The sequence below is a fragment of the Pontibacter qinzhouensis genome, from assembly GCF_008017455.1.
GTDB classification, from domain to species: domain Bacteria; phylum Bacteroidota; class Bacteroidia; order Cytophagales; family Hymenobacteraceae; genus Pontibacter; species Pontibacter qinzhouensis.
Genome location: NZ_VRTY01000026.1, coordinates 1 through 57,671 on the forward strand (window position 1 = coordinate 1; position 57,671 = coordinate 57,671).

Here is a 57,671-nt window from a genome sequence, read left to right on the forward strand (position 1 = left end):
GGGCCTCCACGGTAATCTTCTGGGTCAGGTCGCCTTTGGCTACGCCTATCGCCACCTTGGCAATTCCTCGAACCTGCGTTGTCAGGTTAGAAGCCATGGTGTTAACATTCTCCGTCAGGTCCTTCCACACACCGGCCACATTTGGCACAATGGCCTGGCCGCCTAATTTTCCGTCTGTACCTACCTCCAGCGCCACACGGGTTACTTCACCGGCAAATACATTCAGATACTCAACTAATTGGTTTATATATTCTTTCAGTTCACCTAATTCACCTTTCACATCCACCGACACTTTCTGCGTCAGGTCGCCTTTGGCAATAGCGGTGGCTACTTTGGCAATGTCGCGCACCTGCGAGGTCAGGTTGCTGGCCATGTAGTTTACGTTGTCGGTGAGGTCTTTCCAAACACCGCCTACGTTCGGCACAGTGGCCTGGCCGCCCAGTTTACCTTCTGTACCCACTTCGCGTGCTACTCGGGTTACTTCGTCGGCAAATATGTTAAGCGAGTCCACCATCTGGTTTACGTTCACCTTCAGGTCGGCCAGCTCGCCTTTTACATTAACTGTAATTTTCTGACTTAAGTCGCCTTTTGCAACAGCTGTCGCCACATTAGCGATGTCCCGCATCTGTGCCGTCAGGTTGGAGGCCATGTAGTTTACATTGTCGGTGAGGTCTTTCCAGATACCGGCAACGTTGGGCACATTGGCCTGTCCGCCCAGAATTCCTTCGGTGCCTACCTCACGTGCCACACGGGTTACTTCCGCGCCAAACACATTCAGCCTGTCCACCATCTCGTTCAGGATGTCCTTCAGGTCACCGAGTTCACCTTTTACATCTACCGATACCTTCTGGGTCAGATCGCCTTTTGCCACAGCGGTTGCCACGTTGGCAATGTCGCGTACCTGCGAGGTCAGGTTACCAGCCATCAGGTTCACGTTGTCGGTCAGCTCTTTCCAGGTACCTTCTACTTTCGGCACATTGGCCTGGCCGCCGAGTTTACCTTCTGTTCCTACTTCACGCGCTACCCGGGTTACCTCCCCGGCAAATATATTAAGCGAGTCTACCATCGCATTCAGGATGTCCTTCAACTCGGCAATCTCCCCTTTCACGTTCACCGTAATCTTTTGGGTCAGGTCACCTTTGGCAACGGCAGTTGCTACATTGGCGATGTCTCGCATCTGCGAGGTCAGGTTGCTGGCCATGGTGTTCACATTGTCGGTGAGGTCTTTCCACACACCGGCCACGTTCGGCACTTTGGCCTGCCCGCCCAATCTTCCTTCTGTACCTACCTCACGCGCCACACGGGTTACCTCGTCAGCAAAAATGTTGAGCGAGTCCACCATCTGGTTCACGTTGTCCTTCAGTTGGGCAAACTCTCCACGCACATCCACCGACACCTTCTGCGTCAGATTTCCTTTGGCCACCCCGATCGCCACATTGGCAATATCCCGTACCTGCGCTGTCAGGTTGCTGGCCATGATGTTTACATTATCCGTCAGGTCTTTCCAGATACCGGCTACGTTTGGCACAGAAGCCTGTCCACCGAGTTTTCCTTCAGTACCCACTTCCAAAGCCACACGCGTAACCTCACCGGCAAACAGGTTCAGGTTGTCGATGGTGCGGTTTATGGTTTCGGCCATCACTTTAAAGTCGCCGGAAACAGGAATCTGGAAGGTTTCATCGAGGTTACCACGCGAAATGTTCTTCAGTACTTTACCAACTTCCAGTACCGGTACTGCAATTGAATCAACAAGTCCGTTGATGTTGTTGATCATGTCTTTCCAGAAGCCGGAAGCACTTTCGGCAGAGGCCCTGGCTTTCAGGTTACCTTCTACTCCGGCCACTTTCGAGATTCTGGATACTTCGCCACCTACACCACCAATCATTTCCACCATGGAGTTGTAGGCTTCGGCTATCTCAGCAAAAATATCATTATCCTGCTTTGTCAGGCGAACTGATATATCGCCTTTCTTAAAGGCATCTAGTGCATAAAGCACTTTATAAAGCTGCTCGTTTATGTAAGCACTATCCTGCTGCTTCAGGCCACTTTTCTTTTCTTCGTGCTGCCCGTTTTTGCCAGCTGGTATTTCTGGTTTATCAGTTGTTTTGGCGACTGGGCTTGCCGCTTTTGGAGCTGATGTGGCAACATTAGCCGGAGCTGCCTGCGCTAAGGTTTTACCTGGGGCCGGAGCTGAGGTAGCCTCTGCAGCCGGAGCAGGAGCGCCTGCTTTGGGCGAAGTCGTATTTTCAAGTGTAGTAGCTACGGGCTTTGTCTCAGCCTTTGCGTTGGGTGCCGGCTTTTTCTCTTCTTTGGCTTCTACTTCACTAATGAGCTTGTCCTTGCTCAACTTCAAATTTTTACCTAGGGCCATATTACGTGTGATTTGGAAAAATTCTATTTGATTGGAAGAAAAGGAACCTGGCAACAGTCTGCCCAGTGCACCTACCTCAGCTAAATCAAAACCAATGCAATTTAAGTAATTTAATTTTAAGCGGAAACAGCGATAAATCCTGATATCAGGCCCCTGCTATTTCTTCTGCGAGAGCCTTATAATCTTTGGCTCCGTTAGACGAAGCGTCATAGTCCAGCACACTTTTCCCGAACGATGGCGCCTCTGCCAGCTTCACATTTAGCCGTATATGGCTCTTGAAAATCTTTTCTTTCACGTTTTCCTGAAGGTATTCCAGCACTTCCTGACTAAGTTTGCGCCTGCTATCAAACATCACCACTACGATACCTTTTATTTTAAGTTTCGGGTTAAATGCTTTTTTTACTTTCGAGATTGTGTTCATGATCTGATCGAGCCCCTGCAACGTCAGTACTTCCATCTGTAAAGGTATAAGCACCTCGTGTGCGGCCGTAAGGGCATTTAGCGTTAGTACCGAAAGAGAAGGAGGGCAATCTATGAGCACATAATCGAAGCCTTTTACTTCGGCCAGAATTTGTTTCAGAAACTTTTCGCGTTCAGGCTGTGTCACCAACGATATTTCAACATCTACCAGGTCGTTAGAGCCCGGTGCTACCCACATACCGCCTGTTTCTACCAGAATATCTTTAATGGCTGCTGTTCCAAGCAGTACATCGGCCAGGGTGCCATCGGGGTTAGCCACGGCCAGCGAGTAAGAAAGGTTGCTTTGCGGGTCCAGGTCTATCAGCAACACTTTTTTGCCGAGTTTACTCAGGGCGCTCCCCAGATTTATGGTGGTAGTAGTTTTTCCAGTGCCGCCCTTCTGGTTTATGACGGCCACAACCGTTGTCTTCATACGATATGGTGTAGATGCCTGCAGGCGAAAATACCTGTTCAGAAGCTAAATCTATTAAATTTATGCTGAAGCCGAAAGTTTTATTCTTGGCTTTTAGTGGCACGGGAACTAAGTCTGGCCTAATATATGTGCTGCATGTTATGAGATAGAAGTAATCCATGGCTTGCATAAATATCTTCCCACTTCTCCAGCTCTAAGCTGATGGCCAGCACATTGGCTGGTTCGAGGTAGGTAATATGTTTATCGAGCAGGTGGCGGGCGAGCTGGGTTATGCCCGGGTTGTGCCCTACGAGCAGAAGTGTTTTATCTTTGTCGGGCAGGGTGCTGATGGCCTGCAGTAACTTGGGTTCACCGGCATTATACAGCTCCGGCACGTACAAGATGTGTTGATCGTCGTAGTAGAGTTTACTGGCTAGTATACGGGCAGTGGCGCTGGCACGGTTTGCCGGGCTGGTTACGATAACATCCACCTTGCTAAAGTTATCTCTTATCCATTGGCCAGTCTGGTGTGCTTGCAGCATGCCTGCTTTGGTGAGCTCTCTCCCAAAATCCGGTTGTAACGAGAAATGATCTATTGCCTCCGCATGCCGGCAGATGAGTACTTGTCTTTGCATATAGTCGGTATTGTTACTAATATTAGGGCTCGTGTGGATGATGTATAACAAATATGCGCCTTTTTACGCCATGTTGGCTAATGATATACGTGCGCATTTGTTTTTGTTGGAAAAAATATTTGAACTTTAGGCAAATTCTGGCTGAAGCCGCCAGTAAAATAAAGGATGATAAAAAACTTAGTTATAGTAGAGTCGCCTGCAAAGGCTAAAACGATTGAAGGGTATCTTGGAAAAGATTTTGTAGTGAAGTCGAGTTTTGGTCATGTGCGTGACTTGCCCAAAGGAAACAACGCCATTGATATCCAGAACGGTTTTAAGCCCACTTATGTCGTTTCAAGCGATAAAAAAGAAGTTATTGCCCAGCTGAAGAAGCTGGCAAAAGAGGCGGAAATGGTCTGGCTGGCATCGGACGACGACCGTGAGGGAGAAGCCATTTCGTGGCACCTGACCGAAGCGCTCGACCTGAACGACCAGAAAACCCGCCGCATCGTTTTCCGCGAAATCACTAAAAATGCCATTCTGAACGCCATCAGTTCACCGCGTGGTATCGACATGGACCTGGTGAACGCGCAGCAGGCCCGCCGTATACTCGACAGACTGGTAGGCTTTGAGCTCTCCCCTGTTCTCTGGAAAAAGATTAAAACCGGTTTATCGGCCGGCAGGGTGCAGTCGGTGGCCGTGCGCCTGGTAGTGGAGCGTGAGCGGGAGATAGAACGTTTTAAAGCGGAAGCCGCTTTCAGGGTTACAGCTAAGTTCGATGTGCAGGGCAAGACGCTGGAGGCTGAACTTCCGGCTAAATTTAAAACCGAAGAGGAAGCACAGGCATTTTTGCAACGCTGCCTCGGTGCCAGTTATACTATAGAGAACCTGGAGACCAAGCCGCTGAAACGCAGTCCGGCCCCGCCGTTTACAACCTCTACCCTACAGCAGGAAGCCAGCCGCAAACTCTACTTTTCGGTAGCGCAAACCATGACGGTGGCCCAGCGCCTCTATGAAGCCGGTAAAATATCGTATATGCGTACCGACTCACTTAACCTGTCGGACGAAGCCATACAAGGTGCAGCCAATGCTATTAAGACTTCGTTTGGAGAGCGTTTTGTAAAAACCCGGAAGTTCAAAACCAAATCGCAGGGGGCACAGGAGGCGCACGAGGCCATACGCCCCACCGATTTTTCGGCCCTGACAGGCAGCACCGATCGTAACGAGCAACGCCTGTACGAACTGATCTGGAAACGCGCCATTGCCTCGCAAATGGCCGATGCCGAAATCGAGAAAACCACTGCCTCTATTGCCATTGGCTTTCAGCAGGGTCCCGGCGATAATAACCGCTTGGTTGCTACAGGCGAGGTGATCAAATTTGAAGGTTTCCTAAAAGTATACATCGAATCGAAAGACGATGAAGATGGGGAAGCAACCGATGAGGATGTGAAAGGCATGTTGCCACCACTCAGCATTGGGCAGCAGTTGCAGCTGCGCCAGATGCAGGCCCTGGAGCGCTATTCCCGCCCGGCTCCGCGTTACACAGAAGCCAGCCTTGTAAAAAAGCTGGAGGAAATGGGTATCGGAAGGCCGTCTACTTACGCGCCTACTATATCTACTGTTCAAAAACGAGGTTATGTGGAGAAGGATAGCCGCGATGGCAAAGAGCGCAAGTTCAGAGTGCTGACGCTGCAAAACGACTCCATCAGTACTCAAACTAAAACAGAAATAACTGGAGCCGAAAAGAACAAGCTCTTCCCTACCGATACGGCCATGGTCGTAAACGATTTCCTGATAGAGCACTTCCCGACTGTAATTGATTATTCGTTTACAGCCAATGTAGAAGCTGAGTTTGACGAGATTGCCCATGGAACAAAGGAGTGGGAAAGCATGCTCGATAACTTCTACCAGAAATTCCATAAGCGGATTGAGTCAAGTGAGAATATTTCGAGAGCCGACGTATCAGGGGCACGTGAACTTGGCACCGACCCTGCCACCGGTAAAACCGTGCTGGCGAAGCTAGGCAGGTTCGGCCCTTATGTGCAGCTGGGCGAGGAGGATACCGAAGCAGGAACCAAACCGATATACGCCAGCCTTCGAAAAGGACAATTTATTGAGAGTCTTGCCCTGGAAGATGCCCTGGAACTGTTTAAGCTGCCGCGCATTGTCGGCACCTACGAAGAAAAGGACATGACTGCTGCCATTGGCCGTTTCGGACCATACATCAGGCACAACAGTAAGTTCTATTCGTTGCCCAAAACCATAGATCCGCTTACGGTTACAGCCGATGAAGCTGTTGCGCTGATAGAAGCCAAGCGAAAAGCCGATGCTGAAAAACTGATAAAAGAGTTTCCGGAGAACCCGGAAGTGCAGGTGCTGAACGGGCGCTACGGGCCATATATTGTGGCGGGCAAAAAGAATGTGAAGATCCCGAAGGGTAAAGAGCCGTCGGAGTTAACGCTGCAGGAGTGCCTGGACTTGGCAGAAGCAACACCAGAAAAAAAAGGGCGTTTTGCTAAGAAAGCAGCTCCGGCCGCAGAAAAGAAAACAGCTGAGAAAAAAGCACCTGTCGCTAAAAAACCGGCAGCCAAAAAAGCTCCGGCTAAAACCACTAAAGCTGCTGCCAAAAAGAAATAAGCTCCAAGCGCTACCAAACAGAAAAGCCACCGGTATGGGTGGCTTTTCTGTTTGGTATGTTTTTTTAACAGCCTTTTGACCCTTGGATAAAAATAGAAAGAAATCCTTCTGAAGGGCATTTTCATGTAAATAATTTGGTTAGGGCAACTTTGTAATAAAGGATTTCTGCACAAAACTCTAAATCAGAAGAAGCAAAAATGGGTTAGTTATCGTATGGTACTAGCATACCTCTGATCCAGGAAATGAAGAAAAGACTTGTCGTATTAACTGGTGCAGGCATAAGTGCAGAGAGTGGTATCGCCACCTTTCGCGATGCCGATGGTCTCTGGGAAGGGCACGATGTAATGGATGTGGCCTCACCGCAGGGCTGGCGTAGAAACCCGGAGCTGGTGCTGAACTTTTACAATGAGCGCCGCAAAAATGCGCATGCGGTTAAGCCTAATGCTGGCCACCTGGCGCTGGCAGAGCTGGAGCGCGATTTTGATGTGTGCATTATTACACAGAACGTGGATGACCTGCACGAACGGGCGGGCTCTACGCAAGTGGTACACCTGCATGGGAAGCTATTTGAAAGCCGCAGTACCTTAGATGAAAACCTGGTGTACCAAATGGAAGGCTGGCAACTAAACCTGGGCGACAAATGCGAACGCGGGTCTCAGCTGCGCCCAAACATTGTATGGTTCGGAGAGGCCGTTCCTATGATGGACAGAGCCATGGAAGAGACTTTTAAGGCAGATATTTTCTTGGTGGTTGGCACCTCGCTTCTGGTGTACCCGGCGGCAGGACTAGTAGACCTGGTAAGCGAAGAAGTTCCTGTTTATGTCATCGATCCAAAGCTGCCAAACGTTCGGAAACGCCCTAACCTGCACCTGTTCGAAGAAAAAGCCAGCACGGGCATGGTTAAGGTGGCGAAGCTGCTACGGGAGCAATACCTTTGAGAACCATTGCTGAAAGTTTATGGTGCGTACTATTTTAAGAAACGCTGGCGCAAGCTGAAAGCCTTATCAAATTCTAAAGCTCCAATTATTCGAATCAAACCTGCCTTCCAAAGCAATTTCATAAAAAATCCTCCAAGGGTTATTTAAGGATCCATACTGAGTTATTGTAAAACATTTCTAATAGCTAAGACACGCCACTTTGGCGCCAAATGCTATCATAGTTGATGTTACTAATTTGCTTTTGCCTCTTGGTTCACAATTCTGGTAGCGAGTTCCAGATTCAGGTTTTTGATTTCAGCTAACACAAGTTGCGCTATTTTACGGGCCCCGAGTTCGCTGAAGTGGGTGTTATCGTTGGAGCCTTTGGGGTAGTTGGGGTGCTCACCCGCCTCCAGCTGCAGGAACAGCAGTTTACTTTTATCTTCGCCAAACTGCTGCAGCAGCTCCTGGCTCTTCCGGTCGAGGTCTATCAAAGGTGTCTTCGTTTCTTTCGCCACCTTGCGCACCAGCTCAGAATAGGTGTCGTGGGTTCCTTCTATTTTTCCGTTCGCATCGAATTTACGACGTGCGGCAGGCGTAATCAGTATGGGATTGGCTTTTTTGCGCCTGGTTTCAGAAATATATTTTTTCAGGTTTGCCTGGTACGCCTCTTCGGTGGTGTAGCTTTTCTTGGTCGGCACCTCATCGTTGTGGCCAAACTGAATGAACACATAATCGCCTGTCTTCAGGTTTTCTGACACGGGCTGCCAGAGTTTCTCTTCCAGAAAGGTGCGGGTGCTACGACCGTTCTTGGCGCGGTTGTCAACTTTTACGGTTTCATCAAAAAAATAGACAAAGGGCATACCCCAGCCAGTTTCAGGGTACTTATTTGTATCTTTAATAGATATGGTCGAATCTCCAATTAAATAAACGGTTATTGGCCGTTTCTCTTGTGGCAAAAACGCCATCAGAAACAAACTGAAAAACACCAGGGAAGCAGCAAATATTTTTTTCATAAGTGAGTTAAATATATACGAAGGTTAAAGTAAAGATAATTTTAATCAGGAAGAATAAAACTGCAGGAGGTAAAACTAACATGCGGTAACCGAACCCTTGGCAAAATAAAAGCAAAATTCTGTTGGAAGGGCATTTTCATTTAAATAATTTAGAAATTGCTCCTGAAGCCCGTACAAACAAATGATAGTCAGAAAACGGTGACTTACTTTTTAAGGCTCACTTTTGCATCCAAAGATAAAAGTATATTCGGTTCGGCAGAAAAGTAAATACAACCAGGAAAAATTTATTTTGAAAAATTCACTTTATTTTAGGCTTAAAAGGCTTTACCTCCTTCTAAACAGGTAATTACCTGCTCGTAGTGTTAAAGCTCCGATCTAGCGCATTGGTAAGTTCAACAGTTCATTTACCTTTTAACAGGCTGGCCTTATTCTTGATAGTTTCATCGGAAGAAAAGCCAATTTTCGAACCAAAGATAAACCCAACCATAACCAACTTTACAAATGAAGAAAATTCTGATGTTAGCCATTTTTGTTTTGGCCGGAAGTGCCACAATGGCCCAGATTAACCTGAACAAAGTGAAACAAGCCATTGGTGCAGGCGCTACAGGCCAGCTCTCTACTGAAGAAGTGGCAGAAGGCTTAAAACAGGCCCTTACTACCGGAGCCACCAAAGGAACTGATGTGGTATCGCAGGTAGATGGGTACCTGAAAAACCCGGCCATTATGATTCCGTTTCCGCCAGAAATAAAAAGAGTGGAAGACCGTTTGCGCCAGATAGGCATGGGCAGCGAAGTAGATAAATTTGTAGTTGCCCTGAACCGTGCAGCCGAAGACGCAGCGCAGGAAGCCAAACCTATTTTTGTGTCGGCTATAAAACAGATGACCATTCAGGATGCATGGTCTATTCTGAAAGGGCAGGACGACGCCGCAACCCTTTACCTGAACCGCACCACCTCGCCGCAACTGAATGAGAAGTTTATGCCGATCATTAAAAATTCGCTTAGCAAGGTTAATGCCACCCAGTATTATACCAACCTGATTACCGCTTACAACAAACTGCCCATGGTGCAGAAGGTAAACCCGAACCTCGACGAGTACGCCACCGGTAAAGCCATAGATGGTTTATTTGTGATGGTAGCCCAGGAGGAGAAGAACATTCGCCAGAACCCCGGAGCCAGAAGCACCGAATTGCTGCAAAAAGTATTCGGTGCCCAAAAATAACGGCCTCCCCTACACTAGCTTTAAGTAACTAAAATAGCTACCTGTTTGGCCTACACGAGGCGTAACAGGTAGCTATTTTTTTACCCCGAGTGCCTGCAGGTCAGCATCTATTTTCTTGTTCCAGCGTTCCTGTGCCACTGAGTCGAGGCTATGGCGGGTTTCGCTGTCGTAAAGCTCCTGCATGCGGTTCATTTCGCGGTAGGCCTCCAGGTACTGGTACTGTATCTGGCTGTTGTAATCTTCTATAGTCAGGTTATCCGGGTCTATGCGTTTTTTAAACTTTTCGGCTACCAATTTGGCAATGTCGAAGTGGCGTTGCTCGTGGTTCAGGGCGTAATTATCGCGGGCCACCGGCTTTACCCACGAGGAACTCTGCACCATAAATACATTCAGTGTTACATGCAGGTGAATAATACCGTTTTTAACCTCGGAGTCGCCATGGTAGCTGAAGCCAGGAAATACCGATGCACCGTAATGGCTCGTTTTTTTGGGCTGGCCAGTAAAGTCGTTCCAGGTAAGGGGGCGGCTGGGGTGGTAATGTACCGTATCGTCCACTCTTTTATTGCCCTGCTCTATAAAGTTGATTTTGATCCCTTTGGCTAGCTTTTCGTGGCGACCAGCTTCGTTGTTCATCCAGGTGTTGAGGTATTGCAGGCCTCCCGCCAGCGACTGCCGCAGTGTTGGCTCCACCATACCCCGCTGGCTTGCCGATCTCACATACTTAGCACCGCCGGTATACTCCACCAGCCGCACATTTCCGCTTTCGCGCTGCAGGTCGAAGGCAAGGCGTACGACTACTCTTCCGTTTATACTTCCTTTTTCACCTGTTGTCTCCCGCACCATACACTCCTGCAGCCTGATGACCACAGGGCGCAACTTAGGGTTGCGGGGCAGACTTTGCTTCACAAATTCTTTTAAGGCAGGCAGCTCACCGCCCTGCAGGTTAACCGGCTGAACGGTTGCGCCCACCTGCAGCACCGGCGAGGCCGGAAACAAATAAGCCACCGCTTTGCGGTCTTTCCGCTCATCCACAATATCTGCAATGTAAAATTCTTCTGGCGTAAACGGAAGGCGCTCCGGCCGCAGCACCAGCGGCTCCACCGTTACGGCACTTGTCTGACTTCCCGCACTCATCAGGATAAAGGTTAACACCACAATTCCTGCGCTCCACAGGTATGGCAGATGGCGCAGCTCCAATAACTTTTTGCTGAGCCTGGTGCCGGTAGATTTCATATAAAACTGCATGCTATTACTTCGTTTTGGCAGAACGCCCTGTTTTGAAAAAGAGGCAGGTACTCATCCTCCTTCTGGTGAACATTGCCCGATGCCAATCGGTTCGATGGCTGCTACCTTAAACAAATTTTACTTAAAATTATTGTTCCTCAGAAGCCAGCGTAAGCAGCGCCAGCCAGTGTTATAGCCACTTATAAATACAGTCTTCAGAAGCATAGCAGCCAGCAGGCCCAACCTAACTACATCTTGAAGCCAACATGAACCGTAGATGAAGCAACAATGCCATTGCACGACACGCATCAACCTCTTTCTGAAAACAGATTAACTATGAAAGCTGCTTCCCTCCTGCTTACCTTTCTACTCTGCATTGCGGTTGCGCAGGCACAGAACCCGATAATCGAAACTGTAACGGTGCTGAACGAGGAACTGAAAGAAAACTCCGGCCTCCTGAACCTGAATGGCACCCTAATTACCCACAACGACTCCGAAGGCGAAGCCAGCCTTTATGAAATAAACACCGAAACAGGAGCCATAACCCGCACCGTGGTGGTATCGAATGCCGAAAATATTGATTGGGAAGATATAGCCCAGGATCAGGAGTACCTCTACATTGGCGACATCGGCAACAACACAGGCAGCAGAACCGACCTGCGCATTTACCGCATCCGGAAAAGTGACTACAGGCATAGCCGTAATACTGTTACCGCTAATATTATAAACTTTAGCTACCCAGACCAGGATGATTTTACACCAATTAACACCTCAAATTTTGATGCAGAAGCAATAATCGCGCTCCACGACAGCCTCTATATTTTTACGAAGAACTGGGGCAACAGGCAATCGACCCTATACGCTTTGCCAAAAGTACCGGGTACGTATAAGGCCAAAAGACATGGCGACTTTCCTACTGAAGGCCTCATAACCGGTGGCACCTACAATTCCGCGAAAGCTGAGATTATGCTCATTGGGTATACGCCGATCCAGGCATTTGCCTTCCGGATAAACGGTTTCAGTGGTTCCAATATCACGCAAGGAACCACCCAGCGGGTTGAATTAAATTTGCCGCTGAGCACACAGGGAGAAGCCATCTGCCCCAGCAACGATAATGGGTATTATGTTTCTTCGGAAGGCAACCTGGTGCATGCGCCAACGCTTTACCACCTCACATTCGAGGTAACCACCGGCTCCAGTCCTGAAACTCTAATAAGCCCAACTATCATTTTCCCCAATCCTGCCAGGGAGTGGCTGCACATCGGGCATCCAAAGCAGGTGCTCACGGAGGTGTTTGATCTTTCCGGAAAGAAAAGGGTATCGACGTGGGGAAAGCAGGTAAACCTAGGTGAGTTACAACGAGGAATTTACCTGGTCAGAATCAGCGATGGAAACGGAGAACAAATAGCCTCTGAAAAGATTATGCTCGAATAACACGTACTGATCGGGTCACTTGCCTGCTGCTCTGATTTTAAATTATTCAAATGAAACAGGCCTTCCAAAGGCTAAAATAACTATTTCACCTCAAGGGTAACACAAGCAGGTGCAGGCACTCCGGACTAAACCTTGGTCTCCTAGCATCAGAAAAAAAGAGCCTCCTAAAAAAATCGTTCGTAACTTTACGGTCCAGACATGCTGCAAAATTAAAGCTGCCCTGGCTAACCAAACCGTTACCACCCTATGACGTACCGCGCCATTTGTACCGACATCGACGGCACTCTGCTCGACAGCCGAAGAGAACTATCGCCCAGAACCATTGCTGCCTTTAAAAAGCTTGATAAAAGCATTCCGGTTATTCTGGCCTCTTCGCGCATGCCTAGTGCACTACGCCATCTACAGCGCGAACTCGGCATTTTAGACCACCCCATGATTTGCTTTAACGGTGGCTATGTGTTGATTTATGAAGGCAACAACTTGGCTCCGATCGTGGTAGATACAGTAGAGATACCAGTTGCCATCTGCGCCGACATTTTACTGCGTTCCCGCCAGACGGACATACATGTAAGCCTTTATGTGGAAGACCTTTGGTATGCTCCGCAAATGGACCAATGGACCGAGCGCGAAGAACGCATAACCAAAGTATCGCCTACTATAGCTGAGCTGGAGTCTCTTTTAAGCGGCTGGCAGGAAGCCAACACAGGTGCGCATAAAGTAATGTGCATGGGGCCCGAAAATGAAATAAGCGCCATGCAGGAGGCCCTTGAAAAAACCTATGGCGAGCAATTGCACATTTATCGTTCCAAAGACACCTACCTCGAAATTGCGCCGCGCGCCATATCAAAAGCATCGGCCCTCGAAATGATTCTGAAAGACAAGTTCGACATACCCATGAAAGACGTGGTGGCTTTTGGCGACAACTACAACGACATAGAAATGCTGCAAGCGGTTGGGCTGGGCATAGCTGTCGGTAACGCCCGCAACGAAGTAAAGGCCGTAGCAAACGAAATTACCCTGCCCAACAAAGAAGACGGTGTAGCAGTTGCCATCGAAAAGCATTTCCTTTCAAAATAATTTCCAGGCTGATAGAGCTCCTTACGAATAAAGACACGGTGAAGATGGCTGCTCCTGCCCCTCAGGAATTTTTCAGGGTACAACGCAGCATTTCAGAAATCAAGACTGAAATGCTCAGCCAGTTTTTTCAGGTCTGGTACCGCTTGCAAACGCAGCCGGGTGCGCTGCTGTATGCCGATTTACTCGCAGGTCAGGCAGGTGCCGAAGAAGAAACTTTGCTTCAGCATGAACTTAGCTACCTGCCACAGGCGCTGCTAAAAGACCCTCAAAAGCCGCTGCTTGTATTTTGTGGCGCTCCTGCAAAACCAGACCGTAAGGCAAAGCAACAACAGGAAAGCCAGGCAGCCGAAGTACCCATTACACAAGCTCCGCTGCTTTTGCAGCAACCTGAAAACCAACTGCTACTCACCGAGCAGCTGGCGCAGCTGCGCCAGGCCCTGGTTGTAGCCGACCCGTTTGCGACACCGTTCGGGCAGGAGTTGCTGCTGCAATGCACCCAGCTGCAGCACCCGGATTTACTCTTGTTGCTAGACCCCAAAAAGCTCCGAGCCACAGTATCAGGCAAAAAAACAACAGAGGCTACAGAGCAGCTTTTCGGAGAATCCTTGAATAGCATCCGAAGCTTCTGCAAGCGTGAACGAAACGCGCAGAACCAGGAGGCATTTATAGTGGCTGGGCTGGAAAAAATGTTGCAGACAAAAGGTTTTCAGACCTTACATTTCAGAGCTGATGCTCCTGCTAAAGATCAAACGACCTGCTATTTGCTTTTTGCCACGGCCAGTTTACCAGTTTACAGAGCCTTTAAAGAGAAACTGTTGCCGTATAGCGAAATTCAGGCCGATAGGGTACCTGTGTTTGGAGCTAACCTGAAGCAGTTGCAGCAACTGGCTTTGTTTCCGGAGCAGTTACGGTATTCTGTACAAAAACTAGCCGAAGATCTTGTAGGTAAAGCCAGCCAGTATAATTATAAATCAATAGAGAAAATAGCCGAAGACCACCACCCCGGCACACATTACATAAAAGATAATTACCGGCAAGCTTTTGAACTGCTTCGCGACCAGGGTCTGATCGAGATGCTGAACCCTAAAACCCTGCAGACCATTCGCAAAGCCACCATGGCCTCTCCTGTTAAGTTTAAACAGAAACCCTGACCCTTGACTCAAAACTGGCAAAAAAGCTTCTGAAGGTGGTTTTCATTAGAATAATCTATTCCTTAAAAGAATTGTTTCTTTAATTGCTAAGCACCAAGGAACTACCTACGCGGCAGGCGTGTAACTATGTCAGGCAAAATGCTGTAGTAAGCGCTTAACCAGCTGGCAACATTTTTGTTCAGCTTCAAAAACAAATTATTAGCTACCCAAACGAGTGCTTCGAAAAATACTGAATTTTATACTGCTGGGGCTGTTGCTGCCGGTGCTTCGTTTCTTCAAAAATGAATTCTCGGCTTTTTATAAAAGTCAGAAACCAAAGGTAACGGCCGGCTACTGGAAGCAAAAATGGACCAGTGTCCGGAACTTTAACTGGCGCAGTGCCAAACCCTCCAGCTTTCTTTTTCTTTTCCGATGGGCCTATAAGCTGGGGCTGGTGGTGCTGTTGTTTGCTTTTGTCTTTTACATGGCTGTTTACATGGGTGCCCTGGGGCATATACCTTCCCGCAAACAGCTCAAGGCAATTCAAAACAGCACCGCCTCCGAAATTTACTCAGCCGACAAGGTACTGCTTGGGCGCTACTACCTGCAAGACAGAACCAACGTACGCTACGACAATATAGCACCTGCCGCCATAGATGCCCTGGTGGCCACCGAAGATGCCCGCTTTTACGAGCACAGCGGCATAGACACCCGTAGCCTGGGCCGCGTATTGGTTAAAACCCTCCTGATGCAGCACGAAAGCTCCGGAGGTGGCAGTACGCTGAGCCAGCAATTAGCCAAAAACCTATACCCGCGTAAAAACTACCTGGTCTGGGATATGGCTGTTAACAAAATCAGGGAAATGATTATTGCCCGGAAGCTCGAGAGTGTGTACTCGAAGCAGGAACTGCTGGAGCTATACCTAAACACGGTGCCCATGGGCGGCAATTTGTACGGCATCGAGCGTGCCTCCCGTCGCTTCTTCAATACCTCCGCCGACTCGCTTAAGACAGAAGAGGCAGCTGTGCTCATCGGCATGCTCAAAGCCACCACCTCCTACAACCCGCGCCTCGACCTGGAGCGCTCCCGAAAACGACGCAATGTGGTGCTGAACCAAATGGCAAAATATCAGTTTCTGCCCCAGCACCAGGCCGATTCGCTCAAACAGCTCCCGCTCAAGCTAAATTACCGCTACGAAACCCACAACGATGGCATGGCTCCTTATTTCAGAGAGTTGCTGCGCCAGGAGCTCGTGCAGTGGTGTGCTTCGCAAAAGAAGCCCAACGGAGACCCGTATAACCTCTATACCGATGGCCTCAAAATTTACACCACCCTAGATGCCGGTATGCAGAAACACGCCGAGCGCTCGGTGCGGCAGCGCATGGCGCAACTACAGAAACAGTTTGATGCCCACTGGCAAGGCCGCTTACCCTGGGGCAACGATGCCTCGGTACTCACCACTGCCTTGCACCGCTCCGACCGGTATAAAAAAATGAAGGCAGCCGGTAAGTCTGAAGAAGAAATCAGGGATGTGTTCCGGGAGCCGGTTCCTTTAAACGTTTTCAGCTGGAACGGCATCACGAAAAAGACCATGAGCCCGCTAGACTCTATTCGGCACCACCAGAAATTCCTGAATACCGGGTTGCTGGCTATGGAGCCGCACACCGGCTACATCCGGGCCTGGGTAGGAGGCATCGATCATCATATTTTTAAGTACGACCACGTTCGCTCTCGCCGGCAGGTAGGCTCCACCTTTAAACCTATTGTGTATGCAGCTGCGCTTGAACAAGGAATTGCGCCCTGCAAATTTTTCCCGAACGAGCGGCAAACGTATCCGGAGCACGAAGACTGGTCCCCTAGAAATGCCAACGAAGTTTATGGAGGCGAATATTCTATGCGGGGTGCACTTGCCAACTCGGTAAACACGGTTTCGGCTCAGCTCATCATGCAGACTGGGGTAGATCAAACCATTGGTCTTGCACGCCGCATGGGCATCCGGAACGACCTGCCGGCAGTCCCCTCACTTGCACTGGGCACCGCTAACTTATCGCTGCTCGAGATGGTAAGCGCCTATGCCTCCTTCGCCAGTGATGGCTACCAGGTTACTCCGGTTTACATCGAACAAATTACCGACCGGTCGGGCAAGGTTATTCGGCAGCACAAGCAACCCGGCTCCACCAGGGCTCTCTCCCGCACCAATGCCGCCATTATGCTGCAGCTTATGCAAGGTGTTGTAGAAGAAGGTAGCGCTGTTCGGCTACGTACGGAGTTCGGACTTAAAATGGATATTGCGGGCAAAACAGGAACTACTCAGGAGCAGGCCGATGGTTGGTTTATCGGCATAACCCCTAACCTGGTAACAGGTGTATGGGTGGGTGCAGAAAGTCCTAAAGTGCGTTTCCGTACGTTAGAACTGGGCCAGGGCTCCAGAACGGCCTTGCCTATTTGGGGTGAATTCACCAAACGTGTTGCCCAGGATCCGGCTTATGTGGGGTACTACAACAGCCGTTTTCAGCCATTACCTGCTGCACTGCAGGCGCGGCTGGCCTGCGAATCTTTCAGGGAAACGCCACCTGAGCAGAATTTTATTGAACGTGTTTTCGACTCTATTACCGATAGGGTAAACCAAACCTACGACGACTGGAAAAACCAACGCAAAACCCGCCGCGAAGAAAAGAAACGCGAACGGCAGGAGAAGCGAAAGAAGAAGAATTAACTGTGTGCAAGGTTGTTTATTTTGATTAATAGGTGTTTTACATCCCGATGAGCTTAATATTGTGAGTGCCTACAGATGAAGCTGGTTCTGTAAAGTTTTATCAAAACAAAAAAGCCTTCCGCAAGTTGAAAACTCGCCAAAAATAGAAACCACGAGCTGAAAGCTCGCGGCAGCAAATATGGAGTTCTGCATGTTGGATACGAACAAAAATACTGACACTCGAATTATTCAAATAAAAATGGCCTCCGGAAGGCTTTTCATCAGCAAATCGCCAAGGGTAATTCAATCAATTAGAATTGAAATTTGAGACTTCAATCTGTTCGATGTAACAAATTTCCAAGAGGATTCTTTAGCTGGAGGAGCACATAACAACACACCATCTCCTGAATTCTTTTTATTTTCAGGAGATGGTGTGTTCTTTTACAGATCGCGTGGAAAGTCGCCGATGCGGCTGTAGGCGCGGTAAGAGGCTATAAACTCGTTAGGGCCGTAAGGGTGGTTTCCGAAGCCGTTGCGCATCATGGCGACTGCTTTGGCCCAGGTTTTATCTTTATCGCGGGAGGCGATAAGTTGCATAACAGACTGTGCGATAATAGGAATCGGGACTTCCATGTTCATGGCATCATTTACGAGCCAGTTCACTTCGCCGGTATCTTCCACATGGCTGGGCACTTCGGCAAAACCGCCACGGTCGTCATAGGCTCTTGCCATTAGCTCCACCAGCCACGACCTGATAACAGAGCCGTGGTTCCAGTTTTTCAGGATACCGGAAATATCGAGTTGGTCTCTGTAATTCTCTAAAAGATCAACGCCTTCGCCAATAGCCTGCAGCATACCGAACTCAATGCCGTTATGCACCAGCTTTGTGAAATGACCTGCAGCAGGCGGACCGGCATGCACATAACCTCCGGGTACCGACAAGCTTTTTAGAATTGGCTCTACCCGCTGCACTGCTTCAGGCTCACCGCCTACCATAAAACAGGCTCCATTGCGGGCACCTTCTACTCCACCGCTTGTACCACAATCAATAAAGTTAATGCCTTTTTCTTTTAGCATGCGGTAGCGGCGCAACGAATCGCCCCAGTACGAATTACCGCCATCTAACACAATATCGCCTGGGTCGAACACTTCTGCGGCTTCCTGAATGATAGCTTCTACAATAGGTCCGGCAATAACATAAATAAATATGATGCGCGGGTGAGGCAGGCTGTCCTTCAGTTCCTGAAAAGTAAGGCAGTTCTTCAGTCCGGCTGCCAGCAGGTCGTTCGTAGCACCTGCCCTGTCGTAGCCATACACATTGTATCCTTTCTCAAGAGCTTGCAGCGCCAGGTTTCCACCCATTCTGCCTAACCCGATAACTCCTATTGTAGCTAATTCTTCCATTGTAATTATTTCTTACCTTCGTTGATAAGGGTATAGTCCTAAAGCAATGGTTTTGTTACACTTTTAGCGTATTTGTAGCTGACTCAACCCTTGACAATGTTGGAGTAAAAAATCCTTTGGAAGGCCAAATTCATTTGAATAATTCGGGTTCATCCTCCGCAAATGCTACACTTGCCAGTGCTGTTGCACCCATGCCAGGCCGGTACGGTAAAGCGCCAGGGCAAGCCGAACACGTTTATCAAAATCCTGGTTACCGGTAGCGCCAGCCGTTGCAAATTCATTTATATGTTGCAGGTTATCCTCTAGCACTAAGGGTTCTACCACCGCATCGGCATCGGTGCGATAGGCGGCTAAAGCTGCCGTGTCAGCGTCAAACGTTTGAGTTTTAAATGACCCGTCGGCCTGCAGAGCGGCACACAAAATACCACTCGCTTTACACAAGGAGGGAGCCAAGGTGCCTTCCAGGCCACGTTTTAAAATAATGACACCTTTAAAACCAGCCATAGCAGCCAGATTTATCATTTTTTCCATGTAAGTAATATGAAACACGGATGTTATCAGAATGTCGGCGTGGGCAGGATTAAGTACTTTTTCGGAGGTAGCCAGGAAAGGCCGCTTCAGAATTAACCTTCGTCGGTCTACCCATTTGTCGAGGGCAGGCGATAAGGTTTTCTGGTCGAGGGCCCAGCCAAAGGTGGGCGGCGCCTGCAGCAGTTCCTTGTTTTCTGTTATAAAGCTTCCGGGTAAATGCTTGAACAAATCGTGCGCATTTACCTCTAGTTTAGGACCAGACGACCTGCCTACGGTACTGATGACCAGCAAGCCATCGTTTTGAAAGGCTTGAGCCAGCAGCGGCGTAACCATATAAGAGTGCTCCACACCATCGAAAGGTTCGGCCAGTTGCACCAGCACTTTCTGGCGTTGCGGAGCCGGCTCTTTAAAACCAGGAGTAAACGTTGGAGTTGCCGCTTCTATCAGCCCCTGGTACTCCTCCATTGTCTCGTACCGAATTCGGAGCATGCTGGCTGCCATGCCTCTCAGGCTCTCACCTGGAGAGTCGGCGTATAAAAATGTACCCAGTTCACGGGCTTCTTCTAACGTCAGAAATTCTTTGCGAAGTAGCTTTATGCCGATTTCTTGCATGTTGGCAGGTGCATCAGGGCAAAGGTGCTGATACAAATCACCAACATCAGGAGTGCCTGCAGCAGAAGGAACGAGTGCCTGTAGCAGCCGCTTTTCAGGTTCTGTCGGTCCTTTAGCCATAAGGGCTCCAAAAAAGGCCCCTAGTTGTATTGGCACCAGAGCCTCTGTTTCCAAGTACTGTAAAATAATTTCTAGCAGATCTTGCGGCAATGGTTTGCTGCCGTGTTTCCCAATCCCGATAAACTTTATTCCCTCGATCAGTGGATTCTGATGTGTTGTGTAGCCGTTTTGAGTTGTTTCCATAATCGTTATGCTTTCACAAATATAAACGAACCTCACCCAATACCACCTAGGTGCCTGCATTTCTGCCAAGAGGCCGCCTGTAAACCACTGCCACTGCACAAGCAGTAGTTTATGTGCAGTGGCAGTGGTTTTATTAGGGCACAAGAACTATTTTACCTTTTGTATGCAGCGTCTGGATTTGCTTTTGTGCTTCAGCGGCATCCTCCAGGCTGTACTTTTTGCTTACGTGCACCTGCAGTTTACCTGTTTCTACGAGTTCGCATAGCTGATCTAGCTGCTTGGCGTTGGGTTCCACGAAAACATAAGTAAAGTCAAGATCAGCGCCAAGTCCTTCGCCCTGGTGCAATATCGAGACCACTTTTCCCGATGGCTTCAGCGCCTGCAGGCTCTGCTTCAGTGTATCGCCACTCGCACAATCAAAAATCAGGTCTACTCCTTCAGGTATCACTTCCTTCACAGCCTCTCCTACGTGCGTATTTTTATAAGTTACCGTAAAATCTGCTCCGAGCTCCTGCATATAAGCATGGTTTGCCTCACTTGCCACCGCCATAATCGTGGCGCCTTTGGCTTTGGCTAGTTGTATCGCCATGCTACCCACGCCGCCAGAGCCTCCCAATACCAGCACTGCCTGCCCCTTTTGCAGCTTGCCTACATCAAACAGCGACTGCCACGCCGTTAGACCAACCAACGGAATGCCTGCTGCTGCTTCCCATGAAATTTCGCGGGGCTTTTTAGCCAGGTAGCTTTCGGGGAGCACTATATATTCTGCGTAGGTACCATACTGTACGGCCGGTCTTCTGGCATAGGCAAACACTTCGTCGCCTATCTCAAACCGGCGGGCACTGAAGCCTCTCTCTTCTACAACACCCGCTACATCCCAACCAGGTATAACAGGGAAAACAGTCGGCAATTTATCTTTCAGATAACCTTCTCTTACAGCATAATCTACAGGGTTTACACCAGCTGCTTTTATGCGTACCAGCACTTCGCCTTCTTTTATCTCCGGCACCGCCAGCGTACTGAGCTTTAGTTGTTCAGGGCCGCCAAATGTCTCATAAATTACCGCCTTCATTTGTTTCGTCATAGCAATGTTTTTATTTGTTCAACACCTAGATACTATCATTAACACTCTTTGGTTTACCCAAGTGGCAGTAGAACGAACAAACTTACAGAACAATAACAAAGGCTATAGGAACCAATTAGTTAAATACAAATTACAAAATTTAAAATCTTTTATTATGAAAATACAGCAACAATTAATATTTTAGTCTATCAATTTCACATTGTTAGCATGCCCGGATTAAAATATAGAAAACAGATTGATGGTGTATTTGAAGTTCTAAAAACGCCATTTATGTCGGACTATACTTTTCAGGAACTGAAGGAAAGTATGGGGAAACAGTACGGCCTGACCTACGAGCAAATGGAACAGGATATAGAAGAAGGTGTGCAGCATGGCTTCACACCCGACTTTCAGCTTAAGTTGTTTAAAGACCTTTTCGAGAGCCAGCTCCGGAAATAAGTAAAAAATTAACAGCTGCAAGCAGAAGCCATACCTACCTCGCCTCCTCCTATAACCTCAGTACCAAGTTGAAAACAGCAGAAACCAGTGAAGACACTTCTTGAATAAGCTGATTCTGTTTTACATGAATGGTAAAGTTCTTATAATAAGAAGTTGGAAAACGGGAGTAAAATGGGTGAAAACCGTTGTTAAAAAGCAAAATGCCTCTACCTAAAAAGGCAGAGGCATTTCTGTAATTCTAATTTCCGATTTTAGTTAAGGTTGATAGGCTACCCGGTAAATTACCCCGTTCGTATCGTCTGAAACAAGTAGCGAGCCATCGTTATTGACTGTTACGCCGACCAAACGAGCAAAATGAGAACGGTTATTATCGACGAGGAAACCTGTCAGGAAATCTTCGAACCTGGTCGGCTGGCCATTCTCAAAAATGAGGCGCACTACTTTGTAGCCTACCGGTGAACTTCTGTTCCAGGAGCCTCTCATGGCTATAAAAGCGCTTTCCTGGTATTGCCCCGGAAAAGTTGTGCCGTTATAAAATGTCATAGCCATTGGTGCTGCGTGTGCTTCCTGGTAGAGCAGCGTTGGCATGGTACTTAAATCGCGGTACTGCTGGTAGGTAGTGTCTCCCTGCGGACGATCTACCGGGTTGTACTTGCCATCATCGTAAATGTACGGCCAGCCATAAGTAGCGCCTTCTACAATTTTGTTAAGTTCTTCCTTCTGCTCGTTATCTCCTAACCAGTCCATGCCGTGGTCCATGCCCCAGAACTCTCGGGTTTGTGGGTGCCAGCCGAACCCGATGGTGTTGCGCAAACCTCTGGCAAAAATTTTCCGGTCGGAGCCATCTGCGTTAGCCTGTAGCATGGTAGCATGCTCCGGATTTGGCTCAGGGCAGGAGTTACAGGTACTGCCCACGCTGATGTAGAGCTTACCATCGGGGCCAAACCCAATGGTTCTGTTCGGGTGCTGGCCACCATCGGGCAGGTCATCTATGAGCATTTGCGGTTGCTCCAGGGTTCCGTCTGGTCTAATGGCCGCCGAATAAAGTTCTTTAACCGACACTATATACAGTTTGCCTTCATGAATTGTAAGACCATGCGCCTGCCTGATGTTGGCCACCGTCTCTCTGCGATCCGACATGCCATCGCCGTTGGTGTCTTGCAGGAGCATCACAAGTCCGGCTTCCCGATCGGTGGCATACACATGACCTTCGGGGCTGGCTGTAATAATGCGTGGTTTACCTAAGTTCTCTGCAAATTTGTTTACCCTGAACCCTTGCGGCACGCGTAACTGCTGCACATTAGCATCGGTGGCTGGTGCCACGGCAGGCCTGTATACGAACCCGGAAACTTGTGAAGTAGTCGGATTATCATCTGTTTCGGGAATCATCCAGTCCCAGAAGTCATCATCTTTGCTGCAGCCTACCATTACGGCAGCCATTCCCGCTACCACAAAACCTGATTTAATCCAATTTTTCATGACCATGTAATTTTGCTTTCATAGATTTATTTTATACCTAAAACATTATATACTATTATAAAAATATAACATTTTGTAGAGCTACTTTAATTACGGCACATCAACAAGTAAGTTCAGGTCTTCATTCAACATAATCTCAATCCAGAAGGCAATCAAAATCCAGCTTATATAATATTTCTAATATGATATAAATTAGCCAAATTGGATATTTACCTATAATCAAGATTAACCTAGATAAAATAGTTATATTTAAATATTGATATTAATTCTGTTTATCAGGTCGAGGATACTGTTCTTTTGCTTTGTTCGTCACAGCCACACCCAAAGAAGAAGAATATTAAAATGATCTTAAATTTTAACAATTTGAGCAAAGGAAGAGCCAGCCTCTTAACCAAAAAAAATATTCATTAAGTAAGCTGATAGCTTATAAAGCTAAATTCGCTGCTGACTTCTCTCCTACTCTCAAGCAACCGTAACGGCAGAGAATAAATATTTAGAACTGAAAAAATTTTGTAAGCACCCTATTAGTTAGATGCAGGTGGTTTCTGAAACACTGCCGGAGTTTTCACACCTTATCCCTTCCAATATTTTAAACTTTTGAGTGGATGACATTTGAAGAAGGGCTGCATACAGGCATTTCTAAAAGGTGACTAGTCCTCAGCCGTGAGCTTCCAGCTTGCTGAAAAAGATCTGAAAGCGATTCTAGTTGTCCATGCGAGTTGAAAACTTTCCATCATAAGAAACCAAGAGCTGAAAGCTCACGGCATTGATGACAGCATATTATAGATAACCTATATACAAACTCCGTAATATGTTATACGCACAAATTATTTACTGATGTTACGCACGAAGGATATTCAATTAAACTTTATAATCCGAACCCAACAAATTAATTTGCTGGCGGTATAGCTGAGGCTCTCGGTGCAAATCCCAGTTCTTGGGTTGAGCGCCTTTGCAGGTTTCCGGTGCCGCGGGAGCGGCAGCCCGCTTGCGGGCAGGAAAGATGCAGCAGCGTGATGCCCGAGAACGAGGCCCCGCTAATATAGGGCCCCTTCCCCAGCCTTGAGCGCTAAGACTTTTCCTATAGAACAAAATAGATTGAGGACACCGGATGAAACTGTTACCAAATGTATTAGAACCAACTTAAAGGTGCCACCTACTAGAAGTTGCGTAACATCAATTATTTAAATGAAAAATGCCTTCAGAAGGTTTTTCATTAGAATTCTGCCAAGGGTATTTCGTGCAAAACCTGCAAATTTTTATACTTCTCCAGAAAACCTGTTACTGCTGCTGTTTGTTACTAATTCAGCAGTAGCAACAGGTTTTCTGGAGCTACGCTGAAAGGGATCTGCTTTACAAAATGGCTCTTTAACTTTTAGTTCTCTTAGTTCTGAAGTAGCAATAGTGCAGCAAAAATTATGTACCTTTGGAGCTGCCTTAGATACCAGGTTGGTGCGGCAGTGGCAAGTGGCTGTTACTGTTGTAGCGTTACATTAATTTTTATACCGTTCCAGAAAATGGTGCTTCTTTTAGAAATCGAAAAGTTGCCCCTGCCGCAATCTGACTTGCAAACCTAACACTATGAAAGCCCCTTTTTACATGCTATTGCTGGTGCTGAATTTTTGCCTTTTGGGAAATACGGAGGCACAAAAAAGGAACATTGTCAGCAGGTATTTCGACAAACTCGTGAACGATACCAGCGATGTATCGCAGCCGCAGTTCTTGGTATACCCAACGCTGGCATACTCCCCTGAAACAAGTTGGGAAATCGGCCTTAGCAGTTTATATGTTTACTATGCCAAAAACGACACCTCGAACAGGCTCAGCGAAATAAACGGCTTTACCTTCTTTACCCTCGAAAATCAATACGGCATCTGGTTCGACCATGCCCTCTACTCCGACCAGAGCAAATGGTTCTCGCTGGGCCGGATCCGGTTTCAGAGCTTTCCGTTGCATTACCACGGCATTGGCCCCGATACGCCTGCAGATTATGTGGCGCTCGTAGATGCCAACCAACTGCAGGTAAAAGAGCGGGTGTTGCGGCGGGCCAGACCCAACCTCTATATGGGCATTGAACTAGACTTTCAGCGTCTCAGTTCTGTCAGGTTTAACTCTACTTCCGATGAACCTGTGGCAGAACCTTTAGGCAGCAAGGGCTCCTCCAACCTAGGTTTCGGATTAGGTATAATCTATGATAACCGCCACAACATCCTGAACGTGCGTGAAGGTCTTTTCTCGGAACTGGCCTTTCTGCGCTACAACCGCCTCTGGAGCAGCGACTATACCTTTACAGCCATCAACTCCGACACCCGAATCTATAAATCGATCAGCAAAAACAATGTACTTGCGGCGCAATTGCTCGGGCAATTCAACTTTGGCAATGTGCCGTTTAACCAGCTCGCGTTATTGGGTGGCGAGAGCATTATGCGCGGGTATTACTTAGGGCGTTTCCGCGATAAAAACCAACTGGCTGCTCAGGTCGAATACAGGTTCCTGCCTCTTCCGCTTAGCTTCTCGAAAAGAATTGGTGCGGCCGTTTTTGCCAGTACCGGCACTGTTTTCCCAGACCTGGCCCACCTCAACGCACAACACCTGAAACTGGCCGGCGGCGGTGGTCTGCGCTACCTGCTATTCCCCAAAAAAGATATATTTACCAGGCTCGATGTTGCTTTTACCAAGGAAGGTACCGGCTTTTACATTTTTATAGGAGAGTCTTTTTAGCAGTTGAAACTGGAGCTTAATCTATCGAAGTTCTGAAATGCACTGCCATTTATTACAAAACACAAGATCATTCTAAAATCCTGTTACTATGGGAAAATCGAATGTTGATTTCCGAAATGTTAAGTTATCAACTAAGCCTGCGTATTGGCGAAGCTAGAATTCTGCACTATTCATAAAGCTATCTACACTTATTATTACATCAAGCGTGTTAGCAGCTTACAGAATAAGGCATTTGTAACGCAAGTTGAGAGTAAGTCTAATTCCTGCCTGTCAGCATAAAAGCTATAATCTGTACTTTTTTCCACCTTCAGACCCTTGAATTATTTTGCCATAAAAAGCTTTTGAAGGGCAATTTCATTAGATACATTTAAGTGGCTCAGTGCCTTCAGGAATATGTACTTAAAAAATTGCCTTGCCTCCTGCTTACTACTCGCGGTATAAGTTAAACCCCTACAGATATTTTTTAGCGGAAAGGTCTTGAATGCTATTTGTTACGCAAGAGACTGTCCTTTCCTTTAGTTTCTGATACTTACGTGAGGAAAAACCAAATTGAATCTTGCTGTGGCTGGTAGAGCAACCTAAACTTTGTCTGGTTTATTTATTGTCAATAAAACAATTAATGTTCAGAATTTTACTAACTTGCATTAGTAAAACTAATTTTTGGAGGTAATTCCTTTTAGCAATTATCCGAATGAATTTGGCCTTCCAAAAGCTTTCATGACCTTTTACTGTCAAGGCCTAGCCTGGCTTCATCCACCAGATTTTAACAAGCATGAAACTGCGAACATTTTTTTCTGTAGCACTACTCGCCGTAACACCTCTCTGTTATAGCCAGACAACACCTGCGTTACATTATTTCCCACTAAATGCTGTATCACTCGCTGAAAGTCCGTTTCTGAAGGCGCAACAAACCGACATGCAGTATATTCTCGAAATGGACGTGGACAGGTTACTAGCCCCTTTTCTGAAAGAAGCCGGTTTGCCTACCAAAGCGCAGAGCTATGGGAATTGGGAAAACACCGGACTCGACGGCCACATTGGCGGTCATTATTTAACGGCTTTGTCGTTGATGTACGCTTCTACAAAAAACGAGGTGCTGCTGCAGCGGCTCAACTACATGGTGGCCGAGCTGGCAAAGTGTCAGCAGCAGAACGGCAACGGCTATGTAGGCGGCATTCCGGGAGGCCAGCAGATGTGGCAGCAAGTAGCAGCCGGTAAGATAGAAGCCGACAACTTTTCGCTAAATAAAAAGTGGGTGCCGCTGTACAATATCCATAAGATATACGCCGGACTCATAGATGCCTACCGGATTGCTGGTAACCAGCAGGCGCGCGAGGTGTTGGTAAAACTCTCTGACTGGTGCCTCGACATCACCAAAAACCTGACGGATGCGCAAATGCAGCAGATGCTACGCAGCGAGCACGGCGGCCTGAACGAAACATTTGCAGACGTAGCCGAAATAACCGGTGATAAAAAATACCTGGCACTGGCGGAGCGCTTTTCGCATCAGCTTATTCTGGAGCCTTTGCTTGCCCAGAAAGATGTGCTGAACGGCATGCATGCCAATACCCAGATTCCGAAGGTAATAGGCTACAAACGCGTGGCAGATGTGGCCGGCAGCGAAACCTGGGACGAGGCAGCAGGCTTTTTCTGGAACAGCGTTATAAACAACCGCACCGTGGCTATTGGCGGTAACAGTGTGCGGGAGCACTTTCATCCATCCGACAACTTCACTTCCATGATCGAGTCGGAGCAGGGGCCGGAAACGTGCAATACCTATAACATGCTGAAGCTCACCAAGCAACTCTTTGCCACCAACCCCGATGTAAAATACCTTGATTATTATGAACGGGCACTTTACAACCACATCCTATCGTCGCAGCACCCTACCAAAGGCGGTTTTGTGTACTTTACGCCTATGCGCCCACGCCACTACCGTGTTTATTCCAGTACGCAGGAGGACTTTTGGTGCTGTGTTGGCTCCGGCCTCGAAAACCACGGAAAGTACGGCGAGCTCATTTACGCGCACAATGACCAGGATCTCTTCGTGAACCTTTTTATTCCTTCTACCCTGCAGTGGCAGCAAAAAGGGCTTACGGTGCAGCAAAAAACTAATTTCCCCTTTGAAGAAGGTACGCAGCTGCAGCTAAACCTGAAAAAGGCACAAAAATTTGCCCTGAACCTGCGCTACCCCGGCTGGGTAAAAGCCGGTGAGATGAAAGTTAAAGTGAACGGCAAAGAAGTAAAAACCACGGCTGCTCCCTCCTCTTTTGTAACCATAGATCGCAAATGGAAAAACAAGGATGTGGTCACGGTAGAACTCCCGATGCACACCAAAGCAGAGTTCCTGCCCGACGGCTCCTCCTGGGCCTCCTTCGTACATGGCCCGATTGTGCTGGCTGGTGTAACAGACACTACAGATATACCCGGCTTGTGGGGCGATGGCACGCGCATGGGGCACGTAGCAAATGGGCAGATGTACCCGATAGACGAAGCACCGGTTATTGTGGCAACAAAACAGAATGCTGCAGCCGCACTAACTCCAGTTCCGAATAAGCCGTTAACCTTTACAGCTGCTGGTGCAGTATCTCCTGAGCAGTTCAAAAATGTAAAGCTGGTGCCGTTCTTTCAGGTGCATGAGGCCCGTTATATGCTGTACTGGCCCGTGCTCACCCCGGAAGAAAAAGAGAAACGACAGCAGATTTTGCAAAAGACCGAGCAGGAAAAGCTGGCACTCGAAGCGAAAACAGTTGACCAGGTAGCAGCCGGAGAACAGCAGCCCGAATCGGACCATAACTTTAAAGGCGAAGGCACCGACATGGGCACCCACCGCGACCGCTTCTGGCGCCACGCCACCAACTGGTTCAGTTACGACCTCCGCAACAAAAACCGCGAAGCCAAAACACTCCGCATCACCTATTTTGGCCAGGACAATGGTCGCACCTTCGACATTCTGGTAAACGATGTGCCCATAAAAACAGTGAAACTAGATGGCTCAAAAGGCGATACCTTTTTTGAAGAAGATTACCAGCTACCGCAAAAGGTGTTGAACGCTGAAAAACTAACTGTAAAGTTTGTAGCACACAAAGGTTCTGTGGCAGGTGGAGTTTACCATGTGCGGTTGCTGAAGTAAGTTGTAACTGAAGGTTGTCAGCATCAGAATTTACCTAATTATGGCATGAAGATAGAAATTCATACATTCTTAAACTCTGTAAATTCTGATGCTGACAATAAAGAACGATACATACCGCCTGCTTAAGCGAAGTGGTACCTTGTGAGGATACATAAGGCAAGTTTTTACCTTGCGAAGGTATGAAAGAGGAAAGCCTATACAAGTTGAAAACTTGCTGTCATTTTTTCCCACCAGTTCCCGCTTTGCTCAAACTGGCGGTAAAAAGAGGTTAATCAACTTAAAAGTATCAGAATCTTCAAACTATCTGCCACCACTTCTTCCGAATCCTAAAAATCCTTCCGTCCTGTAAATCCGGATTCTCACAAAAACCTACTCCTTCAGCCCCCGCATCACATCCTTAATCCCCATCAAACCTTCTGAAATATTCTCCAGTTGTGTGAGCACCTGCCCTACCTGGTTGTTATCGCCGAAGCCTTTCAGTTTCTGGTTGCGCATGAAGGTGACCTTTATCTCCTCCCAGCGTTGTGTCTCTGCTTCGGTGGCTATGCCGATAAGTTGCTTAAACTTGAGCATGTTGGCTTCGGCTCCGGAAGTCAGGGTTTGCGACTCGCTTTCGTAGTGCGACAGGATCAAGGTCTGCAGTTCCTGCGCATTCATGATCGGCACCACCTTCTCGGCCAGCTTGTTCATGTTGCGATAAGAACCCTGCAGCTTAAAGGTAGGCTCTGTGCGGTATTCCTCCTGCTGTGCCGCCGACCGAATGTATTCCATGTTCACCTTCAAAATCACGTCCTGAATTTTCAGCAGCTTTTGCAGTACCTGTACATATTCGTTCAGCTCGGCAGGCGAATGGTTACCTTCAAACTCCAGGCCTTCGCTGTTACCGGTTTGAGCCAGTTGCAGCACCGCAAACACATCTTTGTGGCTTTTGGCAGCTAATTTTGCCAGAATGACATTGGAGGTTAAGGCATTTTCGATATAACTGAGTTTAAAGGCTTCTGCTGTGTCGCCTATAATATCGCCTAGGTTGTAAATGTCTGCTCGGTTGGCGAGCATGTCTGGGATCCGGAATTTCTCGCCTGTTTCTGTGTAAGGGTTTCCGGCCATTACCACGCATACTTTGCGGCCCCTGAAATCGTAGGTTTTGCTACGGCCTTTGTAAACGCCCTCGATCTTGCGCTGTGCATCGCAGAGCGAGATAAACTTCTGCAGCAGCTCCGGGTTGCAGTGCTGAATGTCGTCGAGGTAAATCATGACGTTGTCGCCCATCTCAAACGACAGGTTCAGCTTCTCCAGCTCCTCACGGGCAGCAGCATTAGGAGCCTCAGTAGGATCAAGCGCCGTTACATAGTGCCCTATGGCTGGCCCGTTTATCTTCATAAATATGAGGCCCAGGCGGTTGGCGATGTACTCCATGATGGTGGTTTTGCCATAGCCCGGAGGTGAAAGAAGGAGCAGCATACCCATCAGGTCGGTGCGCTTTGCCTCTCCTGCCGTTCCCATCTGCTTGGCCAGGTTAGCACCTATCAGAGGCAGGTACACCTGGTCTATCAGCCGGTTCCGCACAAACGACGATAGTACCCGCGGCTTAAACTCCTGTAGGCGCAACTCCTCCTCAAACCTATGGTTCAGTTGCTTTTTCAGCTCAGTAAAAGCTACAAAAGCTTTGGCTGTGGTAGCCGTATACTGCCGCAGCTTCTCCATAAAGCTGTAATATCGCAGTTCATAGGTCTGCTGCTGCAGAAGCGCATGCGTACCCAGCATTGGGTGCAACTTTGCCTCCAGCACTGTATGCACCACCTGTTGCTGGTGATAACTATTAGTAAATAGCAATACCGCTGCCTCTGTTACATAAGTTGATTTATTATGTAAATCAGCATACGTGATGAAAGCTTTGAGCCAGTGCTGAATCAGTTCGAAGCGCTGCACCGGATTATCAGCCAGCGCTTTTACTGAAGCCTCGAAAGCCGCTGTTACTTTATGCTCTGCCAGGTAATGCTTAAAACTCTCGTATAGCTCCGCCGCCTGATGATCTATGATAAATTGGTTGCCACGCGTCAGCTCGTAAAACAGGTAATTGCCTGCCTCCCCTGCTACTGCCTCCACACACAACCCCGTTTTTTGTTGAAAATGAGCTACCTCCGCACAAAGCTCCTCCTTTATAGCATCAAACTCATGTGTATTGGGGAAAACATGAAGAATAGCACCTACACCTTTCAGCTGGTGGTGCAGCCTGTTTTTTCGATCTTCCGGCGCAAACACCTGCCAGTACAATTGTGCACAGGCTCGGGCAGCGGAAGGGTATCGGAGTAAATCGGCGGTTTTAATGAACTGAATCAAGGCAGCCAGTATGAGGGCCGCATCGTGATCATGTACGCCTTTTAAATAGCCTTCGCTGAAACGTACGGCCATAAATTGGCTTACGTAAGCTACCAGCTCGCCTTCGGTTAGTTTGTACAGGTCATCTACAGTGAGAACAGCCTGCTTTTCTTCAGATGCATTTTGCTGCCGCTTTTTATCCTGTGCCACCTCCAGAATTATATAAGCCAGATACTCAGCTCGGTATACCTGGTTATTTTCTGATACCAGCGTTTGCTCCCATACCGGTTTGTAGCTCTCGAAGGTAGCATCAGTTACGCGCTCAAAAAAGCTGGTGCCGGTGAGGTGGTAGAACATGGCATTGTTGCGGTGCACCATACTCAACTCCAGTGGCTGGTTGTTAACGGTAAACTGGTGTTTGCCCAGCCGAATAATGTTAGCTCCATCGGAGTATAGCTCCTGCTTATCCTTAAGCTGCCGAACAGTGTCTTCGCGCAGGGTTTTCAGGCGGCTCTGAATAGCGTCTGCTTTCACAGTGTCGCCTAACGCCAGCAATTCTTCCACTGTGTTTCGCACCTTCTCCACCATCAGGTCGGAGGCGAAGTAGCCGTTTATTTCGGTTACGCTGCCGAGCTTGCTCATGCGGTTCTGGATCGCCTTCAGCATCCGGTCCGCTGCCTGCTGCAGGCTGTTGGCACGTTTGTTCCTGCTCTCCTGCAGCCCTACCTTCTTCGACTCAAAGGCGCTGTAAATTTCTTCCCGTTTCGAGGCTATCTGCTCCAGAAACTCATCAAAGTCCGGAAACTTGCCTTCCAGCTCCTCCAGCTGCACCATCAGCTTAGCCAGGTACTCCTCGCATTTCTCCGGTGTATCGCATACATCCAGGTAATTGATCACAGATTGGCTGATGAGCTTGAGCTGCGAACTGAACTCCGCTTTCCCCTCCTGGCTCAGCAGCTCTTTGCGTCTGCGCCTGAGTGCCGCTTTGGTCTGGTTAAAGGTGGCGTAGATAGCGGAAATGGTGTCTATAATGCGGGTAGTCTGAGTAGCGTCTTCAATCCGGAGATTACTCACCACATCAATCAGCATCTCCAGCTCAGTCGCGATAGCCGCTATTTCTTTGTCGATCGCATCAGCTTCTATCACTTTGGCTACGGCCTCTATGGCTACGTTCAGGTGTTGCACCTTCTGCTCGTACGGATGCAGCGCATCGGGTTTGAGCAGGAACGTAACGGTGGCATTGGCCATGTTCTGCATAAAATCCTGCAGTTGCGCCTCATAGGCCTCCACCTTCATCAGGTCTACATAGCGCAGGTCCCGTAGCGACACCACCTCCCCTCGAATCGTGCGCAGTTCCGCCAGGTAATTCACATAATCGTTAATGTGCTCCGCCTTCTGAAACTTCAACTGGTGCAGCAGTGCATCGGCTTTTCCGAGCACCTGCTCCAGTTGTTGCTTTGTGTTTTTCCTGATACTGGTTACCTTCTCAAACTCCTCTACTGCCGCCGTAGCCGTTTGCCTGATGGCTGCCAGTGGAGCAGCCAGATTGTAGGTTTCGGTGCGGCTCAGCCAGTGGTAAGTGTCCAGCACATCGGTGGTCTTTTTGATCAGGTCGAGGTACAGGTTCTCGTAAGAGTCTTCTTTCTGCAGCAAGGCCAGCACCTCGTTGCTTTCGGCCATAGCCCCCACAATATCTTTGTTCCCGATCTTATACAGGTAAGACTCCTGCGTTACCGGAATTATAAAGTTAGGCCCGATATAAGGTGTTTGCCAGATCTGGATGGCATGGTGCTTCTGCGGCTCCGCATCGGCCCGGAAGTAACAGAGCTCTCCATTTTCAAAAACAGCATAGCCGTGGCAAACAATCGGACTTTCTATTTTCTGCGTGATGAGGTTGTAAGAAAGCAACAGGTATAGCCCCTGTTCCTTGTTATAGAAAACATACAGGAAATCCTCTCCGTTCGGTGAAGCTATACGCTTTTCGAACAGCATATCCTGCAGGTTATTATCGAACTCCTTAAACTCGCCTGTCTGCAGGTAATAGCCGTAGGCATAAATGATACCCTGTCCCTCTGGCAGCAACACACAGCTATGCTCCAGCGCATCGATGCGTCTGGCCTCCTTTAGTTTAGCATTATAAACAATGTAGCGGTAGTTGTTCTCGCGGTAAGGCCTTATTTTCAGGATGATGATGTTGCCGATGATCGCATAATAGATTTCGGAATCGTCGAGCGTCTGATCTTTATCCTCTACTTCTTCCGCATAAATGCCCTGGCCAGTATCGGTGTTGTCTTCTACTTTAATAGTGAGGTCGCCACCGGTAGTTTCCACAAACACTTTATCTTCTATGGAAACGTGCGGGAACTTCCCCTTCCGTTGCGACTCCCGCAGCGTCCTTTTCCAGGTAAAGTCATGCTGGTTCGGGTACACAAACTCATGGTCGCTTCGGTTGTCGAGGTAAGTGATGGTACCGTCCTGCAGCAGCCACTTGAATGTTTTGATGTCGTTAAGGCCTTTGCCCACCCGGAACACCATGAACAGGTGCGTACCCAGCACAGCAAATTTAATGAACTGCGTATTTTTGTAATACTTATAAAGCTTCTTGAAATCGTCTGTAAAATGGGTATCCTGGAGCAGGTGCAACGGCTGCAGGTGAAAAGAATGACCTTCGTAAGTATACGCCCCAAACACATCCGACAGTTCCACCTCCGACTTCAGCCCAAGGTGCACGTTGTAACCAAAGAGCATGTTGTAGCCCACTGGCACCATGTCCATGGGTACGCAGTTGTTCTCAGTGGTAACTCGCTCCGTCGTTAGCAAGGCTGTTTCAATAGCACCAAACACCTCTTTCCGCTCCTGGTTCAGTTGCTCCAGCAGTTGCCACAATTCGGTCCCGTTCTTTTGCAGGCGGTTACGCAGTATTTCATAAGTACCACCTTCCAGTTGCACCGCTTCCACTGCTTCTGGCTTTGTGGTGATTGTGTTATTGTCTTCCATGTACAGGAAATTTCTTTACCCGAATTATTAAAATTTACACAGCCTTACAGAGATAACACCTGCTGGTGCTGCTCCTCTAATGATACTAGACCTAGATCTTAGACTTTTCGTCTGAATCATAATATAGGTCTATTACCCCAAGGATTTGCAGGACGACAGGATGAGCAGTATTTTTTCCATCTGGAAAAGCTAATTCTCCCCTTGAGGGGAGTTAGAGGGGTGTTCAATCTAGTTGAAAAACTTATTGCCTACTCTTCTGTTGATTCTCCTCTATCCACTGATGAATTTCATTTACCACTAACCTTATATTCTTCTTCACATCTAAATCTTCAACACGTAAAAATTAATACCATACTGTTCGAGTGCTAGCTGCCGATTCTTATCATAGCCCACTTTGTACTCATGGCTGTTGCCATCAACCTCAATTGCTAATTTTAGCTCATGGCAGTAAAAATCGACTATATATGCTAGCATTGGCACTTGCCGGTGAAATTGAAACCCTAACAGTTGCTTATTTTTGATCTCTTGCCAAAGAAGCACCTCTGAAAGAGTACTATTTTTTCGCAGTTCTCTGGCTTTAGCTTTAAGGTCACTTCGATACGGAATAATTTGATTTCTTTGACTCCTCACTACTTCTCCAAGATTAACACCCCTCTAGCTTCCCTCAAGGGGAGAATTTTGTTTTCAACATGACTGCATCAGTTTAGCTTCGTCGTAGGATGTAAAACTGATGCAGTCATGTAACTCCCCCTTTAGAAGAGCATTAATTAAACTTCTTAAACCTAATTCAAAGAAATGTAAGGTTTATCTGCAATGCCCATGGCGGTGGCTGTGGAGGTCAGTTGCTTCAGGGTGTCTATGGTTGATTCGTCGGCACTGTTTTGCATCATTTTCAGAAGAAGGGCTGATACGCTCAGGTTCCGGACATCATCGGAGGTCATGCCAAACTTGTTCACGAAGTTCTGCAGGTTGGTTTTGAAATCGATGTTTCCATCGCCGTTTATATGGAAAAAGGCATCTTTAACCGTTCCTAAAACGTTGCTGTTGCCTACCATTCTGTCTACCTGCTTACCTTTGGTAATAGAGCCCACAATCTGGTCAAAGAACATGGTTTCGCCACCTACAATGTCTATTTTGGCTGCTTTCAGGGCTTCAGAAATAACTTCGGCCTGTGCAGCGGCAATGTCTTTCTGAATGTTGATCTGCGCCAGCTCAATAGACTTGTCTTTGTCGAGACGGAGCTTGAACTCTTCGTGCTCTTTGCCTACGCCATCAAGTTTACGCATGGCTTCGGCTTTTTCTTCTATGCCTTTGGCATCTACGGTAAACTTCTCTCCTGTTACACGTGCTTCTGCCAGGCCTTTCTTCTCATCGGCTGCGGCTCTGTTTTCGATAACGGTAGCATCTGCAAGTCCTTGCTCTTTTGTTACTCTGGCTGCTACCATTCCTAGTTTTTCATCGGCTTCGGCTTGCGCTTCGGCTTTGGCACGGGTAGCTTTAGCTTCGGCTATGGCCTGCAGTTCAATTACCACTGCTTCGGCTTCGCCTTCTCTCTGCATGGCCTGCGCTTTGGCTTCCATTACATGCGCTTCTGATAAGCCAAGGGCTGCTGCCTGTGCGGCCTCTGCCTCTGCCATTACTTTTATAGCCTGGGCTCTGTTGTTGGCACTTGCCTGCTCCGCCTCCGCATCTATAAGCATTTGCTTGGCTCTGAACTCTGCTGCGTTACGGGCAGCCTCAGCGCTCTTAATTTCTTTTACCAACGACTGCTCGGCTTCTTTCTCCGCGTTCTTAATGGCGACAGATTTCTCCCGCTCTGCTTCGGCAAAGGCTCTGGTGTCCTTTATCTTCTCTTCTTCCTCCACCACAGCTTTTTCTACGGTTACACGCTCCCGTATAATGCCCTGTATATTTTTACGCTCTTCTTCTATGGCTTTTTCTTTCTCAATTTGTGCCAGCGCCACAATACGTTCGCGTTCGTTCACTTCGAGCATGCGGGCCTGCTCCACGCGCTCCGTCTCTATAGCATCGGTGCGTTGTTTGCTGCGTTCGGCCACCAGTATTTGGCGGTCTTTGTTCTGCTCCGCAATTTTCACTTCCTCGTCGGTCACAATTCTGGCTTTCTCTGCCTTCAGTCGCTCCTCGTGCCGCACTTTCTCCATCTCAGCGTATTCTCTGCTCTTGATGTTGGCGATTTCACGCTTCTGCTTTTCTTCGTTTTCAGCCAGCTGCTTCTCCAGTTCCAGAATGGTTTCCTGGGCTTCTACGTCCTGCTTTTTAATTGTTTTCTGCTTTTCGCGCTCAATAAGGTTGGCCTGCACTTTTTGCTTAGCCGTGAGATCGATAATCTTTTTTATACCTTCTGCGTCGAGAATATTGTTTTCGTTCAGGTGGGTAAGTGGTGTCTGCTCCAGGTAATCGATGGCGCAATCGTCGAGCACGTAGCCATTCAGGTCGGTACCGATAGTCTGCAGAATCTGGCGTTTAAACTCTTCGCGGCTCTGGTAGAGGTCCACAAAATCGAAATGCTTCCCAACGGTCTTCAGTGCTTCGGAAAACTTTGCATCGAAGAGGCTTTCCAGGGCGGAGTGGTCTGAAGCACGCTTACAACCAATCGACTGCGCCACCTGTATCACATCTTCCGGTGTTTTATTAACGCGAAGAAAGAAATTCACTTTTATATCTGCCCGCAGATTGTCTTTACAAATCAGCCCTTCAGCTCCTGTTCTGGAAATAACGATAGTCTTGAGGGTAATATCCATTACCTCCATTTTGTGGATGACAGGCACGATAAAAATACCTGAAAAAGATACTTTGGTATCGCCTAAACCTGTTCGCACCAATGCTTCGCCCTGAATGGCTTTTTGGTACATTTTAATAACAAAGGCGATTAAGCCGATAAGGGCCACCGCCAGCATAATGGCGACAGACCAGGATAACTGTTCAATCATGGTTAATTGGTTTGGTAAGGTTCTATCAGATAATGTTTATTTGTTTCGTCATATTCTAAAATAATAGCAGTATCGCCTTTGTGAACAGCCTGTCCCTCCGAGGTTTTCACGTTCAGCAGCAGCAACCCATCTTTTGATTTAATAGTTGCCTGCCCCAGTTCGTTGGCATTGGCCGCTATAATTACGTGGCACACCTGCCCTGTTAAAGTAGCGGTAGAGGCATGTTCTTTTTCCAGGGTATCGAATAGTTTTATAAAGGGAGTGGTCAGCACTTTAGAGACAATCAGACTTAAAAAAAAGGCTGGCACCAGCAGGAGCAATCCTAGCAGAGCTGATGAATTTTGCAGGTAATGGTTACCCAGAATGGAAAATACCCAAAGCGGTAAGGCCAGAAACGTCAGGAAGAGCATCAGCGGAATACGGCCCAGGTTAAAAAAAGCTAAAGCAGAGTTAAACCAGCTGACAGAAGACACAGCGTCTGAAGCAGTAGCGAAGTCCTTCTCCAACTCCAGATCAAGCATATCCAGGTCTGCGATGCCAGCTATAACCGCAAGCCAGTAAAGCATGACAAATACGAGTAAGGCCGTAGGTATAATGTTAACGGTGGAGAAAGCAGCCTCCAAAAGCTCTGACATGTGTGCAGTAGTTATGAATAATATTGTATGTGTATTCTTTTAAAAAGCCTTTTTTAGCAGCAGGCACTAACTTCCTCTATCGCCAGGATTCTGACAAATCTGCTTAACCGTAAGCTACAGGCGATTTCCACACCTTGTGTTAAAATTCAGAACCCAGACTATAGGTAGATATAGTACAAGCTAAAGTAGCCGATGCGCTTAGTTAAATAAACCAGCCAAAAAAGCCGAAACAACTGAAAAGCACATCAGCAGGCTTTCCTTCATCATTCATCCTGGAGCAGGTGGGGTCGGGTAACATACTTGCAAACCAGTGCTCTTTTAGCTACTAAATTTTGCATGTTAAAGAGATAAGGATGTTTGTTTATGATGCTGTAATTTTTTGTATAATATTAATTATTTTTTAAGAATTTTTCTAACAATTCCAGACAAAAACATAAAATTATTTCATTTTACCACTTATCATCACCATAATTCTACTGATTTTCAATTATATAAATCTGCTACCACCTGAAACATATTACTCAATTAATCCTTTTCCACAAAACATCATCCATCTGAATGGCAGCAATACTTAAACCAGCTTCTAATCGCAACAAGGCTTTTTTGAAAGCAATTCGTGCTTTTTTTTGACGATTAAGTTGTTTCAAATTATCATCACCGAATTATTCTAATGAAATGACCCTCCAGACAGAATTGCATCAATTTCTTGCCAAGGGTAAGATCAATTACTATTTGGCATTCCTGATGAGATTAAATTCTGTTTAAGAATAAGCAAGCATTTTTTTAGAACCTGATGTTAAATTTAAGCGGTTCTGGTGCAACATGTAGCATATGCTGGTAGCCTAAAATTTTAGGGTAAACATTATTAGTATAAAATTTAACCTGGTAATAAATAATTTTAACGCCTGCATATAAAATTGATTTTGGTATTTTTAAATGAATGAGCCAGCCAATTTTACAAGCCATAACATTCCTCTCACAACCTGCTTCTGGGTATTCACCTTATTTTTAGCCTATCCTGAAGGCAGAATTTTACTACCCAATATGTACAAGCCAGCTTGCACTGCCATATTAAATAAATAGCAAAATTGACTTTTTGTCATAACCTACCCTAATGCCTCCCGTAAAAAACACAGTGCGCCGGCAACGTAAAAACTTAACTCTATATTAAAATATGTACATATTATAGATATCATGAAGATAGATGATGATAATGACCTAAAGGCTGAATTTGAGCAGAAACTCCAGGAGAGAGTCCGCCAGAACGCAAATAGAGACAATTTGTCAGAGAACCGTATGGAGGCACCTGATCAGATGCCTCCCAATAGGCCTACTGAGGAGGTAGATAAAACTATTCCAATAATAGAGGAACGTGTTGAAGTTGGCAAACGAGTAGTTGAAACAGGCGATGTATTCATTTCTAAAAGTGTGCATGAAGATAATGTAACCGTTGATTTACCCACAACCAAAGAGCACGTGCATGTGGAGCGAGTGCCGGTAAACCAATATGTAGACACTCCTCCGGCAGCCGTGCGCCACGAAGGCGACACCATGATTATACCGGTAATTCGGGAGGAACTGGTGGTTGTGAAAAAGCTATTCGTAGTGGAAGAACTACATATTACAAAGAAACTAGAAACAACGCACGATTCGGAACAGGTAACACTTCTGAAAGAAGAAATCCATGTAAACCGGGTCGCTAAAGATACCCCACGCCGTTAAAGCCGGGCTTTTAATTAAATGTTAAACTTAATTTAAATCTTAATTATGTCACAGACAGTTGTAGGAATATTCGAAAAAGGTGTAGATGCACAAATGGCTGCTCAACGTTTAGAAAGCAGTAACATTAGTTCAAGCGCCATAGATATATTACATAACGATTCAGATAGTAGCTACCCATCTTCTACAGCAGCCGGTGCGGCAGGTATAGCCCCAAGCACAACGGCCGTTCATACGCCTGGCCAGGAAAACAGAGACAAATCAAGTAGTGTCAGTAACTTCTTCAGAAACCTGTTTGATGATGATGATGATGAAGCTACTAAATACACTAATGCTGCACGTCAGAGCTGGATTGTAACCGTACATGCCAATTCCAAAGAAGAAGCCCAACATGTGGCAGAAACAATGGATAGCTGTGGGGCAGTAGACGTAGAAGAGCGTAGCAGAAACATTAGCAGCGGCCTTAACACCTCTGCCGGTACAACTACAGGTAGCACAGGCTCCATAGACCGTGAATTTGAGCGTGGCGAGACCTCTATTCCAATTGTAGAAGAGCACATGGAAATTGGCAAGCGTACGCAAGAAACTGGCGGTGTAACTGTTAGAAGTAGAATTCTGGAGCGACCTGTGGAGGAAAAACTAAGACTGCGTGAGGAGCATGTATTTGTAGAGCGCAACCCCGTAAACCGCCCTGCCACCGAAGCAGACCTTAAAAACTTTAAAGAAGGTGAAACCCGTATTACAGAGCATGCCGAAGTGCCGCTTGTGAACAAAGAAGCCCGGGTGGTAGAAGAAGTAAACATCGGTAAGAGAACCGAAACGCGTGAAGAAACCATTACAGGAACCGAACGCAAAACTGAAGTTGACATCGACAAGCTCAACCCAGACAAAGACAGAGACTTTGACAGAAACGAAGGACGTCCGGGAAACCCAGGTATTCTATAATACACGAAGCAAAACAAACTTAAAATAAAATACTCGAAAAGGCAGCCATTAATTGGCTGCCTTTTTTTGCTTCACCGCTTATGGCTGCCATTTTCCCAAAAATATGCCTCAGAATTTCAGATAATTTACAAGAACCAGCCGATCACTTTACAAAAACTACATTCTTTCTGCTATACCCTCTTTGACTTTACCTGTGATCAACTTACCTTCGGGTCGGGAAGAACAGATACCTTGACAACTGTGAAAAGCATTGCTGGCTTACATGTAAAATGTTTAGTATCTGTAAAGCCCCACGACCTTTTCGTTTGTTAATTTAGGAATTTTAACTGGCCTGTTGTTTCTGAACCACACTAGCAGCAGCTGCCGGGCTACCATACATGAACTCAGAAAAACTGCAGCAACTTTCCCGACAACTGGAGGGAGAGTTCCATTTCGACAGCACCATGCGTACGCTGTACGCCACCGATGCCTCGGCTTACCGTGAAATGCCTCTGGCAGTCGCCTTCCCTAAAACAGTGGCCGACATTAAAACGCTTATTTCGTTTGCCCGCCGCGAAGGCACCTCGCTTATACCACGCACTGCCGGCACCTCGTTGGCAGGGCAGGTAGTTGGCGGTGGCATCGTAGTTGATGTTTCGCGTACGTTTACCCAGATACTGGAGGTAAACCAGGCAGAAGGATGGGTACGGGTGCAGCCAGGTGTTATTCGCGATGAGCTGAACATGTTCCTGAAGCCGTACGGCCTCTACTTCGGCCCTGAAACTTCCACAGCAAACCGGGCCATGATCGGGGGTATGGTGGGTAACAACTCCTGCGGCTCTAACTCTATTGTATATGGCAGCGCCCGGGAGCACCTGCTGTCGGTAAAAGCTATTTTGAGCGATGGCACCGAAACAGAATTCAGTCAGCTCAGTTTACCCGAATTTGAAGCTAAGTGCCGCGGCGAGAACACTTCAGGCGAACTGGAGACACGTATTTACCAGGCTACAAAAGCCATGCTCTCGCATGAGCAGACGCAGGAGAACATACGCCGTGAGTTTCCGAAGCCGAGCATACAGCGCCGCAATACCGGGTATGCCATCGATCTGCTGCTGGAGTCGGAGCCGTTTACAGCCGGCAAAGAACCCTTTAACTTCTGCAAACTAATAGCAGGCTCCGAAGGCACCCTCGCCTTCCTTACGGAAATAAAACTACATGTAGATCCGCTTCCGCCAAAAGAAATTGGCTTGCTCTGCGTGCATTGCAACAGCGTAGATGAATCGTTGCGGGCAAATTTGGTGGCCCTGCGCTATAAGCCAACTGCCAGCGAACTCATGGACCATTATGTGTTGGAGTGCACCAAAACAAACATCGAGCAGAGCCAGAACCGCTTTTTTGTGCAAGGCGACCCGGGTGCCATACTTGTGGTGGAACTATCCAGCAATTCGCGCGAGGAAATAGATCAGCGTGCAGCCGCCCTGGTAGCAGAACTGAAACAGAATGACCTGGGCTACCACTATCCGCTGGTTTTCGGCCCCGACGTTAAAAAAGTATGGACTCTCCGTAAAGCCGGACTGGGCTTGCTCTCAAACGTTCCGGGCGATGCCAAACCTGTGGCTGTTATAGAAGATACTGCTGTAGATGTGAACGACCTGCCAGAATTTATAAGGGAGTTTAACCTGACGCTGGAGCAGTATAACCTATATTGTGTGCACTATGCGCACGCAGGTACCGGAGAGCTGCACCTGCGCCCCATCATCAACCTGAAAACAGAAGAAGGTAACAAGCTCTTCCGGACCATTGCCGAGGAAATTGCCAGCCTGGTAAAAAAATACAGAGGCTCCCTGAGTGGCGAACATGGCGATGGCCGTTTGCGAGGCGAGTTTATTCCGTTTATGATAGGCGAAGAAAACTACAAGCTGCTGGAGGAAGTGAAGCGGGTCTGGGACCCGGGCAACCTCTTTAACCCCGGCAAAATCGTGAACACGCCTTCTATGAACACCTCGCTGCGGTACGAGCCAGGGCAGCAAACGCCAGACTTTGATACGGTTTTTAAGTTCAGGCAGCAGGACGGGGTGCTGCGGGCGGCAGAGCTTTGCAACGGCTCCGGCGACTGCCGCAAAACGCACCTGACAGGTGGCACCATGTGCCCCAGCTACATGGTAACCCGCAACGAGAAAGATACTACCCGTGGCCGCGCCAATGTTATGCGGGAGTTCCTGACAAACTCCAGCAAGAAAAACCGCTTCGACCATGTAGAAATAAAAGAGGCTATGGATTTGTGCCTCTCCTGCAAAGGCTGCAAATCTGAGTGTCCCTCTAACGTAGATGTGGCCAAACTTAAAGCCGAGTTTCTGCAGCACTACTACGATGCCAACGGAGTACCCTTCCGCACCCGCATGGTAGGTAGTTTCACAAACCTGAACAAGCTGGCTGCCCTGGCACCAGGCATGTACAACTTCCTGTTCAAGAACACCACCACGGCTGGCATCGCTAAAAAAATGATGGGCTTTGCACCACAGCGCACCTTGCCCTTGCTGCAGGAAGTAACACTGCAAAACTGGTTTAAGAAGCACAAAAGCAAAAAGGCAAACCAGCCGAAGGGCAAAAAGAAGGTGTACCTTTTCTGCGACGAATTTACGAACTACAACGACACACACATTGGCAAAACCGCTGTGCTCCTGCTCGAGAAGCTGGGCTACGAAGTAGAGATACCGAAACACGAAGAAAGCGGCCGAACTTTTATGTCGAAAGGGTTGCTGCGCGATGCCAAGAAAATTGCACAGCAGAATGTGGCCCTGCTCAAAGATGTGATTACCGCCGAAACACCATTGGTAGGAATTGAGCCCTCTGCCATCCTCTCCTTCCGCGATGAGTACCTAGACCTGGTGGAGAAAGACCAGGTGGAGGACGCCAAATCATTATCCATTAACTGCCTGCAGTTCGATGAGTTTATAGCCCGAGAAATCATAAACAAACGCATCGAGAAAGATATTTTTAAGGAAGAACAGAAGCTGATTAAACTGCACGGGCACTGCCACCAGAAGGCCCTTTCATCAGTAATTTACACGCAGCAGATGCTTACGCTGCCAGCTAATTATAAAGTAGAGGTTATTCCGTCGGGTTGCTGTGGCATGGCTGGCTCGTTTGGCTACGAGGCCGAGCATTATGAGGTATCGATGAAGGTGGGGGAACTGGTGCTGTTCCCGACGGTGCGCCAACAGCCGGAAGAAGTTATAATTGCGGCTCCGGGCACCAGCTGCCGCCACCAGATTCATGATGGCACCGGACGAAAAGCGCTTCACCCGATCGAGGTGCTGTACAATGCCCTAAAGTAGGCATAGAGATTTCTGTTTCCGAATTATTTAAATAAAAACAGCCTTCAGAAGCTCAAACCAGATTTTTGCTTCAAGGGTAAGAAAAGCAGATAGCTGTCTCCAACACCAAGGAGGCAGCTATCTGCTTTTTAATGTTCTAAAATCAGGACTTTGGACTGTTACCTCACAAAAAGTAGGTCCCAAAAAGCAATGGCTGAAGGTGAGCAACTCTAACATAAATTCCCAAATTCAATAGTCTATCAAACGAACTCCACAGAAGGAAAACTTAATAGACGAGGTAAGAGTACACATCAGGTTGTGTTTTTGGTCCGCCGTCTTATTGAGTTACTGCTTCACCTTCAGTAGCAACAGCCACTACGCCTATCGGAATTTGTTTAATACAAATGAAACTTAATTCAAAGGCACCTGACAGGCAGCCACCTAATTTTGACATCCTTAATATTACATGGCATTAGCTAACATTAATCAATTTTTTAAGTACTTATTTTATAAAGCATCATTTTTTTAGTACTATTTTTAAAAAAATGGAAATAAAGTTTTTACATTAAAAAATTGTTCTTTAGATTAATGAAAATAAAATTAACATATAACTGACAGCTTATGGAAGCCAGCACATTGGCCGCGGTGCCAAACGGGGTGTTTAGCGATTATGAGCTAAACCCTAAGTTCCTGGATGAGGTTTTCGACAACCACGGGAATATAAATTACCATTATGAAAAAGTGCTGGCTCAGTTTGCCCAATACTTGCCTGAAAATTTTAAGGAGCTGAACGAACACGCCAAGCTCTCGTTCTTTAACCAGGGCGTTACATTTGCCGTGTACTCCGACAAAGCCAAAGGGGTGGAACGGATATTTCCCTTCGATCTTTTTCCGCGCATTATACCGGCAGAGGAGTGGGCACAGCTGGAAAAAGGCATACTGCAGCGCAACCTGGCCCTGAACCAGTTTATTTTCGACATCTACCACAAAAAGCAGATTCTGAAAGACGGTATTGTGCCGGCCGAGCTGATTTTTACCTCGAAGCACTACCTGAAGGCCATGATGGATGTAAACCCGGTTGGCGGCATTTACAACCACATTTCCGGCACCGACCTGATAAAGCACAGCGACGGCCAGTATTACGTGCTCGAAGACAACGTACGTACTCCCTCCGGCATCAGCTACGTGTTGTCGAACCGCGAAACCATGAAGCGCACGCTGTTCAGCCTGTTCCGGAAGTTTAACATACAGGCGGTGCAGGATTACCCGCAGCAGCTGCTGGCTACTATGCAAAGTGTGGCTCCAGAGGGTGTAGACATGCCTACCTGCGCGGTGCTTACGCCTGGCATGTACAACTCTGCCTATTTTGAGCATGCTTTTCTGGCCCTGAACATGGGCCTACCGCTCGTAGAGGGCCGCGACCTGTATGTAGAGAAAAACTTTGTGTACATGAAAACCATTTACGGCCCGAAGCGCGTGGATGTGCTGTACCGGCGGATAGACGATGATTACCTGGACCCCTTGTCTTTTAACCCTGATTCGGTGCTGGGCATACCCGGCATTATGGGCGCTTACCGCGAAGGAAACATCAGTCTGCTCAATGCACCCGGTACAGGAGCCTCAGACGATAAAGCAGTGTATAGCTATGTGCCTGCCATGATAAAATATTACCTCGGCGAAGAACCCATCCTGAACAACGTACACACCTACCGCTGCGAAATAGAGAGCGACTACAAATACGTGATGGAGAACATGGAGAAGCTGGTTATAAAACCTGTAGACGAAAGTGGTGGCTATGGCATACTGGTAGGTTGCAAGGCAACAAAGGAACAGATAAGCGAATTTAAGCAGATAATAACTGCCAACCGCCGGAAGTACATTGCCCAACCCACCATGGCCTTATCGACACACGCTACTTTTATAGACGATGATAACCATTTCGAGCCTCGCCACATAGACCTCCGCACCTACTCGCTATTGGGCAAAGACAGGCAATTTGTTTTGAAAGGAGGCCTTTCGCGGGTGGCCCTGGTAAAAGGCAGCCTGGTCGTTAACTCCTCTCAGGGAGGTGGCTCCAAAGATACCTGGGTGCTCGATGACAACCCGACTTCACATCAGAATGGATCTTTTCAATCGCAGTCGCAGTCGCAAGGGGGACAGTCGCAATCGCAGTCGCAAGGGGGGCTGTCGCAGTCGCAAACACAAGGCGGGTAAAGGCGTTTCAGTTGGCCCCGTTGTGTACCCTTGACTCTTTTTAGCTGAATTTGCTTTGGAAGGCCTTTTTGATTCGAACAATTTAAGGCAAGTACTGCTGTGTGGCTGGCAAAAGGCTTGTTTTCAAAATTTCACTACATCTAACTTTTACAATAAACTACATGTTATCAAGAATAGGGAACAGTTTGTTCTGGATGGGACGTTACATTGAGCGCGCCGAACACATAGCCCGCTACACCAAAGTACAGTACGTATCGTCGTTGGATGCTCCGCTGGCCCAAAGCAAGGATTTTGTGCTGGAGTCTATTTTAAGTATGGCGGGCGTGTACTACAAATATTTTGGCCTGTACCCACAGCTCAACGAAGAAGATGTTATCAACTTTGTCACCCTCGAAGAAACAAATCCCTTCTCCATTCTTTCGTATATCAGCGGCATCCGGGAAAACGCCCGTGGCACCCGCGATTGTATCTCGCTGGAACTTTGGGAGGCCATTAACCAGTGTTACCACCGCGTTAACAGCTACTCCGCTGCCAGATTGCAGAGTGAGGGCGTTTTCAGAATTGCAAAACTGGTGGAAGAGAGTACATCTGTCATAAAAGGGTACATCGACAACACCCTCATCCGAAATGAGGTCTGGATGCTGATCTCGCTGGGCATACACCTGGAGCGCGCCATTCAGGTATCGCTGATCCTGCTCACCAAGATCCGCGACATCGACAAAATTGATAAGGAAAAGCTGGGCGGCCCCGTAGAAAACTACCAGTGGACGACCATGCTTAAGAGCGCTGAATCTTTTGACATGTTTAAACGTTACTATGCAGCCAACCCAAACCGAAGAAATACGCTGGAGTTTCTCATATTCAATCCGGCTTTCCCCAAGTCTATAAGCTTCAATCTTAACTATATTCACAAAAGTATTCGCGATATTGCGTTTCATGAAAAGAAAGAGGCCGGTTCCATAAATTTTATGGCAGGCAAAATGGCCAATTCTTTTAAGTACATGACCATTGAAGATACAGAAGGCGGTTTAACCGAGTTTTTGAACAAGACCCTGAAAGACTTGTACGACCTGGCCAATGTACTGGAGGAGAAGTATTTGAATTTTTAATTACTGGTGCCGCTGGCATCTTAACATGACACGAGAATATCACATAAATTACCATACACAAAACACCTACGAGGCAAACGTGACCGAGGCGCTTTTTGCGCTGAATATCACGCCTTGTCAGGATGAGAACCAGCAGGTGCGGGATGTTACATTCCGAAACTCGCTGGGCGAAGAGGTTTTTCATACTCACAACCCGTTTGGCTTTAGCCTCACCTGCATACGATCGGTGAAGGCATTTACCAACTTTGAGTTCTGGATGAGCGCTGTAGTGGAAAAAACAATGCCAGACTTGCTGCCAAAGCAGGAGTTACCTGCCGATGCAGAGCAGGAGATGCTCCGAAACCCGGAGTTTTACATAGACCACCACCTTTACCTGGAGCTAAGCCGCTATACCCAGATAAACCCTACCTTTACAAACAGGCTGCTGCACCTGCAGCCCGGGCAACCTGTGTACAGCTACCTGAGCCAGCTGAACACCTTTATTTACAACATGCTGGAGTTCGACCCGGAGCCAACGCACGTGCATACGACTGTAGACGAAGTGCTGGATTTAGGACGGGGAGTTTGCCAGGATTACACACACCTGTTCCTCGGAATTGCCAGGCACAATAAAATTCCGTGCCGCTATGTGTCGGGTTACCTGAACCAGGGCAACTCCTTGGTAGGATCCGCTGCCATGCATGCCTGGGTAGAAGCTTTTGTGCCAGGTGCCGGCTGGGTTGGCTTCGACCCTACCAATAACCTGCTCGCCGACATTAACCACATAAAAGTAGCGCACGGCACCGACTACAACGACTGCAGCCCTATAAAAGGCATGCTCAAAACCAGCGGAGGTCACAAAACCAGCTTCGGCGTAAAAGTGGTTACCAATGTGCCGGAAATGCAGCAAGAGCAATAGGAATTGTATAGTTCAGGGGTCCTGCCATGTGGTATTACGCCACAGGGCAGGACTTTTTTTTAACAATAGATTCAGCTTAATCGCCTGCCGACCAGCCTTTTTCGAACTTGTAGTAGATGGCATATATAAACATGAAGAGGCCGTAGCAAATGGTGCCGGTTGCCACCAGAAAAAACAGGCTGTCGCCAAAAAAGCCTCCACCTAAAAAATCGAACGCCGAATCGGTGTCACCCACTGCATCCGGATCTGATTTTAGGGCACCCTGAAGCATGAAGTAAGCCAGCACCAGCAAAATAATGCCGCGTGCAAAATAACCTGCCCAAGCCATGAGGTGCAGCAGGCGCTTCTGGTAAGGCTCCATATGGTCTATGTCGATGCGCATGCGGTAGTCGCCATTTATCACGTACCAGAACTGCACCAAGCCTGCAGCTGCAGTTATAGCCCCCATACAACCTACCAGTATATTACCGCCCGGCCAGGCAAGCACCTGCGAAATAAGCAGTTGACGTTCTTCTTCGCTGTTGCCACCGTTGCCCAGCAACACATCAATTGCCGAAAATGCAATAAACCCATAGCCTGCCCCACTTAACGCCACTCCTACCCGCTTCAGGATGCCTACCATATCGCTCCCGAACTCATACGGGTCTGTAATAGCTTCGAAAACCCGCCAGATGATGTAGCAGATCATGCCTAGCAGCACGATCCATATGGCAATTTCTCCTATGGTATAGTCTAATAAAAAATCCATGATGCGTTCTTCATCAGCAGAAGGTTGCGCCAGCCTGAACAGGGACAGATTAGCCAGAACACCAATCAGCAAGTATACCAACCCAATGGAGAAACAGCCGAAGCGGGCCAGCTGATGAACTAACTTTCTGTATTTTTCGTCAACGGCCATGTATGTAGGGCAAAAGTGTGGGTGTTTAAGCTGGATTGTTTTACTATAACAGAAGCAGGAGGTTCAATTTTTACCTGGTTGATGCCTTTGATAAACCAGTAAAAATGAATAAACAAGCTGGTGCAAAAACTAAAAAAGCCGCCCGGCAAAGCAGGCGGCTTTCAGGTTAGCTTGCTACTAATCTTTACCCTTGGCACCGAAACAGCTAAATTCCTTCGGAAGGGCGTATTTATTTAAATAATTTGTCCGGGAGTAGCATGGTATAAGGCCCACACCTACAGACTCATCTCCAGAATCTTCTCTACATCCTCCACCTGAATATCGGCTCGCTCGCCCAGGTTCCGCACCCCTCTCTTCTGAAAGCGTTCTACAATGGCGGTTATGGTCGCGCGATCTACGTCGTATTCATGCAGGGTAGTGGCTATGTCGAGCGAGTTAAAGAATTTGACGGTGGCCTGAATGGCAGCCTCTATTCGCTCCTCCTCTGAGCCTTCCGTAATGTTCCAGATGCGGGCACCGTACTGCAGCAGCTTCTCTTTTTTGGTTTCGCTTTTGTAACGCAGCAACGAGGGCAGCACAATAGCCAGTGTGCGGGCATGATCTATGCCGTGAAGCGCTGTAAGTTCGTGCCCGATCATGTGGGTGGCCCAGTCGGTGGGCACGCCGGCACTGAGCAGTCCGTTAAGCGCCATGGTAGCCGACCACATAAAGTTACCCATCGCATTATAGTCTGATGGGTTTTGCATTACCTTCGGGCCTTCTTCAATCAACGTGAGCAGCACACCTTCGGCTATACGATCTTGCAGAGGCGCGTTTACCGGGTACGTCAGGTATTGCTCCATAACATGCGTAAAGGCATCAACAATACCGTTGCTGATCTGGCGTGGTGGCAGCGAGAAAGTGGTTTCGGGGTCGAGTACCGAAAATTTCGGGAAGGTGAACGGGCTGCCAAATGTCAGTTTCTCTTTTGTTGCCACCTTTGTAATAACTGCGCCCGAGTTCATTTCGGAGCCGGTGGCAGGCAGTGTAAGCACAGCTCCAAACGGGATGGCACCTTTTAGTTTTACGGCAGCTTTTTCAGCCAGAAACCTCCAGGGGTCTCCCTGGTCGAACACGACAGCGGCTGCTATAAACTTGGTACCATCCAGCACCGATCCCCCTCCTACTGATAAAATAAAGTCGATTTTCTCATTTTTAGCCAGTTCTACAGCTTGCATCAGGGTTTCGTAATGCGGGTTTGGCTCAATTCCACCAAACTCAAAAACAGTGTGTTCTTTCAGGGCTTCCATCACCTGCTCGTATACACCGTTCTTTTTAATGCTGCCACCACCGTAGGTCATGAGCACACGTGCACCTGCAGGTACTTCCTTGGCTACTTCGGCTATGGTTCCTTTCCCGAAAATGATCTTTACGGGATTATAAAATTTAAAATTGTTCATGTTAATCAGATTTGTGATCTCTTGCTGTTCCAGTTCACAGCTACTCCTGCTACAACCGCTCTAAGTTCGAATTGTTATGTCCGGTCGCTTCCTATCCTAGCTAAGGCTACGGGTACAGCCATTGTCTATAGTCCTAGTAGCGCGAAAGTACCAGAAAAGGTTGTAGCGCCAATACATCTGAAATGGAATTTTAGTAGAAACAGCTAAGCCGATTTTTTGAAACGATAGTTTAAGCAGGCTCTTCTACGGAAATCGGTTTAAAAGGCACTGGTTTAAATTATGCTAACGAAATTGCCTTCCAGAGAACTTTTTGCATGAAATCCTTCAAGGGTCTGAATACATCAGGAAAGTTCAGGGTCCTAAATTTCATGAAAAGGACCTACCATAAAACAAGAGAGGCTCCTGGTGCAGGAGCCTCTCTTGTTTTATGTATAGTTGCAAGTTTAATTCATGTCGATGCCAACCTCCAACCCTTTAGGAAGATGAATGGTTTTAGAACCTTTGTAAGTCTCCAGGAACAGCGCCAGTTTATCCATGGTCTCGTTCAGCTCCTCTACAGTTGGCAGGTACACCACCCTGAAATGGTCGGGTTTGCTCCAGTTAAAGCCACTGCCCTGCACCAACAGCATGCGCTGGTCAATCAGCAGGTCCAGGATAAACTGCTGATCGTCGAGAATGTTAAACTTCTTCACATCTATTTTCGGGAACATATAGAACGCCCCTTTTGGCTTTACGCAGGTAATGCCGGGTATCGAGGTCAGTTTGTCGTAGCACACATCGCGCTGGCGACGCAGCCTGCCTTTTGGTAACACCAAATCGTTTATGCTCTGGTAACCGCCCAAGGCAGTCTGGATAACGAACTGAGAAGGCGCATTGCTGCAAAGGCGCATGCTGGCCAGCGCGTTTAAACCTTCTATATAGGATTTGGCTATAGACTTTTTGCCACTGATAACGACCCAGCCAGCTCTGAAACCAGCTGCACGGTAGTTTTTAGATAAACCGCTGTAGGTCAGGAACAGCACATCATCAGAGAGAGCAGCTGTAGAGAAGTGAGCGGTATCGTCGTAGAGAATTTTGTCGTAGATCTCGTCTGAGAAGATAATGAGTTTATGCCGCTCCGCGATCTGCACAATTTTTTGCAGCACATCAGAAGGGTAAACGGTACCAGTCGGGTTGTTCGGGTTAATGATGACAATGCCCTTGGTACGGCTCGTAATCTTACGCTCCATATCTTCCAGGTCCGGGTACCAATCCGACTGCTCATCGCAGAGGTAGTGCACCGGTTTGCCACCAGAAAGCGTAACGGAGGCCGTCCAGAGCGGGTAGTCCGGAGAGGGTATCAGGATTTCGTCGCCGTTGTTGAGCAGGGCCTGCATCGACATCAGGATGAGTTCGCTCACACCATTGCCTATAATGATGTCGTCGATCTGCACATCACGCACCGATTTGCTTTGCATATAGTGCATAACCGCTTTGCGGGCCGCGAAAAGGCCTTTCGAATCGGTGTACCCTTGCGCATTGCGCAGGTTCAGAATCATATCGTGTATGATTTCGTCTGGGGTATCAAATCCAAAAGGCGCCGGGTTTCCAATGTTCAACTTCGTGATCTTGTACCCCTGGCGCTCAAGCTCTTGCGCTTTCTCAAATATGGGCCCACGTATTTCGTAAAATACGTTATCGAGCCGCGAACTCCGCTGTATCATAAACTCAAATTTTCCAAAATTAAACATTTGGAATTCATTATAAAGAATTCAGGCCCGAAAATTTAAATTCAACCTGTTCTTCTTCAACATGATGGCCTTAGGTTTAAATTCCATTTAACGCAACTGTATTTCTAAAAGGCAATATATAACAGACTTTAAAAGTTGCCGCCCCCAGAAATACCCTTGGCAACTTTTCTCCCAAATTCCTTTGGAAGGCCTTTTTCATTCGAATAATTTGATTGCAAACGTTCTTATAAGACGCTAAAAGTACGGTGGGGCATTACCAGCAGGCAGCACTATTGCCATATTTTTTATATACTTGCAGCATGCGAGGCAGCAAAGCACCTGTTTCAGCAAGCAGTATCTTTCATTTCCGACACCTTGAATACAAACAGTACCTACTTCCGGCTTTCTCACAAGATTCTTGACGAGGCTTTTGCTCTCTCGCAGGCACCTGATAGTAACCTATACCTGGCCATCAGCCAGAAATCGGTACGGCTAGGGGTTGTGGACCTGAAACGCAACAAGTTTGTGGTAATGGAAGACTATGAGCTGATAACTGTATTCTCGGCCCAGCAGGTGGCGGAGCAACTGCTGCTAATTGCCAAAAGCAGCTCTATTTTGCAGCACCAGGGCTGGCGTAGCATCCGGGTAATGGTCAGCAACCAGAACTTCACGCTGGTACCCGAAACGCTTTATGAGCCACAGCACCAGTCCGATTACCTGCGCCTGCACAGCGACCTCGACCCCGAACAAGACCAGGTAGTTGCTTACCGACATGCCGACCTGGAAGCGGTAAACATATTTTCGGTGCCTGCTGTTATTCAGAAAGCAGTAACCGCCATAGCCCAGAACCGCCCTGTAGTGTACCTGCACCAGACGAGCGCCCTTATCCGGTGCCTGTTGCACCAGACGGGCCGTAGCCGCGAGCGCCGCATGTACCTGTTTGTGGAGCAGCAACATGTTACCGTTTTGGTTATCAGCCAGAACGGCCTGGAGTTCTGCAATATTTTTCAGTACCAGAGTCCCGAAGATTTTATTTATTTCGTCATTTTTGTGATGCAGGAGCAAAAGCTGAACCCCGAAGCTGAAACGGTGACGGTTTTAGGCAAAATAACACACGATGCGGCGCTGTTCTCTATGTTACAAAAGTATGTGCGCCATGTAAAGTTTGGCAAGAAACCGGCCGATGTGGCCTACAGTTACAAATTCGATGATCTGTTTGAGCACCGCTATTTTGAGCTCTACAGCATTCACCTTTGCGATTAGATATGAAAAGAATAGCCTTGTTCCCCGGATCGTTCGACCCTTTTACAAATGGCCATTACGACGTGGTAGTGCGCGGAGCCCACTTGTTCGATGAGATAATTATTGCTGTCGGCAACAACACGACCAAGCAGCGCTACATTCCTGTTGAACGTATGATCGACGTAATTCAACGTGTATTTAAGGATCAGCCAAAGGTGCAGGTGCAGGCTTATAAAGGACTTACGGCTGAGTTTGCCCGCGAAAAAGGCGCTAAGTTTTTGCTGCGTGGCCTCCGCAACACCACTGATTTTGAGTACGAGAACACCATTGCACAGGCCAATCGCCATGTTAACCCCGAACTCGAAACGGTTTTTCTCATTACCTCGCCGCGGCTGGCTGCCATCAGTTCCTCTATTATTCGCGAGATTCACCGGTTTGGCGGCAACGTAAATGAGTTTATACCTTTCCCGATTTCAGCGATTGAAGATAGTGTTTCATTATAAAGGCGATGGAAGAGTAAGCCTTTGGTAGTACTTCTACCACCTCGTCGGTAGTCATCCAGCGTACTTCTTCAATAAACTCTTCGGCCTGGGGCTTCATCAGGCTATCGTCGGTACAGGTCATAATGTACCAGGAAGTTTTCTTTAGAATTTTGTTTCCTTTGTAAGCGTAAGAATGCCAGGTTTTAGGTAGTTTGCCGGCCACTTCCACTTTAATATTGCACTCCTCCTCCACTTCGCGCAGGGCACCGTCTTTTACCTTTTCTTTTTTGTTGAGCTTCCCTTTTGGCAGGTCCCAGGTACCGAGGCGGTAAATCATCAGTATTTTATCGTCTTTAATTACCAGGCCGCCAGCTGCTTTCACAATTTTAAACTGGTCTTTCAGGTGAAGAATGATTTTCTTCATCTTATCGGCCACCAATGTAAGCGAGTCGAGTTTTTTTAGCTTTTTAACCTCCATCAGGCGCACCAGCCTGTCTATTAAGGCAGCATCCGCCTCTTTAATCAGCACATCGCCTACCAGGTCTTTTGAGGAGAAATCGTCGCTGGCAGTTAAGATCACATCGTAATGATGTTTGTATACCTTTTCGTTCGATCGCTTTAGTATTAAAGGGATATCGTTTATAAAAACGTTCATGTCTGGTACCGCTGGTGGTTTTCAAATATACGCAAATACATAATAATTCTCCTGAAAGAAAATACAGCCGCCAAAAAAGGTAAATATTTCTGTAATTTTGCCCCATGGATACAAAGCAAACTGCACATCAGGTAGCCTCTTTCCTTCTGGAGACGGAGGCAGTAAAGTTAAGCCCGGCAAAACCCTTTAAATGGAGCTCGGGCTGGAACTCTCCTATTTACTGCGATAACCGCGTTACCTTGTCGTTCCCCTATATCCGGAGCTACATAAAAAACGAACTGGCAGAGCTGATTAAAGCCAATTTCCCCGATGCTGAGGCTATAGCCGGTGTTGCCACCGCAGGTATAGCGCAGGGAGCCCTGGTGGCCGACCTGCTCGAAATGCCATTTCTGTACGTAAGACCTCAGCCAAAAAGCCACGGCATGGGCAACCAGATAGAAGGTCGCCTGCTGGAAGGTCAGAAAGTGGTGCTTGTAGAAGACCTGATCTCTACCGGCGGAAGCTCCCTGAAAGCAGCTGCAGCCGTTCAGGCGGCAGGTGGCGAGGTAGTAGGCATGGCCGCTATTTTTACCTATGGGTTCTCAGTGGCAGACGAGAATTTCAGACAAGCCGGCATTACGCTCCGTTGCCTGAGCGACTATCAGGCCCTGACAGAAGCCGCCCTCTCCAACGGTTACATTCCTGAATCTGCTATGGCTACCCTGGCTGAGTGGCGTAAAGCCCCGGAAACCTGGGGTGTGTAATTTTTGATTTGGCGGTTTTGAGAATTTGGAGATTTGGAGAAGAAAGGATTTGAAGATAATTTTCATCATGAGATGCCTCAGGAAGGTCAAAACGTTGCTGGTGCATTTTCTGCCGCGAATAGCAAAGGGCTAAATAGGTAAGCATGTTGGCTTCGAAGTATCACCGCATCTTTTAAATAATCCACTTCCAAATCTCCCAATTCTCCAATCTCCAAATCAAAAATTCTTCAAATCAAAAGAACATGAAAATAGGCCTCCTCTCCGATACCCACGGCTACCTCGATGACCAGATACTGCGGCTGCTTGGCGACCGTGACGAGATCTGGCATGCCGGAGATTTCGGAACGCAGGCTATTTCGGAGAGGCTGCAGGAGGTGGCACCGGTCAGGGGTGTGTATGGCAACATAGACGGGCAGCATGTGCGGCAGGTGCACCCTAAGGTGAATCGTTTTACCATAAATGGCCTCGATGTGCTGATGACGCACATAGGCGGCTACCCAGGCAAGTACCACCCCGACATCAGGCAGGAAATTCTGCAGAACCCGCCCCAACTTTTTATTACAGGTCACTCGCACATCTTAAAGATAATGACCGATAAACGCCTCAACAACCTGCTGCACATTAACCCCGGAGCTGCGGGCAAACATGGTTTCCATAGCACCCGCACCATGGTTCGGTTTACAGTTACAGCGGGGCAGGTGCAGGACCTACAGGTAATTGAGCTTGGCAAAAGGGCATAAAAAAAAGTGTGTTTGCGAGGCAAACACACTCCCTTAAGTCTTATCTAGTAAGCCGCCGCCATTTGCTGAAATAGCAGCGGCAGGCAGATGGGCTTACTTTCCCGTAAGAAAAACTATTCAGCAGCAGTTTCTTCTGTGGCAGCTACCTTGTTTTTAGGTTCTTCGCCAAATTTCACGCGCAGCTCGTCCATGTCTACATTCTTAATAACAGGCGTTAATAACAGCTGCTTAATTCTAGAAACTCTGTTATTCGCTCTAGCTTTATTTCTACGGTCTTTTCTTTTTAATCTTGTAACTCCCATCGTTGCAATATTTAATTTGAAGGGCAAAAGTAAGTTATTATTTTTACAAAGTAAAGTATTTATTCTATCAAAATATGCTGATTACTGATTTACGTAGCGATACCGTTACCAAACCCACTCCTGCTATGCTTGCTTATATGTTTGAGGCTGAGGTAGGTGACGACGTTTACGAAGAAGACCCGACCGTGAATGCGCTGGAGCAGATGGCTGCCGAAATGTTCGGCATGCAAGCCGGCTTGTTCTGCCCCTCCGGCACCATGACCAACCAGATTGCCATAAAAGCACACACCGAGCCGCTTACCGAGGTCATCTGCGATGTCTCTTCGCACATATATCAGTATGAAGGTGGTGGTATTATGTTTAACGCGGCTGCTTCTGTTGCCCTGGTGCACGGAGAACGCGGCAAGCTGACACCCGAACAGGTAGAAGCTCATATCCGGCCCTTGCATAACATACACTACCCGGTTACCAAGCTTGTATCGCTGGAGAATACAGCCAACAAAGGTGGAGGGGCCTACTATACACTAACTGAGATTGCGGCCATTTCGGCTATTTGCCGTCAGCACGAGCTGGCGCTTCACCTCGATGGCGCCCGTGTTTTTAATGCCCTGGTTGCGGCCCAGGAACAACCTCGAGCCTACGGCCAGTACTTCGACAGCATTTCGGTTTGCCTCTCGAAAGGGTTAGGTGCGCCGGTGGGCTCTGTTCTGCTTGGCAGCAAAGCGTTTATTATGAAGTGCAAAAGAATACGAAAAGCCATGGGCGGAGGAATGCGGCAGGCAGGTTACCTGGCTGCCGCAGGCATTTATGCCCTACGGCATCATGTGGAGCGGCTCCAGGACGACCACAGGCGCGCCAAGACCCTGGAGGAAGCATTGCTACAAGCCAACTACACTGACTATGTGCTGCCGGTGCAGACGAACATCGTTATTTTTAAGCTGAACCACAGGTTTACCGGTCAGGCTTTTGTAGAAGCACTTGCTAAACACCAGATCAGGGCTACTGCCTTTGGCCCCCAGCTAGTGCGGTTTGTAACGCACCTCCAGGTTACAGATGAGCACCTGGCGCATACACTAAAAGTTCTGAATGAACTGAATACTTGATGTAAGGCAGCTGAACCAGGTGGTATATCTTTTAAACCGAATCCTTATCAGCTAAATACATGCAACTAAAACATATCGGGTTGGACCCTTGGCAAGATTCGGATGAAAAATCTTCCGGAGGCTGTTTTCATTCGAATAATTCAGAGACGGAACTGTAACAGTTTCTATAACCGACGGAACTTCTTTGGGTGTAAGAGGTAAATTATTCAAATGAAAATGGCCTTCAGAAGCGTTTTGAAGCGAAAAGAGTCAAGGGTATTCTTCTCATCCGGCGCTACATTTACTCTTCTATTTCTGGTGGCGCCTTTTTATTATATGAAACAGGCTGGATTTTGTGGTGGAGATGCTAAAGGACTGAGTTCA

General features: G+C 47.7%; 39 protein-coding genes. 21 read left to right on the forward strand and 18 right to left on the reverse strand.

Going from position 1 to position 57,671, the window contains the following annotated elements:
• The 3 genes from FVR03_RS08600 to FVR03_RS08610 form a co-directional block, all read right to left on the reverse strand.
• On the reverse strand, positions 1-2,371 hold a 2,371-nt coding region (locus tag FVR03_RS08600), incomplete at its 3' end, for a HAMP domain-containing protein (protein WP_147921340.1).
• 145 nt (positions 2,372-2,516) lie between these two features.
• Positions 2,517-3,263 (reverse strand): ParA family protein, encoded by a 747-nt coding sequence (locus FVR03_RS08605; RefSeq protein ID WP_147921341.1) that lies wholly within the window; start codon positions 3,261-3,263, stop codon positions 2,517-2,519.
• Between the two features lie 119 nt (positions 3,264-3,382).
• Entirely contained in the window at positions 3,383-3,877 is a 495-nt protein-coding gene (locus FVR03_RS08610) for a SixA phosphatase family protein (RefSeq protein ID WP_147921342.1), read from the reverse strand.
• A 165-nt stretch (positions 3,878-4,042) separates the two neighbouring features.
• Here FVR03_RS08610 and topA point away from each other — a divergent pair, with 165 nt between their 5' ends.
• Both topA and FVR03_RS08620 read left to right on the forward strand, forming a co-directional pair.
• Positions 4,043-6,493: a type I DNA topoisomerase gene (gene topA / locus FVR03_RS08615; protein WP_147921343.1), complete on the forward strand. Its 2,451-nt coding sequence runs from the start codon at positions 4,043-4,045 to the stop codon at positions 6,491-6,493.
• A gap of 242 nt (positions 6,494-6,735) precedes the next feature.
• The gene (locus FVR03_RS08620) at positions 6,736-7,431 is read left to right on the forward strand and encodes an SIR2 family NAD-dependent protein deacylase (protein WP_147921344.1); all 696 of its coding nucleotides are present in this window, start codon (positions 6,736-6,738) and stop codon (positions 7,429-7,431) included.
• Between the two features lie 230 nt (positions 7,432-7,661).
• On the opposite strand, the gene FVR03_RS08625 is transcribed toward FVR03_RS08620, so the two are convergent.
• The gene (locus tag FVR03_RS08625; RefSeq protein WP_147921345.1) at positions 7,662-8,426 is read right to left on the reverse strand and encodes a rhamnogalacturonan acetylesterase; all 765 of its coding nucleotides are present in this window, start codon (positions 8,424-8,426) and stop codon (positions 7,662-7,664) included.
• Between the two features lie 501 nt (positions 8,427-8,927).
• On the opposite strand from FVR03_RS08625, the gene FVR03_RS08630 reads away from it, so the two are divergent.
• Positions 8,928-9,647, forward strand: a complete 720-nt coding sequence (locus FVR03_RS08630; RefSeq protein WP_147921346.1) for a DUF4197 domain-containing protein — start codon at positions 8,928-8,930, stop codon at positions 9,645-9,647.
• Positions 9,648-9,719: 72 nt separating this feature from the next.
• Here the strand turns inward: FVR03_RS08630 and FVR03_RS08635 are convergent, their stop codons facing one another.
• On the reverse strand, positions 9,720-10,892 hold the full coding sequence (locus tag FVR03_RS08635) for a hypothetical protein (protein ID WP_255474133.1): 1,173 nt from the start codon (positions 10,890-10,892) through the stop codon (positions 9,720-9,722).
• A 315-nt stretch (positions 10,893-11,207) separates the two neighbouring features.
• Here FVR03_RS08635 and FVR03_RS08640 point away from each other — a divergent pair, with 315 nt between their 5' ends.
• From FVR03_RS08640 to FVR03_RS08655, 4 genes are all read left to right on the forward strand, one after another.
• Positions 11,208-12,305, forward strand: a complete 1,098-nt coding sequence (locus tag FVR03_RS08640) for a T9SS type A sorting domain-containing protein (protein ID WP_187270099.1) — start codon at positions 11,208-11,210, stop codon at positions 12,303-12,305.
• Positions 12,306-12,551: 246 nt separating this feature from the next.
• Positions 12,552-13,382 carry a Cof-type HAD-IIB family hydrolase gene (locus tag FVR03_RS08645; RefSeq protein WP_147921348.1) on the forward strand — a complete coding sequence of 277 codons (831 nt, stop codon included), beginning with the start codon at positions 12,552-12,554 and terminating at the stop codon, positions 13,380-13,382.
• Between the two features lie 44 nt (positions 13,383-13,426).
• Entirely contained in the window at positions 13,427-14,533 is a 1,107-nt protein-coding gene (locus FVR03_RS08650; RefSeq protein WP_147921349.1) for a hypothetical protein, read from the forward strand.
• A gap of 214 nt (positions 14,534-14,747) precedes the next feature.
• Positions 14,748-17,228, forward strand: a complete 2,481-nt coding sequence (locus FVR03_RS08655; protein WP_147921350.1) for a penicillin-binding protein 1A — start codon at positions 14,748-14,750, stop codon at positions 17,226-17,228.
• A gap of 420 nt (positions 17,229-17,648) precedes the next feature.
• On the opposite strand, the gene gnd is transcribed toward FVR03_RS08655, so the two are convergent.
• From gnd to FVR03_RS08670, 3 genes are all read right to left on the reverse strand, one after another.
• The gene (gnd, locus tag FVR03_RS08660) at positions 17,649-18,611 is read right to left on the reverse strand and encodes a phosphogluconate dehydrogenase (NAD(+)-dependent, decarboxylating) (RefSeq protein ID WP_147921351.1); all 963 of its coding nucleotides are present in this window, start codon (positions 18,609-18,611) and stop codon (positions 17,649-17,651) included.
• Between the two features lie 165 nt (positions 18,612-18,776).
• Positions 18,777-20,057 carry an anthranilate phosphoribosyltransferase gene (locus FVR03_RS08665; RefSeq protein WP_147921352.1) on the reverse strand — a complete coding sequence of 427 codons (1,281 nt, stop codon included), beginning with the start codon at positions 20,055-20,057 and terminating at the stop codon, positions 18,777-18,779.
• Between the two features lie 133 nt (positions 20,058-20,190).
• Positions 20,191-21,141: an NADP-dependent oxidoreductase gene (locus FVR03_RS08670; RefSeq protein ID WP_147921353.1), complete on the reverse strand. Its 951-nt coding sequence runs from the start codon at positions 21,139-21,141 to the stop codon at positions 20,191-20,193.
• Positions 21,142-21,348: 207 nt separating this feature from the next.
• On the opposite strand from FVR03_RS08670, the gene FVR03_RS08675 reads away from it, so the two are divergent.
• The gene (locus FVR03_RS08675; protein WP_147921354.1) at positions 21,349-21,579 is read left to right on the forward strand and encodes a hypothetical protein; all 231 of its coding nucleotides are present in this window, start codon (positions 21,349-21,351) and stop codon (positions 21,577-21,579) included.
• A 255-nt stretch (positions 21,580-21,834) separates the two neighbouring features.
• On the opposite strand, the gene FVR03_RS08680 is transcribed toward FVR03_RS08675, so the two are convergent.
• Positions 21,835-23,058 (reverse strand): PQQ-dependent sugar dehydrogenase, encoded by a 1,224-nt coding sequence (locus tag FVR03_RS08680; protein WP_147921355.1) that lies wholly within the window; start codon positions 23,056-23,058, stop codon positions 21,835-21,837.
• 1,581 nt (positions 23,059-24,639) lie between these two features.
• On the opposite strand from FVR03_RS08680, the gene FVR03_RS08685 reads away from it, so the two are divergent.
• Together FVR03_RS08685 and FVR03_RS08690 are read left to right on the forward strand one after the other, a co-directional pair.
• Positions 24,640-25,779, forward strand: a complete 1,140-nt coding sequence (locus tag FVR03_RS08685; RefSeq protein WP_147921356.1) for a BamA/TamA family outer membrane protein — start codon at positions 24,640-24,642, stop codon at positions 25,777-25,779.
• A 772-nt stretch (positions 25,780-26,551) separates the two neighbouring features.
• Entirely contained in the window at positions 26,552-28,912 is a 2,361-nt protein-coding gene (locus FVR03_RS08690) for a glycoside hydrolase family 127 protein (protein WP_147921357.1), read from the forward strand.
• Between the two features lie 369 nt (positions 28,913-29,281).
• Here FVR03_RS08690 and FVR03_RS08695 read toward each other — a convergent pair whose 3' ends face one another.
• The 4 genes from FVR03_RS08695 to FVR03_RS08710 all read right to left on the reverse strand — a co-directional run bounded on the left by FVR03_RS08695 (position 29,282) and on the right by FVR03_RS08710 (position 37,814).
• Positions 29,282-34,228 carry a DNA repair ATPase gene (locus FVR03_RS08695; RefSeq protein WP_147921358.1) on the reverse strand — a complete coding sequence of 1,649 codons (4,947 nt, stop codon included), beginning with the start codon at positions 34,226-34,228 and terminating at the stop codon, positions 29,282-29,284.
• 321 nt (positions 34,229-34,549) lie between these two features.
• A complete protein-coding gene (locus FVR03_RS24940) occupies positions 34,550-34,858 on the reverse strand; it encodes an endonuclease domain-containing protein (RefSeq protein ID WP_369410447.1) in 309 nt (102 codons plus the stop codon).
• 152 nt (positions 34,859-35,010) lie between these two features.
• Entirely contained in the window at positions 35,011-37,179 is a 2,169-nt protein-coding gene (locus FVR03_RS08705; RefSeq protein ID WP_147921359.1) for a flotillin family protein, read from the reverse strand.
• Between the two features lie 2 nt (positions 37,180-37,181).
• Positions 37,182-37,814: an OB-fold-containig protein gene (locus tag FVR03_RS08710; protein WP_147921360.1), complete on the reverse strand. Its 633-nt coding sequence runs from the start codon at positions 37,812-37,814 to the stop codon at positions 37,182-37,184.
• A 1,194-nt stretch (positions 37,815-39,008) separates the two neighbouring features.
• Between FVR03_RS08710 and FVR03_RS08715 the strand changes: the two genes are divergently transcribed.
• The 6 genes from FVR03_RS08715 (at position 39,009) to FVR03_RS08740 (ending at position 47,995) form a co-directional block, all read left to right on the forward strand.
• Positions 39,009-39,536, forward strand: a complete 528-nt coding sequence (locus FVR03_RS08715) for a YsnF/AvaK domain-containing protein (protein WP_255474134.1) — start codon at positions 39,009-39,011, stop codon at positions 39,534-39,536.
• Between the two features lie 45 nt (positions 39,537-39,581).
• Complete coding sequence (locus tag FVR03_RS08720) at positions 39,582-40,478, forward strand: YsnF/AvaK domain-containing protein (protein ID WP_255474135.1); 897 nt, start codon at positions 39,582-39,584, stop codon at positions 40,476-40,478.
• A 377-nt stretch (positions 40,479-40,855) separates the two neighbouring features.
• Positions 40,856-43,795, forward strand: a complete 2,940-nt coding sequence (locus FVR03_RS08725; protein WP_147921362.1) for an FAD-binding and (Fe-S)-binding domain-containing protein — start codon at positions 40,856-40,858, stop codon at positions 43,793-43,795.
• A gap of 600 nt (positions 43,796-44,395) precedes the next feature.
• Positions 44,396-45,988, forward strand: coding sequence for a circularly permuted type 2 ATP-grasp protein (locus FVR03_RS08730; RefSeq protein ID WP_147921363.1), 1,593 nt, complete (start codon positions 44,396-44,398; stop codon positions 45,986-45,988).
• A 161-nt stretch (positions 45,989-46,149) separates the two neighbouring features.
• Entirely contained in the window at positions 46,150-47,097 is a 948-nt protein-coding gene (locus tag FVR03_RS08735; protein ID WP_147921364.1) for an alpha-E domain-containing protein, read from the forward strand.
• A 25-nt stretch (positions 47,098-47,122) separates the two neighbouring features.
• Positions 47,123-47,995 (forward strand): transglutaminase-like domain-containing protein, encoded by an 873-nt coding sequence (locus FVR03_RS08740; RefSeq protein WP_147921365.1) that lies wholly within the window; start codon positions 47,123-47,125, stop codon positions 47,993-47,995.
• A 76-nt stretch (positions 47,996-48,071) separates the two neighbouring features.
• Here the strand turns inward: FVR03_RS08740 and FVR03_RS08745 are convergent, their stop codons facing one another.
• The 3 genes from FVR03_RS08745 to FVR03_RS08755 form a co-directional block, all read right to left on the reverse strand.
• On the reverse strand, positions 48,072-48,893 hold the full coding sequence (locus tag FVR03_RS08745; RefSeq protein WP_147921366.1) for a DUF1206 domain-containing protein: 822 nt from the start codon (positions 48,891-48,893) through the stop codon (positions 48,072-48,074).
• A 275-nt stretch (positions 48,894-49,168) separates the two neighbouring features.
• Positions 49,169-50,332, reverse strand: a complete 1,164-nt coding sequence (locus tag FVR03_RS08750) for an iron-containing alcohol dehydrogenase (protein ID WP_147921367.1) — start codon at positions 50,330-50,332, stop codon at positions 49,169-49,171.
• 443 nt (positions 50,333-50,775) lie between these two features.
• On the reverse strand, positions 50,776-52,035 hold the full coding sequence (locus FVR03_RS08755; protein WP_147921368.1) for a pyridoxal phosphate-dependent aminotransferase: 1,260 nt from the start codon (positions 52,033-52,035) through the stop codon (positions 50,776-50,778).
• Positions 52,036-52,416: 381 nt separating this feature from the next.
• On the opposite strand from FVR03_RS08755, the gene FVR03_RS08760 reads away from it, so the two are divergent.
• Positions 52,417-53,304 (forward strand): DUF3822 family protein, encoded by an 888-nt coding sequence (locus FVR03_RS08760; RefSeq protein ID WP_147921369.1) that lies wholly within the window; start codon positions 52,417-52,419, stop codon positions 53,302-53,304.
• A 2-nt stretch (positions 53,305-53,306) separates the two neighbouring features.
• Complete coding sequence (gene coaD, locus FVR03_RS08765; RefSeq protein WP_147921370.1) at positions 53,307-53,786, forward strand: pantetheine-phosphate adenylyltransferase; 480 nt, start codon at positions 53,307-53,309, stop codon at positions 53,784-53,786.
• Here the strand turns inward: coaD and FVR03_RS08770 are convergent.
• Positions 53,740-54,420: an NUDIX hydrolase gene (locus tag FVR03_RS08770; protein ID WP_147921371.1), complete on the reverse strand. Its 681-nt coding sequence runs from the start codon at positions 54,418-54,420 to the stop codon at positions 53,740-53,742. The genes coaD and FVR03_RS08770 overlap by 47 nt on opposite strands.
• Before the next feature lie 104 nt (positions 54,421-54,524).
• Between FVR03_RS08770 and pyrE the strand changes: the two genes are divergently transcribed.
• Together pyrE and FVR03_RS08780 are read left to right on the forward strand one after the other, a co-directional pair.
• Complete coding sequence (gene pyrE, locus FVR03_RS08775; protein ID WP_147921372.1) at positions 54,525-55,163, forward strand: orotate phosphoribosyltransferase; 639 nt, start codon at positions 54,525-54,527, stop codon at positions 55,161-55,163.
• A gap of 242 nt (positions 55,164-55,405) precedes the next feature.
• Positions 55,406-55,903, forward strand: coding sequence for a metallophosphoesterase family protein (locus FVR03_RS08780; protein ID WP_147921373.1), 498 nt, complete (start codon positions 55,406-55,408; stop codon positions 55,901-55,903).
• Between the two features lie 113 nt (positions 55,904-56,016).
• Here the strand turns inward: FVR03_RS08780 and FVR03_RS08785 are convergent, their stop codons facing one another.
• A complete protein-coding gene (locus FVR03_RS08785) occupies positions 56,017-56,232 on the reverse strand; it encodes a hypothetical protein (RefSeq protein WP_369410448.1) in 216 nt (71 codons plus the stop codon).
• Positions 56,233-56,279: 47 nt separating this feature from the next.
• Between FVR03_RS08785 and FVR03_RS08790 the strand changes: the two genes are divergently transcribed.
• Complete coding sequence (locus FVR03_RS08790; protein WP_147921374.1) at positions 56,280-57,308, forward strand: threonine aldolase family protein; 1,029 nt, start codon at positions 56,280-56,282, stop codon at positions 57,306-57,308.
• Positions 57,309-57,671: the final 363 nt, after the last annotated feature.

What these genes read in the sequence shown, in the direction of transcription:
- FVR03_RS08605 (WP_147921341.1), bottom strand. Translation starts at nt 3,263, where the DNA reads ATGAAGACAACGGTTGTGGCCGTCATAAACCAGAAGGGCGGCACTGGA.
- FVR03_RS08610 (WP_147921342.1), bottom strand. Translation starts at nt 3,877, where the DNA reads ATGCAAAGACAAGTACTCATCTGCCGGCATGCGGAGGCAATAGATCAT.
- topA (WP_147921343.1), top strand. Translation starts at nt 4,043, where the DNA reads ATGATAAAAAACTTAGTTATAGTAGAGTCGCCTGCAAAGGCTAAAACG.
- FVR03_RS08620 (WP_147921344.1), top strand. Translation starts at nt 6,736, where the DNA reads ATGAAGAAAAGACTTGTCGTATTAACTGGTGCAGGCATAAGTGCAGAG.
- FVR03_RS08625 (WP_147921345.1), bottom strand. Translation starts at nt 8,426, where the DNA reads ATGAAAAAAATATTTGCTGCTTCCCTGGTGTTTTTCAGTTTGTTTCTG.
- FVR03_RS08630 (WP_147921346.1), top strand. Translation starts at nt 8,928, where the DNA reads ATGAAGAAAATTCTGATGTTAGCCATTTTTGTTTTGGCCGGAAGTGCC.
- FVR03_RS08635 (WP_255474133.1), bottom strand. Translation starts at nt 10,892, where the DNA reads ATGCAGTTTTATATGAAATCTACCGGCACCAGGCTCAGCAAAAAGTTA.
- FVR03_RS08640 (WP_187270099.1), top strand. Translation starts at nt 11,208, where the DNA reads ATGAAAGCTGCTTCCCTCCTGCTTACCTTTCTACTCTGCATTGCGGTT.
- FVR03_RS08645 (WP_147921348.1), top strand. Translation starts at nt 12,552, where the DNA reads ATGACGTACCGCGCCATTTGTACCGACATCGACGGCACTCTGCTCGAC.
- FVR03_RS08650 (WP_147921349.1), top strand. Translation starts at nt 13,427, where the DNA reads ATGGCTGCTCCTGCCCCTCAGGAATTTTTCAGGGTACAACGCAGCATT.
- gnd (WP_147921351.1), bottom strand. Translation starts at nt 18,611, where the DNA reads ATGGAAGAATTAGCTACAATAGGAGTTATCGGGTTAGGCAGAATGGGT.
- FVR03_RS08665 (WP_147921352.1), bottom strand. Translation starts at nt 20,057, where the DNA reads ATGGAAACAACTCAAAACGGCTACACAACACATCAGAATCCACTGATC.
- FVR03_RS08670 (WP_147921353.1), bottom strand. Translation starts at nt 21,141, where the DNA reads ATGACGAAACAAATGAAGGCGGTAATTTATGAGACATTTGGCGGCCCT.
- FVR03_RS08675 (WP_147921354.1), top strand. Translation starts at nt 21,349, where the DNA reads ATGCCCGGATTAAAATATAGAAAACAGATTGATGGTGTATTTGAAGTT.
- FVR03_RS08680 (WP_147921355.1), bottom strand. Translation starts at nt 23,058, where the DNA reads ATGAAAAATTGGATTAAATCAGGTTTTGTGGTAGCGGGAATGGCTGCC.
- FVR03_RS08685 (WP_147921356.1), top strand. Translation starts at nt 24,640, where the DNA reads ATGAAAGCCCCTTTTTACATGCTATTGCTGGTGCTGAATTTTTGCCTT.
- FVR03_RS08690 (WP_147921357.1), top strand. Translation starts at nt 26,552, where the DNA reads ATGAAACTGCGAACATTTTTTTCTGTAGCACTACTCGCCGTAACACCT.
- FVR03_RS08695 (WP_147921358.1), bottom strand. Translation starts at nt 34,228, where the DNA reads ATGGAAGACAATAACACAATCACCACAAAGCCAGAAGCAGTGGAAGCG.
- FVR03_RS08705 (WP_147921359.1), bottom strand. Translation starts at nt 37,179, where the DNA reads ATGATTGAACAGTTATCCTGGTCTGTCGCCATTATGCTGGCGGTGGCC.
- FVR03_RS08710 (WP_147921360.1), bottom strand. Translation starts at nt 37,814, where the DNA reads ATGTCAGAGCTTTTGGAGGCTGCTTTCTCCACCGTTAACATTATACCT.
- FVR03_RS08715 (WP_255474134.1), top strand. Translation starts at nt 39,009, where the DNA reads ATGAAGATAGATGATGATAATGACCTAAAGGCTGAATTTGAGCAGAAA.
- FVR03_RS08720 (WP_255474135.1), top strand. Translation starts at nt 39,582, where the DNA reads ATGTCACAGACAGTTGTAGGAATATTCGAAAAAGGTGTAGATGCACAA.
- FVR03_RS08725 (WP_147921362.1), top strand. Translation starts at nt 40,856, where the DNA reads ATGAACTCAGAAAAACTGCAGCAACTTTCCCGACAACTGGAGGGAGAG.
- FVR03_RS08730 (WP_147921363.1), top strand. Translation starts at nt 44,396, where the DNA reads ATGGAAGCCAGCACATTGGCCGCGGTGCCAAACGGGGTGTTTAGCGAT.
- FVR03_RS08735 (WP_147921364.1), top strand. Translation starts at nt 46,150, where the DNA reads ATGTTATCAAGAATAGGGAACAGTTTGTTCTGGATGGGACGTTACATT.
- FVR03_RS08740 (WP_147921365.1), top strand. Translation starts at nt 47,123, where the DNA reads ATGACACGAGAATATCACATAAATTACCATACACAAAACACCTACGAG.
- FVR03_RS08745 (WP_147921366.1), bottom strand. Translation starts at nt 48,893, where the DNA reads ATGGCCGTTGACGAAAAATACAGAAAGTTAGTTCATCAGCTGGCCCGC.
- FVR03_RS08750 (WP_147921367.1), bottom strand. Translation starts at nt 50,332, where the DNA reads ATGAACAATTTTAAATTTTATAATCCCGTAAAGATCATTTTCGGGAAA.
- FVR03_RS08755 (WP_147921368.1), bottom strand. Translation starts at nt 52,035, where the DNA reads ATGATACAGCGGAGTTCGCGGCTCGATAACGTATTTTACGAAATACGT.
- coaD (WP_147921370.1), top strand. Translation starts at nt 53,307, where the DNA reads ATGAAAAGAATAGCCTTGTTCCCCGGATCGTTCGACCCTTTTACAAAT.
- FVR03_RS08770 (WP_147921371.1), bottom strand. Translation starts at nt 54,420, where the DNA reads ATGAACGTTTTTATAAACGATATCCCTTTAATACTAAAGCGATCGAAC.
- pyrE (WP_147921372.1), top strand. Translation starts at nt 54,525, where the DNA reads ATGGATACAAAGCAAACTGCACATCAGGTAGCCTCTTTCCTTCTGGAG.
- FVR03_RS08780 (WP_147921373.1), top strand. Translation starts at nt 55,406, where the DNA reads ATGAAAATAGGCCTCCTCTCCGATACCCACGGCTACCTCGATGACCAG.
- FVR03_RS08790 (WP_147921374.1), top strand. Translation starts at nt 56,280, where the DNA reads ATGCTGATTACTGATTTACGTAGCGATACCGTTACCAAACCCACTCCT.